This is a genomic window from Stutzerimonas stutzeri SDM-LAC, assembly GCF_000235745.1.
GTDB classification, from domain to species: Bacteria; Pseudomonadota; Gammaproteobacteria; order Pseudomonadales; family Pseudomonadaceae; genus Stutzerimonas; species Stutzerimonas stutzeri_H.
In genome coordinates this window covers 1-46,783 of the sequence record NZ_AGSX01000192.1, presented here as the reverse complement: position 1 = coordinate 46,783, position 46,783 = coordinate 1, and the positions used below count along the sequence as shown (strand labels likewise).

Here is a 46,783-nt window from a genome sequence, read left to right as displayed (position 1 = left end):
CCGCGGGGTACAACAAACAAGCGAGAAATCAGTGGACGTCTTTCCAATATTCCCGCTTGAGCAGATAGGCAAATACGAAGAAGAACGCCAGGAACAGCAGTACATAAGTACCAATGCGCTGGCTCTCCAGCTTGACCGGATTCGCCGAGTACGCGAGGAAGGTCACCAGGTTTTTGATCTTCTCGTCGTATTCAGCCTCGCTAAGCTCACCGGTACCCGGAACAACCGTCATGGCATGGCAGTCTTCGTGCGTGATCGGTGTGCCAGTCAGCGGGTCGAACTGCTTGCGACCGTCTTCGACAACCTGAACCTGCTTGCACGCCACCGACTCGCCCTCGGGAAGCGTACCGGGCAACACCTGGCGCCCCTGCAGCGGTGCCAGCACGTGCGGCATGCCGACGTTCGGGAATACCGTGTTGTTGACTCCATATGGACGAGCAGGATCTTCGTAGAAACTGCGCAGGTAGGTGTACAACCAATCGTTTCCACGCACTCGCGCGACCAGCGTCAGGTCCGGCGGAGCTGCACCAAACCAGGTCTTGGCATCATCCGGAGTCATGCCGATCTTCATGTGATCGCCGATCTTGGCGCCAGTGAAGACGATATTGTCGAGCATGATCTCTGCGGGAATATCCAGATCCGTCGCAACCCGCTCGTACCGCTGGTACTGCGCGCTGTGGCAGCCCATGCAGTAGTTGGTAAAGGTCTGCAGACCATCCTGCAACGCGACCTTATCAGTCAGATCGACATCGACTTCATCCAGATGAACGCCACCACCAGCCGCGAAACCAAAGGCCGGCACCAGTGCGAGAATCAATGCAGCAAATTGCTTTTTCATCAGCCAGCCACCCTTTGCGGAACTACTTTGGTCTTCTCGAGCTTGGTATAGAACGGCATCAGGATGAAGTAGCCGAAGTAGATAGCAGTACAGATCCGCGCGAGAAGTGTGCGCTCGGGAGTCGGAGCCAATACGCCAAGCACACCGAGAATGATGAAGGAGATGCAGAACGCCAGCAGCGTGATCTTGCTCATCCAGCCCTTGTACTTCATTGATTTGACCGGACTGCGGTCAAGCCAGGGCAGTACGAACAGCACGGCGATCGCAGCGCCCATGGCAATGACGCCCAGGAGCTTGTCTGGAACCGCACGAAGGATCGCGTAGAACGGCGTGAAATACCAAACAGGCGCGATATGCTCTGGCGTCTTGAAGGCGTTCGCCACTTCGAAGTTAGGCTTCTCGAGGAAATAGCCACCCATTTCCGGGAAGAAGAACACGATGGCGCAGAACACGAACAAGAACACCACCACACCCACGATATCCTTCACCGTGTAGTACGGATGGAACGGAATGCCATCAAGCGGCACGCCTGCTTCGTTCTTGGTCTTCTTGATGTCGACGCCCATCGGGTTGTTCGAGCCCACCTCATGCAGCGCGAGGATGTGCAGCACGACTAGCCCGAGGATCACGATCGGCAGTGCGATGACGTGCAGTGCAAAGAAGCGGTTCAGGGTGATGCCGGAGATCAGGTAATCACCGCGAATCCACTGGGTCAGATCGTCGCCGATAACCGGGATGGCACCGAACAGCGAGATGATTACCTGGGCGCCCCAGTAGGACATCTGGCCCCACGGCAGCAGGTAGCCCATGAACGCCTCCGCCATCAACGCCAGGTAGATCATCATGCCGAAGATCCAGACCAGCTCGCGCGGCTTCTGATAGGAGCCATAAAGGATCCCGCGGAACATATGCAGGTAGACCACGACGAAGAACGCCGACGCACCGGTGGAGTGCAGGTAGCGAATGATCCAGCCATATTCGACGTCGCGCATGATGTATTCGACGGAGGCGAATGCACCTTCTGCAGACGGCTCGAAACTCATCGTCAACCAGACACCGGTAAGCAGTTGATTGACAAGAACCAACAAAGCGAGCGAACCGAAGAAATACAGGACGTTAAAGTTCTTCGGTGCGTAGTACTTGCTTAGATGGTCTTCCCACATTTTGGTCGCGGGGAAGCGCGCGTCGACCCATTCCATGAACTTGCTCATCATGCGCTCTCCTGATCCACGCCGATGACGACAATGGAGTCCGTCTCGTATGTGTGTGGGGGAACCGGCAGGTTCAAGGGCGCAGGCTGGCCCTTGTAGACGCGGCCAGCCAAGTCGTACTTCGATCCGTGGCACGGGCAGAAGTAGCCGCCGAGCCAATCGGCACCCAGATCAGGCGCTGCCACTTCCGGGCGGAAGGATGGGGAACAACCGAGATGCGTGCAGAGTCCGACGACAATAAGCACTTCCGGTTTGATCGAGCGAACCGCCGGATCGACATAGGTTGGCTGTACCGAAGCCTCGGAATTGGGATCCGCTACCGTGTCAGTCAGCTTCGCCAGGTTCGCCATGGCCTCGTCGGTCCGACGGAGGATAAATACCGGCTGACCGCGCCATTCGGCAACCATCTGCTGGCCTGGCTCGATCTTGCTGATATTTACCTTAACCGGTGCACCGGCAGCCTTGGCCTTGGCACTTGGGAACCACGATCCCACGAACGGGACCGCGGCACCCACCGCTCCTGCAGCACCTACTACCGAAGTAGCGGCTACGAGGAAGCGACGCCGGCCAGCATTCACGCCGTCATTGCTCATTCAGTCGTCTCCCATCAGTTTTCTTATGGCCTACCGAAAGCAGGCGTCTACTACGTGCGTCTACTGTAAAACGAGGCCGCGAAAAAATTCGCCAAATGGTAAAGAAAACCCCCTCTCATGACAAGGTAATAACCGGATACATCCTTGCGTCAGGCCCCGAAAGCCGGGGCTTGCCGCGCGACATGCTGTCGCAGGAAAGAAAACGACGCGCATAAAAAAACGCCCAGCTCCGTGAGAAGCTGGGCGTTCTTTTTGAGAAGCCTGAATTAGCGCTTCGAGTACTGCGGACGCTTACGCGCCTTACGCAGACCGACTTTCTTACGTTCAACTTCGCGAGCATCGCGAGTAACGAAGCCAGCTTTACGCAGAGCAGGACGCAGGGTCTCGTCATATTCCATCAGGGCACGAGTGATGCCGTGGCGGATCGCACCGGCCTGACCACTCACACCACCACCGAGAACAGTTACGTAAATGTCGAACTTTTCGACAGTCGCAGTCAGTTCCAGAGGCTGGCGAACGACCATGCGAGCGGTTTCACGCCCGAAGAAGTTGTCCAGCTCGCGGTTGTTGATGGAGATTTTGCCAGTACCCGGACGCAGGAATACGCGTGCGGTTGCAGTCTTACGACGGCCAGTGCCGTAGTTTTGAGTCGCCGACATAATGAACTATTCCGTTAAATCTTCAGTTCTTGGGGCTGCTGAGCGGTATGCGGATGATTGGCACCCTTATACACCTTCAGCTTACGGTACATGTCGCGACCCAGCGGGTTCTTAGGCAACATGCCCTTGACCGCGGTCTCGATCACACGCTCTGGCGCCTTGGCGATCAGCTTCTCGAAGTTGATCGACTTGATGCCACCCGGGAAACCGGAGTGGGAGTAGTACATCTTGTCGGTGGTTTTCGCACCGGTAACACGCACTTGCTCGGCATTGATAACGACGATGTAATCACCGGTATCGACGTGAGGGGTATATTCCGCCTTGTGCTTGCCACGCAGGCGGCTAGCGATTTCGGTTGCCAGACGACCCAGGGTCTGGCCGGCAGCGTCGACGACGAACCAGTCGCGCTTGACGGTTTCCGGTTTAGCAGTAAAAGTCTTCATTCGTTATAGCCTCAGGGGCCGCCCTGAAAATAAGACGGCGAATCTTACTGAATGGTGCTCGCCCTGGCAAGGCCAGGACAGCCGGAAACAGACGCTATCGGGGGCTCGGGTCAGCGCGTCCGCTACGGCAGTGTTCGGTAGGCTAGGCATCCCCTACCTTGTTTGTGCGTCAACGGGCTAGGCATCCCCGGCGACAGGCTGCGGAATTATCCGGATTACCAGCCAAATAGCAAGCAGCTTCTTACCTTTCCCTCCGCCGACACCTCGAGGCGCAATCAGATCGGTGCCGCTGACCAGCCGCCCACGACGGATGCATCTCAAGCCAGCAGGGGAAGACAAGAAACTTATCGCCTGCGCTACCATCCCAATCCGAGAACCCTCCAAACGCAAGGACACCGCATGGAACAGCGCCGACTAGGCCGTACCGAACTCAATGTCACTGCGCTCTGCCTGGGCACCATGACCTGGGGCGAGCAGAACAGCGAGCGCGAGGCCTTCGCCCAACTTGACTGCGCTAAAGCCGCAGGCATCAACTTCGTCGACACAGCCGAAATGTACCCGGTACCGCCCAAGCCGGACACCTATGCCTCCACCGAGCGCTACCTAGGTAACTACTTCAAGGCACGCGGCAACCGCGCCGACTGGGTTCTGACCAGTAAAATCGCCGGCCCAGGCAATGGCATCAACCACATCCGCGACGGCCAGTTGAAAATGAATCGCCAGCACATCGTCGCGGCACTGGACGCCAGCCTGCAGCGCCTGCAAACGGACTGGATCGATCTCTATCAGCTGCATTGGCCTGAGCGCAGCACAAATTTCTTCGGCCAGCTTGGCTACCGCCATCAGGATCAGGACTTCACGCCGATCGAGGAAACCCTCGAGGTGCTCGACGAGCAAGTAAAAGCCGGCAAGATCCGCCATATCGGCCTGTCGAACGAAACGCCATGGGGCACCATGAAGTTCCTGCAGCTTGCCGAAGCCCGAGGCTGGCCGCGCGTCGTGTCCATTCAGAACCCCTACAACCTGCTCAACCGAACCTTTGAAGTCGGGCTCGCCGAAATCGCAATGCGCGAGCAGTGCGGACTCCTTGCCTACTCTCCGCTCGCCTTCGGCATGCTCAGTGGTAAATACGAGCAAGGCGCGCGACCAGCCGGAGCACGCCTGACACTGTTCAGCCGCTTCGCTCGTTACGCCAACTCGCAATCGCAAGCGGCATGCTCCCGATATGTGACGCTCGCCAGGGAGCATGGCCTGGACCCTGCGCAAATGGCCCTTGCCTATGTGACCCGACGGCCTTTCGTCACCAGCAACATCATCGGTGCCACTTCAATCGAACAACTGGAAAGCAATTTGGCCAGCACCGAACTGCACTTATCAGCAGAGGTACTCGAAGCCATCGAAGCCATTCACACCGAACAACCAAACCCTGCCCCTTGAGGAAACCTTGAGTCAGATATTCCTGACCGCGAAAAGGCGAGCCTTGTTGGCGCCACCGACAACCCAGCCTCTGGCGCTAGGAGCCCGTAGATGATCGCTGCCGAACTGCTCGCGCCGACCAGCCTTTTGCTGGGCTGGCTACTGTATGTCGCCGGGTTGATTTGGGCGTGCATGCGGGCGCCCTGGGTCGAGCTGTTTAGCGACACCCGCCGTCAGCACCTGCTGTTTGGTGCGGTTCTGGCAATCTTTCTGCTTTGGCTGGTTCGCCGGGACTTCGATTCAGGCCTGTCTTTCCATTTCATCGGCCTGACTGCCGTCACGCTACTGCTCGACTGGCCCCTGGCGATTCTTGCCGCATTTGTCGCCCAGCTTGGCTTGACGATCACAGGCCACCAGCAATTGGTGGCCCTCGGCCTGAATGGCGTCTTGCTGGTGCTGATCCCTGTTACGGTAACCGAGCTCTGCGCGATGGCGGTCGAACGCACCCAGCCACGCAACCTCTTCGTGTATATCTTCTTCTCAGGCTTCTTTGCCGCGGGTCTCGCGGCACTGTTCTGCATCCTTGCAGGGCTTGGGGTCTTGCTGATTGATGGCCGCTACCCGATGCCGCCCTGGCTCGAGGACTTTGCGGGCTACATCTGGCTGGTAATGTTTCCCGAGGCGTTCATCAACGGTACGGTCGTGAGCGCCCTGGTGGTTTTCTATCCGGACTGGATGGAGACCTTCAACCGCAGCCGTTATCTGCAAGCCCCATGGAAAGATGACGGCAGCGACGAGGCGTAAGCAAGCACCCTCGCGCACACCGATCCCCACACCAATGCGCCACCCCAACCGCCAGTTCAGTGCTGGCGCGGCGGTACGTCATCCGAGAACAGATCATCCTCAAGCTCGTTGCCAGGGATCGCATGCTCTTCCGAGGCCCAGGCGCCCAAATCGATCAACTTGCACCGCTCCGAGCAGAACGGTCGGCTCACACTCTTCACGCTCCACTCGACTGGCGCCCCGCATGTGGGACATTCAACAACCGCAGTACTCATTCCTGACCTCCTCGCAGCGTCAGATAAAACTCGTGTAAACGTTTGACCTCGCTTTCCAGCCAGGCCCGATCTCGATCATTGACCAGCACATCATCGGCATGACGTAAGCGTTCTTCGCGACTGGTCTGTGCGTTGAGAATGGCGCGGATCTGCGCTTCGCTGGATTGATCGCGCCGAACGGCGCGCTCCAACTGCAACGCCTCTGGCACATCGACCACCAACACGCGCGCAACCTGATGGTGCTGACCGGACTCCACCAATAAAGGCGAAACCATGATCGCGTACGGCGAGGTTGCCCGAGCGAGGTGCTCAGCGGTCTCCTGGCGTATCAGCGGATGCAATAGCTGCTCAAGCCATTTGCGCTGCTCCGGTTCCCGGAATACCAGTTCGCGCAGCGCGGCTCTATCCAGACTGCCATCGGTCGCGAGAACAGCCTCACCGAACCGATCAACAATCAACCCCAGCGCCGGTCGACCTGGCTCTACAACCCAGCGGGCGGCATGGTCAGAATCGACCCACTGCACTCCGAGGCGACCGAAAGCGTCCACCACGGCGCTCTTGCCGCTACCGATACCGCCCGTCAAACCCAGCACCCAAGGCTTCATCACGTCCCGTCCAGACGATAAAACGACGCGCAGTAGTAACGTTTGAAATGAAAGGATGCAAGCGCAAGGTCGATTCTCAGGAGAATCGCCCGACCTTTTTTGAGCTGAGAAAGCCAGCTTTTACAACTAACGGAACGGAAAAATCGCTAATGCCGATCAGACCCGAATGCCCAGACCGTTAGAACCTGGCAAATTGAAGATAGGCTGCAGTGATCTGATCGCCCCAGAGCAGCGCGACCCAACCGGCAATCGCCAGGTACGGGCCGAAGGGAATGGTTGTGCCGCTGTCCGCCTTTTGCAGGCGCAGCATGATGGTACCCAGCACTGCGCCGACGACTGACGAAAGAAGAATGGTCAGCGGCAAGACTTGCCATCCGCCCCAAGCGCCCAGCATCGCCAACAGCTTGAAATCGCCATAGCCCATGCCTTCCTTGCCAGTCACCAGTTTGAATAGCCAGTAAACCGACCATAGGCTGAGATATCCAGCGACCGCCCCCCACACCGCATCCGGCAATGAGGCGAACAATCCATAGTAGTTAACAATCAAGCCCAGCCACAGCAACGGCAGCACGAGGGAGTCAGGCAAAAGCTGGTGATCGACATCGATCATGCTCATAGCCAGCAAACCCCAGGTCAGCAACAGCATCGCCCCGGTCTGCCAGGTGAAGCCAAAGTGCCAGGCCACATAGGCGGACAACACTCCACAGAGCAGCTCGATCAACGGATAGCGCCTGCTGATCGGCGCCCGGCACGACGAGCACTTGCCGCGCAGCGCTAGCCAACTGACCAAGGGAATATTTTCCCAAGGCCGTATCTCATGATCGCAATGCGGGCAGTGAGAGTTGGGAAGCACAAGATTGAAGGTTGGCGCAGGCTCGGCCGGCAGCTCCAGAAACTCACGCGCCTGAGCGCGCCAGTCACGCTGCATCATGATCGGCAGGCGATGGATGACCACATTAAGAAAACTGCCCACCAGCAAGCCCAGCACCAGCACACACAAAACAAAGGCCAGCGTGTTGCTGGCCAGAAAAGTAGCCACATTCATTTTCTAGACCACGGCCCCAAGCTGGAAGATCGGCAGGTACATGGCGATGATCAAGCCGCCCACCAGCACACCCAGAACCGCCATGATCATCGGCTCCATGAGCGCAGTAAGGCCGTCAACCATGTTGTCCACTTCGTCTTCGTAGAAGGTGGCGACCTTCGCCAGCATCTCATCCAGAGAGCCAGACTCTTCGCCAATGGCGGTCATCTGAATCGCCATGCTCGGGAAGGTCCCAGTTGTTCGCATGGAGAAGTTCAGCTGCATACCGCTGGATACATCACTCTTGACCTTCATCGTCGCGTTGCGGAACACCACGTTACCAGTGGCACCGGCAACCGAGTCCAGCGCATCCACCAGCGGCACACCCGCCGCGAACGTAGTCGCCAAGGTCCGCGCAAAACGCGCCACCGCAGACTTGTAGAGAATGTCACCCACGATCGGCACCTTGAGCAGGAACCGGTCAAACCAGTTACGAAAGCCCTCGGACTTGCCGTGAGCCGTCTTAAAGGCATAAGCAGCGCCGAACAGACCAAGCAGTACCAGATGCCACCAGGCTTGCAAGGCCTCTGACAGGCCAATGACCATCAGGGTAAACGCGGGCAACTCGGCGCCGAAGTTGGCGAATACCTCCTGGAACTGCGGAACCACCTTGATCAACAGAATCGCCGACACGATGATCGCAACCAGCACCACCGCGATCGGGTAGTTCATCGCTTTCTTGATCTTGGCCTTCAGCGCCTCGGTCTTTTCCTTGTAGGTCGCGACGCGATCCAGCAGGGTTTCCAGGGAGCCGGACTGCTCGCCCGAATCGACCAGGTTGCAATACAGGTCATCGAAATACTGCGGCTTCTTGCGCAGAGCGGTAGCGAAGCTGTTACCCGCTGCAACCTCCTGCTTGAGGTCGTCCACCAGCTTGCGCATGTTCGGGTTATCGAAACCCTCGCCGATAATGTCGAAGGACTGCAACAACGGCACGCCCGCTTTCATCATCGTCGCCATCTGACGTGTGAAGAGGGCGATATCCATCGGCTTGATCTTCTTGCCGGCGCTGAACAGCGACACCGACTTCTTGCGAACCTTCTGCGGGTTGACGCCCTGCTTGCGTAGCTGCGCTTTGACCAGTGCTGGGCTTACGCCGCTTAGCTCGCCCTTGATCTTCGCGCCTTGCCTGTTTGTTCCTTCCCAGGTGAAGACACTGGTTTTTACCGCTTTCTGCGCCATGTTAGTCCTTGGTCACCCGGTTGACTTCTTCCAGGCTGGTCACGCCCTGCATGGCTTTTACAAGAGCCGAAGTGCGCAGGTCATTGAAGCCGTCTTTACGCATCTGGGTGGAAATGTCGATGGAGTTGCCGTCCTCCATGATAATCCTGGCCAATGCTGGCGTGTTTTTAACCACTTCATAAATACCGACACGGCCTTTGTAACCGCCTTTGCAATTTTCACAACCCACCGGGCCGTAAACCTTGAAGGTGCCGATCTTATCGGCAGGGAAACCCTCTTCCAGCAGGGCATCACGTGGCATTTCCACTTCTTTTTTGCAGGCGTTGCAGAGCTTGCGCGCCAGGCGCTGGGCAATGATCAGGTTCACAGAGGTGGCAATATTGAAGGCCGCAACGCCCATGTTGCGCAGACGCGTAAGGGTTTCCGCCGCGCTGTTAGTGTGCAGCGTCGACATCACCATATGGCCCGTCTGAGCCGCCTTGATGGCAATCTCGGCGGTCTCCAGATCGCGGATCTCGCCCACCATGATGATGTCCGGGTCCTGACGCAGAAACGCCCGCAGCGCCTGAGAGAAGTCCATGCCCTGGCGAGGATTAACGTTTACTTGATTGATACCCTCAAGGTTGATCTCCACCGGGTCTTCCGCCGTAGAGATATTCACATCGACTGTATTCAGAATATTCAGACCGGTATACAGGGATACCGTCTTGCCCGACCCCGTTGGGCCGGTGACCAGAATCATGCCCTGCGGCTGCTTGAGGGCACTCATATACAGCTCTTTCTGATCCTCCTCATAGCCCAGCGCATCGATGCCCATCTGTGCGCTGGACGGATCGAGAATCCGCATCACGATCTTCTCGCCCCACAAGGTCGGCAGGGTGTTCACGCGGAAGTCGATGGCCTTGGTCTTGGACAGCTTCATCTTGATCCGGCCGTCCTGCGGCTTGCGGCGCTCGGAGATATCCAGCCCGGCCATGACCTTCAAGCGTGCGGAGATGCGCGGAGCCAACTGGATCGGCGGGCGCGCCACTTCATGGAGAATGCCATCGGTGCGTAGCCGTACGCGGAACGCTTTCTCGTACGGCTCGAAATGCAGGTCGGAAGAGCCGCCGCGAATCGCGTCGAGCAGCATCTTGTTGACGAAGCGCACGACCGGGGCGTCGTCGGCGGCCTCCCCGCCGTCATCATTCGCTGAATCATCCGATACGGTTTGAACGTCAATCCCGTCCAAATCCACGTCACCGAGATCCTCCAGGCCGGAGGTCGCGCTTTCGAAAAACTTGTCGAGGGCCAAACCGAGCTTGTCGTCCTCGACCAGAATCGCCTCGGTCGTCAGCCCGGTACTGAACTGGATATCCGAAACAGCCTGCTGGTTGGTCGGGTCCGACACCGCCACGTACAGCTTGTGGCCACGTTTTATCAGCGGCAGTACGCGATGCTGGCGCGCCAACTTTTCAGACACAACGTCTTTTAGCTGGCTTTCCTTATCCAGCGCGTTGAGGTCCATGTACGCGACACCGAACTGTTCTGCTGCCAGTTCGGCGACCGCCCGGCCACTGGCGAGCTTGTTCTCTACCACATAGGTCACCAGCGACAGCTTGTTGCGTTGCGCCTGCTGTTGCGCTTGCTGCGCCGTCCGGTCGTCGAGCAGGCCGGCCAGCACCATCTGCTTGGCCAACCCGGAAAGGGCAACGTTGTCGATCATGGGCTCGGTTCTTCTGGATTAATGCTCGCCTTATAGCGTAGATAGCCAGGCGTGCCAAACGGCGTCATCGCAGGTGACGAAATTTGTCAGAAGCGTGCGAATCCAGACAGCGTGCATGGTTCACATTGCCCCTCAGACCCGCGGAATCTCTGGGCTGGAAAGTTGGCACGGCGCCTGCAATTGGGAGAACAGGCTCAACTGCCTGAACCTTCAAGGAGAAACACATGAAAGCTCAGATGCAAAAAGGTTTTACCCTGATTGAATTGATGATCGTTGTAGCGATTATCGGTATATTGGCTGCAATCGCGATACCGCAATATCAAAACTATATTGCGCGCTCGCAATTTTCCGAATCACATACGCTTCTTGGCGGGGCTCGCACTGCGGTGCAAGAGAAGATTGACCAAGGTCAAGCATTTACCGCATCGACCGGTGCGCCCAACGCCACAACCAATGCGCTGGGGATTCAGCTTACTGGTGAATACGGCACAATCACGGCACCAGCAGCGGCCGCTAACGCAACGACCTATGAACTCACCTATACATTCGGTGGTGCCAACACAAATCTGAACACTAAGACCGTAAAATATACCTACACCCCTGCCACAGGTGTTTGGGGCTGTGTTACTACCGTTAGCCAGCAATACGCAACTAACTGCACTAGCTCGTAAGTTAACTCCTAATGACGCCAGCGAATACCCAGCGGTTTAACACGCAGTAATATTCAGTCGAGATGGCAAAACCTCGCCCCTTGCAGGCGGGGTTTTGCGTCGACTACATAACATCAATCATCTTAAAGCTATACACACCTTAGTGCTATCGACTAATGATAAGGCACAAGCAAAAAATTAATTTTTCTATAACCACTACAGCGGCTTATATGTTGCTAGCTTTATCGGTTATATTATTCTGCTTTTCAGCCTTACATCTATGGCTCGCCGAGTACACCTGGCATGACCAACAGCGTATCTTTCAATTAGTCCTGCTTTGCATAACCGCACCTCTTGCGATTTTTTCGTCGAAAACGGCATTACCAAAGCAGGCATCCGCTGCAGTTTTTCTCTTGTTATTTATTGGCATACTTTCAACCCATGCTTCCATGTGGCCCGAATGGGCACTCAAAGAGTGGAGCAGATTTGCTGGTTTATCCCTACTTGTCATAGCTATTGGCGGGATGCAATTAAACGCTATCCACCTGCGCTCACTGCTAGGAATTATGGCTTTCATTGGGCTTATCCAAGCATTTCAATTTTTGAATTATTACTTACTAGCATTCATCACGGGTGTATATAAGCTAGACACTGACATTCTCGTAACTGGCTTCTCAAATCCGCGCTCTTTCGGTCAATTCCAAGTCCTACTTATGCCGGTAATGGCAGTTTTGATTGCGCACAGCCTCCACCATCGTAAGAAATCGCTCGTTAGTTTATTAGCGCTCGGACTTTCCTTCCATTGGTGTATCGCTTTTACTCTAGGGGGGCGAGGTCTGTGGCTAGGATTACTTGCCAGCCATCTCGCCCTGCTTGTGATAAACCGCAAGCTCTGGCACATCGTAGCCTTGCAGGCAGCTGCAGCTTTACTGGGCTTTGTGCTGTTCTTGCTGCTGTTCAAACTGGTCCCACTTTGGCTGGGGCTCGATCCAGTCCTTCGCGATGGCGTACGCACCAGCCTGTCGGGTCGCGAGCTTATATGGCAATGGGCGTGGGAGATGGCGCTGGCTAATCCCTGGCTGGGTGTTGGCCCCATGCACTACTCGGCAACTTATAACCCCATCGCGGCCCATCCACATCAAGTTTTCCTTCAGTGGCTGGCCGAATGGGGCGTCGTCGCTACCGTTATTGCTCTTGCCCTTTGCATATGGGGATTGCTAAACGGCGCCCGCTATTTACGAAGCACGTCTGGCAACGAAATGGATGCCGCGCTTTGGGTTTCAATCGTCGGTGCACTAGTATTGGCTCAGGTCGATGGTGTATTCGTCATGCCCTACACAGAGACTTGGCTCGCATTACTGATTGGGTTGGCCTTGGGTCGCCAGTCCACCACACTTACGGCCCCCTCCCTTATTCAGCGCTTCGGCTGCGCCGTTACCGCAATCCCGGTGCTGCTGGTTCTAGGCAAAGCTCTGATAAGCGAAGCACCCACATTGCCCCAAATTATCGATACCTACACGACGCAATATCACACCGGCTTGACTCCTCGCTTTTGGTCGCAAGGTTGGATACCGATGTAGTCGCATCGCTGTAGAGCGAGGGAACCTGCGCGGTTCCGGCAAGCGCCCTGCAAGATCGAATCATTACACCTGCTCCGTAGTTCACTGAGACCTTGTTCATCAACCACGGCGAATTGCTTTCGGGCTGTCCGACGTTGATTCCACGTTGCACCGACCGCTCTCGGCGGGTTGCACCCGCCTACAGTTAGTGGGGGAGGACTTCGTCCAAACAAAAACGCCCTGCATGGGCAGGGCGTTTTATTTCAACAGACGGTGCGCTAGATAACGCCGCGTTTACGCAGCAAGTCAGTGACCTGCTTGGCACTCTCCTCGACCGTCAGCGATTCCGTGTCGATCACCAGATCAGCATTCACAGGCACATCGTAGGGGAAGGACTCGCCCGGGATGTTGTCGCTGCCTGCCGCATATAGCCCCTGCGGATCACGCTGTTGGCAGGCCTGCGGAGAAGCTTGCACATAGACGGTGATGGCTCGATCTGCACCGATCAGCGCCTTGGCCTGCTCGCGCCCTTCTGCGTCCGGTGCGACGAAGGCTGCGAGGGTCAGCAGACCGGCCTCATTGAACTGACGCGCCACTTGAGCGGCACGGCGCCAGTTTTCGGTACGACCTGCACGATCCTGTGGAAGGCCCTTGTTAACGTCGTGGCGCAGGTTCTGGCCGTCCAGCACATAGACGGCGCGACCCATGTCGAACAGCTTGCGCTCGACCGCATAAGCCAGGGTGCTCTTGCCGGCACCGGACAAGCCGGTGAACAGCACGGTTGCCGGCTGCTGACCGAAACGGCTTGCCCGCTCTTCGGTGGATACATGCGCCAGCGCGCCGTGATGTCCGAACGCGCCGTGGGCGACCGGGTCGGCAATGATCATGCCGGCGCCCACGGTGCCGTTGGTGAGGCGGTCAATGATGATGAAGGCGCCGGTCGTACGATTTTGCGCGTAGCCATCCAGCGCAATGGGGGCGTCCAGCGCGATCTTCACCCGGCCGATCTCGTTGAGCGCCAGGCTGCTCGCCGAACCATGCTCCAGCGTGTTCACATCCACTCGATGAGTGATGCTGGCAATCGAACCCGGCACGTAGCTGGTAGCACGCTTGATGTCGTATTTCTTGCCCGGCAGCATCGGCTCTTCGGCCATCCACACCAGCATGGCGTCGAAGCTGTCAGCGATGCGAGGCTGATTGTCGGCGTGTACCAGCATGTCGCCGCGCGACACGTCGATCTCATCTTCCAGGGTCAGGGTGATCGCCTCGCCCGGAGTTGCCTGCTCCAGCTCGCCGTCAAAGGTGACGATGGATTTGACGGTGCTGCGCTTGCCGGACGGCAGCACAACGACCTCGTCGCCCTTGCGCACGATGCCGCTGGCCAGCGTACCGGCAAAGCCGCGGAAGTTGAGGTTGGGACGGTTGACGTACTGCACCGGGAAGCGCAGGTCGTCAAAATTGCGGTCGCCAGCGATCTCGACGCTTTCGAGAATCTCCATCAGCGACTGACCTTCGTACCAAGGCGCACGCTCGGAACGGTTGACCACGTTGTCGCCCTTGAGCGCCGACATGGGTACGAAGTGCAGCGAAGTCGGCTGGAGCTCGATGCGCTCGGCGAACGCCAGGTAGTCGGCCTTGATGCGCTCGAAAACGGACTGGTCGAAGTCCATCAGGTCCATCTTGTTGATGGCCACGACGATGTGTTTGATGCCGAGTAGCGAGGTGATGAAGCTGTGACGCTTGGTCTGGGTCTGCACACCGTAGCGGGCATCGACCAGGATGATCGCCAGGTCGCAGGTCGACGCGCCGGTGGCCATGTTGCGCGTGTACTGCTCATGGCCGGGGGTGTCGGCAATGATGAACTTGCGCTTGGCGGTGGAGAAATAACGGTAGGCGACATCGATGGTGATGCCCTGCTCACGCTCGGCCTGTAGGCCGTCGACCAGCAACGCCAGGTCGACGTCATCGCCCGTGGTGCCGGATTTCTTCGAATCGCGGGTGATGGCTTCGAGATGATCTTCATAGATCATCTTCGAGTCATGCAGTAAGCGCCCGATCAGAGTGCTCTTGCCGTCGTCGACGTTACCGCAGGTCAGGAAGCGCAGAAGCTCTTTGCGCTCGTGCTGGGCCAGGTAGGCGAGGATGTCCTCGCTGATCAAATCAGACTGATGAGACATGGTGCGGAATCCTTAGAAGTAGCCCTGACGTTTCTTTTCTTCCATCGAACCGGCGCCATCGTGGTCGATGACACGGCCCTGACGTTCGGAAGTACGCGTCAAGAGCATTTCCTGGATGATCTCGGGAAGGCTTGACGCCGTGGACTCCACCGCACCGGTCAGCGGGTAGCAGCCGAGCGTGCGGAAACGAACCATGCGCTTTTCGATGCGGCCCTTTTCCTCGTCGGTGAGGTGCTCGAGGATGCGCTCGTCGTCGATCATGATCAGGGTGCCGTTCTTCTCGATGACTTCGCGCTCGGCGGCGAAGTACAGCGGCACGATCGGGATTTGTTCCAGATAGATGTATTGCCAGATGTCCAGCTCGGTCCAGTTCGACAGTGGGAAAACGCGGATGGATTCGCCCTTCTTCACCTTGCCGTTGTAGACGTTCCAGAGCTCAGGACGCTGATTCTTCGGATCCCAGCGGTGCTTGCTGTCGCGGAAGGAGTACACGCGCTCTTTCGCCCGAGACTTCTCTTCATCGCGCCGTGCGCCACCGAACGCCGCATCGAAGCCGTGCTTGTCGAGCGCCTGCTTCAAGCCCTCGGTCTTCATGATATCGGTGTGTTTGGCGCTGCCATGGGTGAACGGATTGATGTTCTGCGCCACGCCATCCGGGTTGATGTGCGTGATCAGGTCCAGATCCATTTCGGTGACCATCTTCTCGCGGAAGCGGTACATCTCCTGGAATTTCCAGCGAGTGTCGACGTGCATCACCGGGAATGGCAACCGGCCTGGGAAAAACGCCTTACGTGCCAGATGCAGCATTACGGCCGAATCCTTACCGATGGAATAAAGCATCACCGGGTTGTCGAACTCGGCGGCCACCTCACGGATGATGTGGATGCTTTCCGCCTCCAGCTGTTTCAGATGCGTCAGTTTGTCGACCATGGCTACTCACGAATTTTTGCAGGTGGGACGGCCGGCACGGCCGGAACGAGGGCGCAACTCTAACACGACGTTAGATTCTAATCAGGACGCCGCTTAGATCTAAATGCTCTAGCTTTATACCGGGCAAAACCTCTTCTCGGTTTCGCTTCACCCAGAGCCGGACTATGCCTAAGCACCTCGTCACGCGGGGTTCGGGCAATCGATGAACAGATGTTCAATGGCAAACCGTTTCGCCAGATATTCACCCAGCGCCTGCACGCCGTACCGCTCGGTGGCGTGATGGCCGGCAGCAAAAAAGCTCAGCCCGTTTTCGCGTGCGATATGCACCGTGGGCTCCGAAATCTCTCCCGTCAGATAGGCATCGACGCCTGCGGTTACCGCTTGATCGATATAGCCCTGTGCGCCACCGGTGCACCAGGCGACCCTTCTGATCAGGCCAAGCCCTTCGACCATCAGTGGCTCACGCCCGAGCGCGTTTTGAACCCGCTGCATGAAGTCGGCCGGTGCGAGCGGCGTATCGAGGGAGCCGACAAGCCCCACTGATCGAGGATTATTCGGCTCCAAAGCGCCCTCGACCGTTAACCCGAGCAGACGAGCCAGTTGCACGTTGTTGCCCACCTCTGGATGGACGTCGAGCGGCAAATGGTAGGCGAGCAGGCTGATGTCATTGCATAGCAGCGTTTTCAGCCGGCGTTGCTTGATGCCGACCACGCGTGGGTCTTCGTTCTTCCAGAAATAGCCATGGTGCGCCAGCACGACATCGGCTTGCGCCTCGACCGCGGCATCGAGCAGCGCTTGGCTCGCCGTCACCCCACTGACGATGCGCCGCACCTGGGGACGCCCTTCGACTTGCAAGCCGTTAGGGCAATAGTCGGGCATCTTCGCGGCATTCAGGAAGCGGTCGGCTTCATCGACCAGGGTAGTCAGCGCAACGGCCATGCAAGCATCCTTCTGTGAATCAGTTGGTCGAAAGTGGTGTCGTTGACGAAAACAGGCCGGACAGCCAATCAGGAACGATACGGGTTAAGCATTCCGGGCGTTGCGATGCAGTTTTGCCACCAGCAAGGCTGCATTTCGCGGCAAGCTTCGTATAATGCGGCCACCTTAAGAGGCGCTCTCGCCTTCCGCAACCTGTCCGGACTTTCCATCGCGATGATCAATGCCCTGCGTTTTTTTGGCTGGCCGTTGCTGGTAGGCCTGCTGGTGGCCCTGCTGATCATTCAGCGCTACCCGCATCTGGTAGGGCTCGGCGCCGAACCGGAATACAGCCTGCAGCAAGCGCCGCTGATCGGCATACCCCAGCAAGGTCCCTACTCCTATGCCAATGCGGTCAGCAGCGCTGCGCCCGCGGTGGCCAATCTCTACACCACCAAGGTGATCGACAGCGCCAGCCAGCCGCCAATGCTCAAGGACGACCCACTGTTCCGGCGCTTCTACGGGGACAACCTGCCGCGCCAACGTCGCATGGAGTCGAGCCTCGGTTCGGCCGTGATCATGAGTCCGGAAGGCTACCTGCTCACCAATAACCACGTCACGGCGAATGCAGAACAGATCGTCGTGGCGCTACGCGATGGACGAGAAACCCTTGCACGGGTAATCGGCAGCGATCCGGAAACCGATCTAGCAGTGCTCAAGATCGACCTGGCAGAGCTTCCGGCAATCACCATCGGCCGCTCGGATGGCATCCGCATCGGCGACGTGACACTGGCGATCGGCAATCCGTTCGGTGTGGGACAAACCGTGACGATGGGGATCATCAGCGCGACCGGCCGCAACCAGCTCGGTCTTAATACCTACGAAGACTTTATCCAGACCGACGCAGCGATCAACCGCGGCAATTCGGGTGGTGCACTGGTGGACACCGCCGGCCATCTGATTGGTATCAACACGGCGATCATTTCCGAATCCGGCGGCTCGCAAGGTATCGGCTTCGCCATCCCGGTGAAACTCGCCATGGACGTGATGAAGTCCATCATCGAGCACGGTCAAGTCATTCGCGGCTGGCTCGGCGTGGAGGTGCAATCGCTCACACCGGAGCTGGCTGAATCCTTCGGTCAGGCCGGTCGGCCCGGAATCGTGGTGGCCGGCGTCTATCGGGATGGGCCGGCTGAACGCGCCGGCCTGCTACCGGGCGACCTGATCCTCAGCATCGATGGGCAGCAAGCAAGCGATGGTCGCAGCTCAATGAACCAGGTTGCCCGCGTGAGGCCTGGGGACAAGATTGATATCGACATTCTGCGTAATGGCAAACCGCTGACGCTTACGGCCGAAGTGGGCATGCGGCCACTGGTGGAGAAAACGCCCCAATAGCCGGGTCGTTCGCCCAATCAAGTGTTATCGAGATGCTGTCGGAGCGAGAGCAGGTTACTGCTCCGCGCGCGGCGTGAGGCACAAACCGGGCGGAGACTCAGCCAAGCGGAGCGACCACCCAAAAGGTGCGAAACACGCTGCCCGGCCTATGCCAAGCGGGGTGCTCGGGTAACAGCGAATACGATCAGACTGCGCTGCTATTACCAGCGACCGGAGACAGCCGCTGGCTCGTGGCGAACCCAATCAAACAATACGTTTCAGCGCATCGAGCAATGCCTGATTTTGCTCCGGTGCGCCGATACTGATCCGCAGAAACTGCTCGATTCGCCCCAGCTTGAAGTGCCGCACGATAACACCGTGCTCACGCAGCCCCGCCGCCAGCGCAGCAGCGTCGCGCTGCAAATGCCGCGCGAAGATGAAGTTCGCCGCCGAGGGCAGCACCTCAAAGCCCAACGCCTGCATCGACGCCGTGACGGCCTCGCGACTGGCGATCACCTGCTGGCAGGTGTGCTCGAAATAGGCGCGGTCCTCAAATGCTGCCGCAGCGCCGGCAATGGCGATGCGGTCCAACGGATAAGAGTTGAAACTGTTCTTGATGCGTTCCAGCGCCTCGATCAGGTCCGGATGCCCTACTGCCAGACCAACGCGCAGACCTGCCAGGGAGCGTGATTTGGAGAGGGTCTGGGTGACCAGCAGGTTCGGGTAGCGGTCCACTAACGCGATTGCTGACTCGCCACCAAAATCGATGTAGGCCTCATCGACCACGACCACCGAATCGGGGCTTGCCTGCAGCAGCCGCTCGATCACTTCGAGCGCCAGCAGGCAACCCGTCGGCGCGTTGGGATTGGGGAAAATGATGCCCCCGTTGGGCCGGGCGTAATCGGCTACCTCGATCTGGAAACGGTCGTCCAGCGCGATGGTTTCGTAGTCGATGCCATACAGGCCGCAATAGACCGGGTAGAAACTGTAGGTCACGTCGGGAAACAGCAGCGGCTTGTCATGCTGGAAAAGCCCATGGAAAACGTGAGCAAGCACCTCGTCCGAACCATTGCCGACGAAAACCTGCTCAGGCCGGACGTGGTAGTAATCAGCGACAGCGCGCTTGAGGCGCTCGCCGTTCGGATCGGGGTACAGCCGCAGGTTGTCGTTCAGCTCCGCCTGCATCGCTGCAAGCGCCTTGGGCGAAGGGCCGTAGGGGTTCTCATTGGTGTTGAGCTTGACCAGATTGGTAAGCTTTGGCTGCTCACCCGGCACATAGGGAACCAGCGCTTTGACGAAGGGGCTCCAGAATTTGCTCATCGGCCTTATTCCTTGATTCAAATGGTTTGATCGCTAGAGGCTGGAGGCTAAACGAAAGCGCACGCGGGCAAGACCCAGCCTTGGCTGCCCCCCCAACCGTAGGAGCTAGCTTGCTGGCGAAGCTTTTGAAGGCGGTCGCGAGCAAGCTCGCGCCTACACGTCCAGCCCTCAAGCCCGCAGCGCTTTGTTCAGCTTTACCGTTTTATCCGATATTCGGCGCTGCGGGCGTGAGCGGTCAGCGACTCGCCGCGCGCCAGCACCGAGGCCACCTTGCCCAATTCGGACGCGCCTTCTGCCGAACAGTTGATGATCGACGAGCGCTTCTGGAAATCGTAAACGCCCAAGGGTGACGAGAACCGCGCTGTGCCCGAGGTGGGCAGGACGTGATTCGGGCCGGCGCAATAGTCGCCCAGCGCCTCGGCCGTATAACGCCCCATGAAGATCGCCCCGGCGTGTCGAATTTGCGGCAGCCACGCATCGGGATCAGCCACCGACAGCTCAAGGTGCTCGGGCGCAATGCGATTAGCGACATCGATCGCCTGCTGCATGTCGGCAACCTGAATCAGCGCCCCACGCCCCTGCAGCGAGGCGCGGGCGATCTCGCCACGTTCAAGGCTTGGCAGCAAACGGGAAATGCTTTCAGCGACCCGGTCGAGGAAGTCCGCATCCGGGCTGACCAGGATCGACTGCGCATCCTCGTCGTGCTCGGCCTGGGAAAACAGGTCCATGGCGATCCAGTCGGGATCGGTCTGGCCGTCGCACACCACCAGGATTTCGGAGGGACCAGCGATCATATCGATGCCGACCTTGCCGAACACGTGACGCTTGGCCGTCGCGACATAGATGTTGCCAGGCCCGACGATCTTGTCGACTGGCGGAACGCTTTCAGTCCCGTAGGCCAGCGCCGCGACGGCCTGAGCGCCACCGATGGTGAACACCCGATCGACACCAGAGATGCACGCCGCCGCCAACACCAGTTCATTGATCTCACCGCGCGGAGTGGGCACCACCATCACGACTTCCGGCACCCCGGCAACCTTTGCCGGGATAGCGTTCATCAATACAGAAGACGGATACGATGCCTTGCCACCCGGCACATAGAGGCCGGCGCGATCAAGCGGGGTGACTTTCTGCCCAAGCACGGTGCCATCCGCTTCGGTGTAGGTCCAGGAGTCCTGCTTTTGCCGTTCGTGGTAGATACGGACACGTTCCGCCGCCGCTTCCAACGCCTGACGCTGAGCCGGGCTGATTCGCGTCAGCGCCAGTTCAAGCCGCTCGCGCGGCAGGATCAAGTCAGCCATGGACGCGACTTCAAGGCCGTCGAAGCGCTGGGTCAACTCCACTAATGCGGCATCGCCACGCTCGCGGACGGTTCGGATAATCTCCAGCACCCGCTGATTGACGCCATCATCAGACACGCTTTCCCAGCTCAGCAGATGATCCAGATGTCGCGCGAAATCGGGATCAGCAGCATTGAGTCGGCGGATGTCGATGGGAGCGGTCATAACGGGCCTCATGAAGGAATGAGTACAGCGATGGTCAGGCGCCCTAGACTAACAAGCCGACCGCGCGGGCACCTGAAAATTTAGGCTATGACGCGGATCGGCTGGCGGTTAATCAATCGTGGTGTGCAATGGCGCTCTGCAGCGCATCGATCAGGGCCTGGATGCGCGCATGCTGCATCTTCATAGAGGCCTTGTTGACCACCAGGCGCGAGCTGATCATGGCGATCAGGTCCTGGGGCTCCAAACCATTGGCACGCAACGTATTGCCGGTGTCGACCACGTCGATGATCTTGTCCGCCAACCCCACCAGCGGTGCGAGCTCCATCGAGCCGTACAGCTTGATGATGTCGACCTGTCGGCCTTGCTCGGCGTAGTAACGCTTGGCGACGTTGACGAACTTGGTCGCGACCCGCAGACGCCCCTTGGGCTCTGCCGCACCGACCTTTCCGGCTGTCATCAGCTTGCAGTTGGCGATTCGCAGGTCCAGCGGCTCATACAGCCCCTGGCCACCGTATTCCATCAGCACATCCTTGCCCGCGACGCCGAGATCCGCTGCGCCGTGCTCGACGTAAGTCGGCACGTCCGTGGCCCGCACGATCAGCAGACGCACATCGTCCTGCGTAGTCGGAATGATCAGCTTGCGGCTTTTTTCCGGGTTCTCGGTAGGGACGATACCGGCGGACGCCAGCAGCGGCAGGGTATCGTCGAGGATGCGACCTTTGGACAGGGCGATGGTGAGCATGCGTTAATCCTTGTGTTCCGCTCGTTCGACCGTCACAGGCTGGTGCCAGCGGGCTGGCGCCCGATAACGGCTCGGACTGCTTTGATCGCCAGCAAGCTGGCTCCTACAAAAAGGCGATGCCGCCTCAGCCCGGTACGCGGCGAATCTTGGCGCCCAGCAATTGCAGCTTTTCCTCGATGCACTCGTAACCACGGTCGATGTGGTAGATGCGGTCGATCAAGGTATCGCCCTCTGCCACCAGGCCGGCGATGACCAAGCTCGCTGATGCACGCAGATCGGTCGCCATGACCGGCGCACCTTTGAGCTTGGGCACGCCGGTCACGATAGCGGTGTTGCCTTCGACAAGAATCTGCGAACCCATGCGATTCATTTCGTAAACGTGCATGAAGCGGTTCTCGAACACCGTCTCGATCACTGTTCCAGTGCCTTCAGCGACCGCATTCATGGCAATGAACTGCGCCTGCATGTCGGTCGGAAACGCTGGGTAAGGCGCTGTGCGGATATTCACCGCTTTTGGCCGATTGCCCTTCATGTCCAGCTCGATCCAGTTGCTCCCGATGTCGATGTGGGCGCCAGCCTCTTCGAGCTTGTGCAACACCGCTTCGAGCAAGGTCGCATCGGTGTCCTTGAGCTTTACCCGTCCACCGGTGGCGGCTGCGGCCACCAGATAGGTGCCCGTCTCGATGCGGTCGGGCATCACGCTGTAACGGCCGCCACCCAGACGCTTCACGCCGTCGATGGTGATGGTGTCGGTGCCGGCACCGGAGATCTGCGCACCCATGGCGTTGAGGAAGTTGGCCAAGTCGACCACTTCCGGCTCACGCGCGGCGTTCTCCAGCACGGAACGACCATTGGCCAGTGCCGCGGCCATCATGATGTTCTCGGTACCGGTCACGCTGACGATGTCGAAGAAGAAGTGCGCACCACGCAGGCCACCGGCTGGCGCCTTGGCCTTGATATAGCCGCCCTCGACATCGATCTGTGCGCCCATCGCCTCCAGACCGCGGATGTGCAGATCCACAGGACGCGAGCCGATGGCACAACCGCCGGGCAGAGCCACCTCGGCTTCGCCGAACCGAGCCACCATTGGCCCCAGCACGAGGATCGAAGCACGCATGGTCTTGACCAGTTCGTACGGCGCGACCAGTGTCTGGATGCTGCTGGCGTCGACTTCAACGCTGAGTTTTTCGTCGATAACCGGTTGCACGCCCATGCGACCGAACAGCTCGATCATGGTGGTGATGTCGTGCAGGTGCGGCAGATTGCAGACAGTCACTGGCGTATCCGCCAGCAAAGTCGCGGCCAGAATCGGAAGAGCCGAGTTCTTCGCGCCGGAGATGCGAATCTCGCCGTTGAGGCGGGCACCGCCGGTAATGATCAATTTATCCATGAATGTTCCCGTAACCCGCAGGTTCGAAGCACTGGCGAAGAAGAGCCGTGCGCGGCATCAGGCTGCGCACACGGACTGGGAGATGCCTGACGTGACTGGCGATCAGTTGAGCGCAAGCCAGTCGGCACGACTGAAGAACTTCATCGTTACGGCGTGGATGCTGCCGTCAGCGATCCACGGATTCAGATGAGCATAAATCTGCTGCTGACGCTTGACCGGGCTCATGCCTGCCAACTCGTCGCTGACCACATTCAGCTGGAAGTTGCAGCCCTCGCCTTCGACTTCCACCTGAGCGCCTGAAAGTTTCTCTTCCAGAAAATTCTTAACTTCTACGGCCTGCATGTTCAACCTCGATCGGCGCCGGACGCGCACGGCCGGCCATCATACAAAAAAGCCCGGGGACTGCGAACCCCGAAGCCACGCGGGCTGACGAAGCCGCATTCAGTCGAGCGCCTCGGCATCGGTGTCGCGCCGCTGCGGATGTCGACTGGTTGGCGCCACCGCCGGGAAACGGGATGACGCGAAGCGCACCACCAGAATAGCCACCGCCAGCAGCAGGATCGCACCGGAAATATAGACGACGCCCATATCCGGACGGTGATGGTGCGAGACGTCGGAAATCAGCAGCCGGGTCAATGCGGTGATGGCCACATAGATCAAGAAGCGCACCGGCATGTGGTTGGTCTTGAAATAGATACCGACCATCGCACCGAGTTCTAGATAGATAAACAGCAGCAAGATGTCATCAACGCTGATGCTGCCCTTTTCCACCATGCCCAGAAATGCAACCAGCCCGGCCCAGGCGGTAACCGCGCCGATCGCGAACAGCGACAGGTAGTGAAAGGTCTCGACCAGAAGATTACCCAACGACTCAGCCACCGAGTGCACCTTGGCTCGCGTCGATTCAGCCCAGCGCAGCAACATCAGACAGCTTCCTCTGTTTCGCTCGTCAGCGACAATACATCCAGCAAACCGGACACCCGCGCGAGCTCGCGCATATCCTCGGGCAGATTGGTGACGATGAGCTTATCGCCCTGTTTTTGCGCATCGCGTGTGAAGGCCAGCAGCAACGACAAGCCGACGCTGCTGGATCGCTCAACCGCGCTGCAATCAACTGACAGACGCGCGCCCTTGGCCTGACGAATCAGCGCCTGGCCTTGCTGCCGCAGGGCAGGGCCGGACTGGTAATCAAGCACGCCAGCCAGGCGAAGCTCACCGCCAGCGCCCTCGACCCGTCCGTCACTCATCGCCCGCCGCCTGCTGACCCGCCTCGGTGTCCTTGGCACGCGCCACCACTTCGGCCCATCCATCGATGGTCTTGTCCAGGTCGCCGTTGTTTTTCTGCATGGCGTCGGCAAACTGATCACGGAACAGCTTGCCGATGTTGATGCCGTTGATGATTACGTTGCGGACCATCCAATTTCCATCATGGTTGACCATGGTGTAGGAGACCGGATAGATCTCGCCCTGGCGCCCGGTCACTTCCATGCCGACACTGGTGCGCTTGGGGTCCTGCTTGCCGCTCGTAGGCAGCACTTTGATCTGCTGATTGTTGTATTCCAGCAGCGCATTGCCATAGAACTGCATCAGACTGCGCTTGAAGTTTTCCTGGAAGCGCGTCATCTGCGCTGGCGTAGCACTGCGCGAGTACTTCACGGTCATGATGCTCCGCGAAATGCCTTCGGCATCCACCACCGGCCCTAGAATGCGATTGAGCGATTCGTAGAAGGCGCTCGGATCCTGGCGGTACTGTTCCTTGTTCGTCTTGAGATCGGTAAGTAGTTCGTCGGTGGTCCGCTGAATCACCTCATGGGCGCTAGGCGCTGCCTGAACCAGCAAGGGAAAGGACGCCAGCAAAACCAGCAAGCCGCGACGCAGGGCAGTCATCATGGGGTTGCACCTCACTCTTTGTTGACCGAATTGAGTAGAAACTTGCCGATCAGCTCTTCCAGTACCAAAGACGACTGGGTGTCGCGGATCGTGTCGCCATCGCCAAGCGTTTCCTCTTCACCTCCGACGCTGATGCCGACGTATTTCTCGCCGAGCAATCCAGCCGTCAAGATCGAGGCCGTGGAGTCGGTCGGCAGGATATCGACGTCTTTCTGGACTTCCAGCGTGACACGTCCCGTATAGCTTTCGCGATCCAGATCGATGGCGGTCACCTTGCCGATGGTCACGCCTGCCATGGTGACCTTGGATCGGACACTCAGACCGGCAATATTGTCGAAATACGCATAAAGCTTGTAGGTGTCGGTACTGTCGACATTCAGGCCACTGACCCTCAGCGACAGCAACAGCAAGGCCAGAACGCCCGCCAGCAGGAACAGACCAACACCTATTTCCAGGGTGCGGATACGCATCAAAAATCTCCAAACATCAAGGCGGTCAGAATAAAGTCGAGGCCGAGCACAGCCAGCGAGGCATAGACGACGGTTCGGGTGGTGGCGCGACTGATACCTTCGGACGTCGGCTCGCAGTCATAGCCTTGAAATACCGCGATCCAGGTCACCACAACGGCGAATACCAGGCTCTTGACGACGCCGTTGAGCACGTCAGTGGCAAAGACAACACTGTTCTGCATATTGGCCCAGAACGAGCCGTCGTAAACTCCGAGCCAGTCCACCGCAACCATTGCCCCGCCCCAGATGCCGACGACGTTGAATATCAGGGTGAGCAATGGCAGGGATATGAAGCCGGCCCATAGCCGCGGCGCGACGATGTATTTCAACGGATCGACACCGATCATCTCCAGGCTGGACAACTGCTCGGTGGACTTCATGTTGCCGATTTCGGCTGCCAACGCAGATCCCGCGCGGCCGGCAAACAACAGTGCCGTGACCACCGGCCCCAGTTCGCGCAACAGCGTAAGCGCCACCATCTGCCCAACGGCCTGCTCAGAGCCATAGCTGCTGAGAATGCTATAGCCCTGAAGGGCCAGCACCATGCCGATGAACACTCCAGAGACCACAACAATCGCAAGCGAGAGCACACCAACGGAATAGAGCTGCCGCACCAACAGCGAAAATCGATTATCCAGACCACTGGGACCGAACAAGGCGTGAAAAAGAAACAGCGTCGCGCGCCCCAGCGCTGCGACCACATTCATTCCAGCCTCGCCGATCAGACGGATCCGTTCGATCAAGGAACGCTTACGCATCGGAGCCTCGCAACAGATCATCGGCGTATGCCGGCGCAGGAAAGTGGAAAGGCACCGGGCCATCTGCAGCGCCTTTCATGAACTGCTGGATCCTCGGATTGGTCGACTCGCGAAGCTCTGCTGGTGTCCCCTGCCCCAGTACCTGGGCGTCTCCCACCACATAGATGTAGTCAGCGATGCTCGCCGTTTCGGCCAGGTCGTGGGACACGACGATGCTGGTGATCCCCAGCGCATCGGTGAGCAATCGAATCAGCTGCACCAGAACGCCCATGGCAATCGGGTCCTGCCCAGCGAAAGGTTCGTCGTACATAAGGATCTGCGGATCCAGCGCAATCGCACGCGCCAACGCCACCCGCCGCTTCATCCCTCCCGACAGTTCTTCTGGCATCAGTTCGACAGCGCCGCGCAGGCCAACCGCCTGAAGCTTCATCAGAACGATGTCGCGGATCATCTCTTCGGGCAGCTTGGTGTGGACTCGCAGCGGGAAGGCGACGTTCTCGAACACATCCAGGTCCGTAAACAAGGCGCCGCTCTGGAACAGCACCCCCATCTGCTTGCGCATATCGAACAGCTCGCGACGCGACAGCGTCGGCAAGTTGGTTCCAGCCACCCAGACTTCACCTTGGGTCGGCTTGAGCTGGGCGGCGATCAGGCGCAGCAACGTAGTCTTGCCGCAGCCGGAAGGGCCCATGATGGCCGTTACCTTGCCGCGGGGAATGACAATGTCGACGTTATTGAAAATGCTCCGCTCACCGCGCTTGAAGGTGACACCCTTCAGCTCGACGGCGTTAGCGTTGGCGGCGCTCATTGGCTCTCCTCGGATACAGCTTGCGAATCAGACGCCCTCCGTTCTTTCGGAGATACTTCGCACAGCCGTTTTTGGCGGCGCGAACTATAGCACTACGCCATGGCCGTCCCAAGCCGGCCTCTGTATCGATGCATGAACGAGCGCACGTTTGTCTGGCTTGGGTTCGGCTTCAGGCGCAGCGATCAGCGCGACGCTTTTCAGTGGGCAGCGCCCGGTTTACCGCTATAATCGCGCGTTTTCATTCAGGCAATCACACAGACATGAGCCAGAGCAGCCAGCTGATCGAGACTGCCCAGCGCACCATCCGCATGGAAATCGAGGCGGTGGAACAGCTCAGCACACGCATTGATGAACATTTTGTAAAGGCCTGCGAGCTCATCCTTCAATGCAAGGGTCGAGTCGTCGTCGTAGGCATGGGCAAGTCCGGCCACATCGGCAACAAGATCGCCGCCACACTCGCCAGCACCGGCACCACGGCATTTTTCGTCCATCCGGCCGAAGCCAGCCATGGCGACATGGGCATGATTACGCGTGATGACGTGGTGCTGGCCCTGTCTAACTCGGGCACGACTAACGAGATCGTGACCCTGCTGCCACTGATCAAGCGCCTTGGCATCACGCTGATCAGCATGACGGGCAATCCGGAGTCGGTACTCGCCAAGGCAGCAGCGGTCAATATCGATGCGAGCGTCGCCATTGAAGCCTGCCCGCTGAACCTGGCACCGACTTCATCGACCACGGTCAGCCTGGTCCTGGGTGACGCGCTGGCAATTGCCCTGCTGGAAGCGCGCGGTTTCACCGCCGAAGACTTCGCTTTCTCGCATCCGGGCGGCGCATTGGGCCGACGTTTGCTGCTCAAGGTCGAACACGTGATGCACGCAGGCGATCGCCTGCCTCAGGTTAGCCGCGGCACTCCGCTACGCGAAGCACTGCTGGAAATGACCCAAAAAGGGCTCGGCATGACGGCGGTAATCGAGGCCGACGGCAGCCTCGCCGGTATATTTACCGATGGCGATCTACGCCGCACGCTGGACAAGGGAATCGACGTGCGTCAGGCCAGCATCGACCAGGTGATGACCCTTCATGGCAAGACCGCCATAGCTGACATGCTCGCCGCAGAAGCACTGAAAATCATGGAAGACAACAAGATCAACGCCCTGGTGGTGGTTGACGAAAACGATCGACCAGTCGGCGCGCTGAACATGCACGATCTGTTGCGTGCAGGAGTGATGTAAATGAACGACCTGTTAAGGCGTGCCCGCGACATTCGCCTGGCCATATTCGATGTCGACGGCGTGCTCACGGATGGCAAGCTGTACTTCCTCGTCGACGGCAGCGAATTCAAGACTTTCAATACGCTGGATGGCCACGGCATCAAGATGCTGATCAACTCCGGCGTACGCACCGCGATCATCAGCGGCCGCAAGACGCCGGTCGTCGAACGCCGGGCGCAAAACCTGGGTATTCAACATCTCTATCAGGGACGTGAGGACAAGCTTGTGGTGCTCGACGAGCTGCTCGGCGAACTCGGTCTCGACTACGCTGAGGTCGCCTACCTGGGCGATGACCTGCCGGATCTGCCGGTGATTCGTCGGGTAGGCCTGGGCATGGCGGTCGCCAGTGCTGACGCGTTCGTCCGTCAGCATGCTCACGGCGTTACCAGCGCCCGAGGAGGCGACGGCGCGGCGAGAGAGTTCTGCGAACTGATCATGCGCGCCCAAGGCAGTCTCGATGCCGCTCAGGCCGCTTACCTCTAGAGGCACCCCATGCTAAGCAGACTCCGTTTCCCCGCCATTCTGCTGCTGATCGCTCTGCTTCTTGTCGCGATCGGCTACTGGAACATTCGCCCCGAGAGCTTCATGCAACAGGCGCCGGTAACCCAGGGCCAGGAGTCGCCTGTTGACTTCTACGTGACCAACTCCCGCACCGTGCAGTACCAGCCCGACGGCAAGCGTAACTATGAGCTGACGGCCGACAAGGTGGAGCACATCAAGGCCAGCGATGTCAGCTTGATGACCCGCCCGGATCTGCGTTCCTTTCGAGGCTCAGAGCTGCCGTGGCATGTCACCAGCGAGCGCGGTGAGGTCGGGCCGCAAGGCAAGGAGGTCGAGCTGATCGACAACGTCAGGATCGAACGCAACGACGCCAAGGGGCGTCCGACCATCATCACGACCAGCCGGATGACCGTCCTTCCCGAGAAGGATTATGCCGAGACCCGCCAACCCGTTAGAATCGTCGCCGCAAACGGTGTAACGACCGCTACGGGCATGAAAGCGTATCTAGACGAAGGCAGGATGCTCCTGCTATCCAACGTAAGAGGCCAGCATGAGCTGCGTTAAGACCCTCCCCCTTCTGATCGGTTTAAGCATATTTCTACTTGGCGCGAATGCCCACGCACTTCCTGAGGATCGCAACCAGCCTATCCGGGTCCAGGCCGACACCGCCGAACTGGACGACCGGCAGGGCGTAGCCGTGTATCGCGGCGACGTGGTCATCACTCAGGGCACGATGAAGATTACTGGCGACACCGTGACCATCACCCAGAACGAGAACGGTGATGTCGAGGTGTTCACCTCCATCGGCAAGCCTGCGTACTACGAACAGAAACCTGCCGCCGACAAGGAGATCGTTAAGGCCTATGGTTTGACGATTCAGTACTTCGCCGCGAACGAACGCATCGTACTGATCGACCAGGCCAAGGTCGTCCAGGAAGGTAATACCTTCGAAGGCGAGAAGATCGTCTATGACACCCAGCGGCAGATCGTCAACGCCGGGCGCGCCACCAATACCGATGTCACCACCCCACGCCCGCGCGTGGACATGGTCATCCAGCCTCGCAAGAAAGAGCCGGCAACGGAGCAGCCCGAGTAATGGCGATTCTTAAGGCGCAACACTTAGCGAAAAGCTACAAGAGCCGCCAGGTCGTGCGTGATGTCAGCCTGTCCATCGAAAGCGGGCAGATCGTCGGGTTGCTGGGGCCTAATGGCGCCGGCAAAACCACGTGCTTCTACATGATTGTTGGATTGGTAAAAGCCGATCAGGGCCGGGTGCTGATCGACGATCAGGATGTGACACACCTACCCATGCACGGCCGCGCCCGTGCTGGCATCGGCTACCTGCCGCAGGAGGCTTCGATCTTCCGCAAACTTTCGGTCGCCGACAACATCATGGCCATCCTGGAGACGCGCAAGGACCTTGATCGCAACGGTCGCCAACAGGCTCTGGAAAGCCTGCTGCAGGAATTCCACATCCACCACATCCGCGACAGCCTGGGCATGAGTCTTTCAGGTGGTGAGCGGCGCCGCGTTGAAATCGCTCGCGCCCTGGCGACCGCGCCCAAATTCATCCTTCTCGATGAACCCTTTGCCGGCGTCGATCCGATCTCGGTCGGCGACATCAAGCAGATCATTCATCACCTCAAGGCCAAGGGCATCGGCGTCCTCATAACCGATCACAACGTCCGCGAAACCCTGGATATCTGCGAGACCGCCTATATCGTAAATGACGGCCAATTGATCGCCGAAGGCGATGCAGAGACCATCCTGGCCAACCAACTGGTCAAGGAAGTCTACCTGGGACACGAATTCCGGCTTTGATAGCGGTTATTCTGCGCCGACGGCCCGACAGGGCTAGGCAAAGGCTTCGTTGGCAGGCATATAATTTGCTTACATCGGCGCGCGGCGCCAGCGAAATCGGAACAGGCGCGGTTGCGCCGGCAAACAAGGTTCGAAGTCCTCTGCCATGAAACCATCGCTAGTCCTGAAGATGGGCCAGCAGCTGACGATGACACCGCAGCTGCAACAAGCCATACGATTGCTCCAGCTATCCACGCTGGATCTCCAGCAGGAGATTCAGGAAGCGCTGGACTCCAACCCCATGCTCGAGCGCGAAGAAGACGGAGACGATTTCGATAACTCCGACCCGATGGCCGAGTCGATCGAAAAGAAAAGCGAAAGCCCGACAACCGACTCGCCCGAGCACAACGAACCGGACAATCATTACGAGGAGCCCATCAACACGGTGGAGAACCTCGAGGAAGGTGATTGGGGCGACCGCATCCCCAATGAGCTTCCAGTGGACACCGCCTGGGAGGACATCTACCAGACCAGCGCCAGCAGTTTGCCCAGCAGCGACGATGATGACTGGGATTTCACTACCCGCACCTCATCCGGAGAAAGCCTGCAAAGCCACTTGCTCTGGCAGCTCAATCTCGCACCGATGAGTGACACCGACCGCCTCATCGCAACCACCCTGATCGACTGCATCAACCCTCAAGGTTATCTCGACGAAACACTCGAGGAAGTCCTCGAGTCCTTCGACCCGGAACTTGAAATCGAGCTCGACGAGATCGAGGTGGTGCTACGCCGAATCCAACAATTCGAGCCTGCGGGCATCGGTGCCCGCGACCTTCGCGAATGCCTGCTGCTGCAGCTTCGCCAACTGCCCGAGCGCACCGAGTGGTTGAGCGAAGCGATACGACTGGTCAGCGATCACCTGGATATTCTCGGCGGGCGTGACTACAGCCTGCTGATGCGCCGCATGAAGCTCAAAGAAGAGGAGCTGCGCCAGGTCATCGATCTGATCCAGACACTCAACCCGCGCCCGGGCTCGCAGATCGAAGCGGGCGAGCCGGAATACGTCGTACCTGACGTGATCGTACGCAAGCACAATGGCCGCTGGCTGGTCGAACTGAATCAGGAAGCGATGCCGCGCCTGCGGGTGAACGCTCAGTACGCCGGATTCGTCAAACGTGCCGACTCCAGTGCTGACAACACCTTCATGCGCAACCAGCTTCAAGAAGCCCGCTGGTTCATCAAAAGTCTGCTCAGCCGCAACGAAACGCTGATGAAAGTGGCTACCCAGATCGTCGAACACCAACGCGGTTTCTTCGAGCATGGTGACGAAGCCATGAAACCGCTGGTATTGCACGATATCGCCGAAGCCGTGGGGATGCACGAGTCGACCATTTCACGGGTCACCACGCAAAAGTTCATGCACACGCCTCGGGGCATTTACGAACTCAAATACTTCTTCTCGAGCCATGTGAGCACCGCTGAGGGCGGCGAGTGCTCCTCCACCGCCATTCGCGCAATCATCAAGAAACTGGTGGCTGCGGAAAACCAGAAAAAGCCGTTGAGCGACAGCAAGATCGCTGGTTTACTGGAGGCACAAGGGATTCAAGTCGCGCGCCGCACCGTAGCCAAGTACCGCGAGTCACTCGGAATCGCACCATCGAGCGAGCGTAAGCGGTTGATGTAACGCCAGACGACCTGGCGGATTTGTTCCGGCGACGGGTGTCAGCCCGTCAATTCGCACGTGGCAATAGGAGATGCAGTATGCAAGTCAACATCACTGGCCTTCACCTGGAAATCACTGAAGCCCTGCGTGACTATGTCGAGGAGAAATTCGAGCGGTTAGAGCGCCACTTCGACCGCATCATTGCCGTACAAGTCATCCTTCAAGTCGAGAAGCTCAGACAAAAAGCTGAAGCCACGCTGCATGTAGCGGGGCGCGAAGTGGTCGCCAACGCCGAGCACGAGGATATGTACGCTGCCATCGACTTGCTTGCCGACAAACTCGACCGGCAATTGATCAAACATAAAGAAAAGCAGCTCGACCACCATCAAGGCGTCCTGGCTCGCTGACCCATCATGATCCGAATTGAAAATATCCTGACCCCCGGACGCGCCCTGGTCGGCGTGCCGGGCGGCAGCAAGAAGCGCGTTCTGGAACAAATTGCCAAGGTATTGGGCGGCGACCTGCCTGACATCGACAGCCAAGCAATCTTTGAAAGCTTTATCGCCCGTGAAAAATTAGGTTCCACTGGCTTCGGCAACGGCATTGCAATCCCACATTGCCGAATGCCGGGCTGCACATCACCGCTCAGCGCAGTGCTGAGACTCGATACGCCGGTGGATTTCGACGCAATCGACGGCGCCCCCGTCGACCTCTTGTTCGTATTGCTGGTGCCAGAGGCCGCCACTGATGAACATCTGGAGCTGCTTCGTCAGATTGCCAGCATGCTGGATCGTGAGGAAGTCCGTGAACGGCTGCGCCGAACCACGTCAGGTCAGGGGCTGTACCAGGCCGTGGTGGATATCCAGAACGGTCAATAGGGCGGAACAACCTTCCATCGCCCAACACTGAGTGAGGAAAGAGACGTGCCCCCTATCTGCCTGCATACGCTTCACTGCGCCCACGAGCAGCAAACTTTTCGTGGCCGACCTCGGCCCTACGGCGCTGCCCGATGCGCCTGATCATCGTCAGCGGACGCTCTGGATCAGGCAAGAGCACTGCGCTGGACGTCCTTGAGGACAATGGCTTCTACTGCATCGACAACCTTCCCGCCGGGCTTCTACCCGAACTGGCGGAAAGGGCCCTGTTGCACACAGAGCTGCTGCAGCCTCAAGTCGCGGTATCCATCGACGCGCGCAACCTGCCCAGTCAGCTGAAGCGCTTCCCCGAGCTGCTTGAAGATGTGCGCGCACGCTATATCCAATGCGATGTGCTTTACCTCGATGCCGCCGACGAGACACTGCTGAAACGCTTTTCCGAGACCCGCCGGCGGCATCCGCTGACAAACCAGAACCGTTCCCTGGCCGAAGCTATCCGTGACGAAGAACTGCTGCTCGCGCCTATCATCGATCATGCCGACCTGAAGATCGACACCACGCACCTGAACCTCTACCAGCTGCGAGACACGCTGAAGCTGCGCCTGTTGAACAAGCCTGAACCGGGTACGGCTTTTCTCTTCGAGTCCTTCGGCTTCAAGCGCGGCATGCCGGTAGATGCCGACCTGGTATTCGATGTGCGTTGCCTCCCCAACCCCTACTGGAAGGCAGATCTGCGCGATTTTTCCGGGCTGGACCAGCCCGTGATCGACTATCTCGCCGGGCAAGCAGACGTCGAGGAAATGTTCCAGGACATCCTGGGTTACCTGAGCAAATGGCTGCCGCGCTTCGCTGCCAGCAACCGGGCCTATGTCACGGTGGCCATTGGCTGCACCGGTGGGCATCACCGTTCGGTGTATCTGGCCGAGCGGCTGGGCCAAGCGCTGCGCGAACCCCTGAAGAACGTCCAGGTCCGCCATCGCGACCTGGCTTAGGAATACAGATGCCTTCGTGTGAAATCACCATCATCAACAAACTCGGCCTGCATGCCCGCGCAGCCGCCAAGTTTGTCGGCGTTGCCAACCGGTTCCCCTGCGACGTCCGGTTGGGGCGCAGCCCCTCCAGCGCCATAGACGGTAAAAGCATCATGGCAGTGATGATGCTCGCCGCCAGCAAAGGCACCTGCTTGCACCTGCAGACCGAAGGCGAGCAGGAACATGAAGCGCTCCAAGCGCTGATCGCCCTGATTGAAGACTATTTTGAAGAGGGGGAGTGAAGTTTAGGACTAGAAGCCGGGGCTTTACGAAACCGACACCTGTAGAGCGAGCCATTCCCCCGGGCCCACCGCGAATACCGCGGCGAACCTCATTCGTGGCAATGGGCCGCTCCCACGGAAACCTCGTCGCAACGTATCAAGTGCCCTTCTTCAGCAGCAACCCCACTTAACTCCCCGCCACCTTCATCCGTTCGATCAGCACCGAGCCGGTGTGGATGCTGCTGCGCCGCTCGACGTCGTTACCCACCGCGACGATCTGACGGAACATGTCTCGCAGGTTGCCGGCAATGGTGACTTCCTGAACCGGAAACTGTATTTCGCCGTTCTCGACCCAGAAGCCACCCGCACCGCGTGAATAGTCCCCGGTGACCAGATTCAAGCCCTGCCCCATCAATTCGGTCACCAGCAAACCGCGGCCCATGCGGCGGATCAGGGCGGCCTGATCCTCACCACTCTGAGTGACAAAGAGGTTGTGCACCCCACCCGCGTTGGCTGTACTGGGCATGCCCAGCTTGCGGCCCGAATAGGTGCCCAACACATAGGAGACCAGCTTGCCATTCTCGACGAACGGCTTGGCATAAGTGGCCAAACCATCGCTGTCATACGCCGAACTGGCAAGTCCGCGAGGCAGATGTGGTCTCTCGTCGAGATTGAGCCATTCAGGAAACAGCATCTCGCCCAGCGCGCCTTCGAGGTAGGAAGACTGGCGGTAGAGATTGCCGCCGGAAATCGCTGCGAGAAAGTGCCCGAACAGCCCCGTGGCGAGTTCCGCAGAGAACAGCACTGGTACATCGCAGGTTGGTACCGGACGCGCGCCCAAGCGGCGAACGGCGCGTTCAGCGGCACGTCGGCCAATCGACTCGGAGGAAGCCAGGTCGCCCGCGACACGGGAGACGTCATAGTGATAATCGCGCTGCATCTGCCCATCGGACTCGGCGATCATCACGCAGCTGAGGCTGTGGCGGGAGCTGCAGTAAGCCCCGATGAAACCATTGCTGTTGCCGTAACCACGGCAACCCTGGTGCGTGCTCAGGCTGGTGCCGTCAGCGTTGAGAATGCGTTCGTCCGTAGCGAAGGCCGACGCCTCGCAACTGAGCGCCAGCTCGATGGCTTCGTCAGGGGAGATGCCCCAGGGATGATAGAGGTCCAGGTCCGGCACATCCTTAGCCATCAGTGCCGGATCGGCGAGCCCGGCAAACTCGTCGGCAGATGCATGCTTGGCGATGGCAAGGGCGGCCGCTACGGTTTCACGAACCGCTTCGTCGCCGCTGCCGGTGGTGCTCGCCGAACCTTTGCGCTGGCCGACATAAAGCGTGATTCCGAAGCCCTGATCGCGATTGAATTCCACCGTTTCGACTTCCCGCTGACGGACCGTAGTCGACAGGCCCTGCTCCATCGAGACGGAGACTTCACAGGCAGTGGCCCCTTGTCGGCTGGCCTCATCCAAGATCTTTGCGATCTGTTCACGCAAGCCTGGCAACGCGTGCGGACCGATCCCCTCGACTTCACTCATACGTACTCCAACAACTGATTCGATCAAGATGCAGCCCGCGGTGCTCGGCTGAGCTCCGTCGTCAGGCTGCTGTTATCATGGCGGCATTACCTACTGGACCAGCCCCATGTCTGATATTTCCGATCTCGACGGTTTCGAGGAAAAAAGCAAAACCCAGGTGAAGCGCGAACTGCATGCTCTGCAGGATCTGGGTGAACGCCTCTCTACCCTCAAACCTGATGTGCTAGACCGCCTGCCGCTTACCGATGCACTGCGCAAGGCGCTCGCCGACGCGCCGAAACACACCGCGCATATCGCCCGCAAACGCCACCTGCAATACATCGGCAAGCTGATGCGTGATCAGGATGTCGACGCCATTCTCGCCCTGGTCGACCAGCTCGACGCCTCAACCCGCCAGTACAACGAACGCTTCCACGCCCTCGAACGCTGGCGTGACCGCTTGATTGCTGGCAATGACGAGACCCTCGAAGCCTTCGTCATCGAATATCCCGAGACCGACCGTCAGCACCTGCGCAGCCTGATTCGTCATGCCCAGCACGAAGCGGCGCGAAACAAACCACCGGCGGCCAGCCGCAAGATTTTCAAGTACATCCGCGAACTGGACGAAACCCAACGAGGCTTGCGCTAGCCGATAGCCGCAAGCCTCACGAGGTCCAGCAAGCATCGTTAGCTCCCGGTTCCTCCAACTGTGATTCCATCGATCTTGACGGTCGGCTGGCCCACGCCGACCGGTACCGACTGGCCGTCTTTGCCGCAGGTACCGACACCGCTGTCCAGCGCCAGATCGGTACCCACCATCGAGACCCTGTTCATTACTTCCGGCCCGTTGCCGATCAGGGTTGCGCCCTTGACCGGCGCGGTAATTTTCCCGTCCTCGATCAGATACGCCTCGCTGGTCGAGAACACGAACTTGCCGCTGGTGATGTCCACCTGTCCGCCACCAAGACTCGCGCAGTAAATACCCTTCTTAACCGAGCGGATGATTTCTTCCGGGTCACTTTCGCCTGCCAGCATGTAGGTATTGGTCATCCGCGGCATGGGCAAATGCGCATAGGATTCGCGCCGCCCGTTTCCGGTCGGGGCAACACCCATCAAGCGCGCGTTGAGCTTGTCCTGAATATAGCCCTTGAGTATGCCGTTCTCGATCAGCGTGGTGCACTGGGTCGGCGTGCCCTCGTCATCGACGCTCAGCGAGCCGCGACGATTGGCCAGCGTACCGTCATCGACGATGGTGCACAGCTTGGACGCGACCTGCTGGCCCATCCGGCCGCTGTAGGCCGAACTGCCCTTGCGATTGAAGTCGCCTTCCAGCCCATGCCCGACTGCCTCGTGCAGCAACACACCGGACCAGCCCGGCGCCAATACCACCGGCAAGGTACCGGCGGGCGCGGCGACGGCGTCCAGATTCACCAGCGCCTGACGCAAGGCTTCGCGGGCATAGCCCATCGCCCGATCCTCGCTGAGGAAATACTCATAGCCAGTACGCCCGCCGCCACCCTGACCGCCGCGCTCGCGTCGTCCGTTCTGTTCGACGATGACGCTGACATTGAAACGCACCAGGGGCCGTATGTCGGCTGCCATACCACCGTCCAGGCCGGCTACCAGGATGTGCTCCCAGACCCCCGCCAGACTTACGGTGACTTGCTTGATACGCGGGTCCAGCGCCCGTGTGGCGACATCGATACGCTTGAGCAGCTCGACTTTTTCTGCCCGGCCAAGCCCATCCAGTGGATTTTCTTGCCCGTACAGTGGCGAAAAAGCGGCTTTTGACAGCACCTGGACGCGTCCCTGCTGGCCGCTTCTGGCGATTGAACGCGCCGCCTCAGCGGCTTGCCGTAGCGCCTCGGTAGTGATCGCATTGCTGTAGGCAAAACCGGTCTTCTCACCGGAGAGTGCGCGAACACCCACGCCCTGCTCGAGATGGAAACCGCCCTCTTTGACGATTCCGTCTTCCAGCACCCAGGACTCGGTCACCTGATCCTGGAAATATAGATCGGCAGCGTCGATTCCGGGGCCAGCCAACTCGCCAAGCAACGCAGGCAGATCATCGAGACCCAGCCCGCCCGGCGTCAGCAAACGCTCTGTGACAGGTAACAACAGTTCACTCATATCGACTCCAAAGTCCCCGAAACAATACGGGGCGCGGTAAAACGACGATGATCCAGCACCGGCATACGTTGGCGCGTCGCTGCCTGGTCGGCCGTGTCCCGCCCGATAACCAACGCCGCATCGCCGGTTGCTTGCTCACGCATCACGCGCCCCCAGTAATCCACGATAGATGAATGGCCGTGGGTCAACCGCCCGCCTGGGTGCTCACCACCCTGCGCTGCCGTCAGCATATAGCATTGAGTCTCGATGGCCCGCGCGCGCAATAACATCTCCCAATGCGCCTGACCGGTCACGGCAGTAAACGCCGAGGGAACGCTGATGAGTTCGGCTCCAGCCAGACGCAGGGCCGTATACAACTCAGCAAAGCGCAGGTCGTAACAGACGCTCATGCCCAGCCGACCGACCGGTGTATCGACCACCACCAGGCGATCGCCCGCTGCATAGTCATCCGACTCCCGATAGCGACCGCGTGCATCGCTGACGTGCGCATCGAACAGATGCAGCTTGTCGTAGCGCGCCACCCGCTGCCCTTGATCATCGAAAAGCAAAGAACACGCCCTGGCCTTTGAATCGGGCTGGCCATCCGCCGGCAGCGGTAAAGTGCCGGCAACTATCCATAACCTGAGGTCGGTCGCCGCCTGTTTCAACCAAGGGAGTATCGGCCCAACGCCTTCAGCTTCGGCACGCCCGACCGCCGGCAGATCGCTGCGCCCCATAGCCGCAAAGTTTTCCGGCAGCACCGCAAGCTGCGCTCCCGCCTCAGCGGCCCTTTCCAGAAGCCTTCTGGCGTTGGCGAGATTCGCCGGGATGTCGGCCTGGCTGGCCATCTGGATAACCGCTAAGGTCATTTTCGATTCTCACTGCAGCCTGTACCATCTGTCAGAACGTGGATCAGTTAGGCTTTTCGAAGGGCTTGTCGAAGGTGATTTTGGGCGCCTGCCAAGGCCCCTCGACGTTGTATTGGACAGTCGCAAAACGTGCGACCTTGTCGCCGAGCAATTTATCGACCACGAACAGCGCTCCGCCGACAGCCGGCGCACCGACAATCAGCGCAGCCAGCGGCAGGTTGTTGCTGACCGGTAGCGTCACCAGCAGCTTGGCGTCGATGCGGTCCTCGACCAGATCCAGTCGACCATCTAGCTCGAGGTTGCTGGATGGCCCAGCAACCGTCAGTGGCTCAGTCGTTACGTAAACGCCCTCTGTCGCACGCAACTCAGCCTTGATCCGGTCGTAGCTCAGACCTTTGCTGAACAGGTCGGAAAAATCCAGCCGTAGCCGCCGACCAATCGAATCGAAATTAAGCAGACCGAAGACCCGCAGCGCCTGCGCCCCACCGTCCACCTCTCTGAGCTGGCCCTTGCGCAACCTTGCATCGAGCCGACCGGAGAACCGATTCAAGGCGAAGAATGCCGGTGAGCCGGACCAACCGCCATCCACATTCAGCCTGAAATCCTCGCTGGTGGTCGAAGGGGCGAAGCCCCATGCCAGCAACACATCAGCAAGATCGCCACCCTCCAGGCGCCCCTTGTACCAGGTGCGCGTGCCATCCCAGCCGCCGCCACCCATGAGATTGAGCCCCTTGAGATTCAGATCGAGGTCCTGAAACGCAACCCCGTCGGCGCCGGGCCGCATCTTCAATGCGCCCGAGCCCAGCAATTCGTCGCCTCGAAACAATTCGTCTACCGAGATATCCACCGCGGGCAGGCTCTTCGGATCGACGCCAGCCAGGCGATCCTGCGGCGGCGCGCTCGGGTCTGTTGGTTCGCCTGCAGGAAAGCGCAGGCGCGACAGGTTCAGCACGATCGGCTCGCCCCCGGCGTCTGGCAGACGAACAGTCCCGACCACCGTGTCGCTCTGCAGACCAACCAACCAGTCTGTCGGGCGACGTTGCAAATCGACGTGGAGGTTGTCGATCTGCATGCCAAAACCGGAAAAGGTATCCATCTCAAGCTGAGCGCGCCGCAACATTGATCCGCCCGGCGCCGTTGTCGCCCCGCCGTACTGATTCAGCAAGCTTTGCCACTCGCCCAGATCGAAGCGTGGCACGCTGCCACGGACATAAAACCCCTTGTCGGTTCGCAGGTTCGCCGCCGCGCCACCGAGCACCAGCTCTCCGCCGCCCTCTCGCCAGTCGTCTCCCGGCGCAACAAAGCTCAGTGCTGCCAAGGCGTCATATCGGAGCGTGTAGCGCTGTCCCTCACCGCCCAGGGTCATTCGCAACGTGGTGTCGCGCCGCTCCCCGGCCGGCTTGCCGAAAGGTGCAGGCAGCGCCAATGCGGTTCCCAACAGCGAAGAATCGATCTGCAGATGGTTGTCAGTGCTGCTCAGAACAAGACTCAAACGCACGGGCAGCTTCCCTGACACAGGCACCGGCTGTTCGATCTTTCGCCATGCCAACAGCGCTGATACACCTACGGTGCCGGTCGCCTCGATTCGTGTGGATGGCATACCCGGCGCGCCGGTCGCCGTCGCCCGGCCCTTGATTGCACTGCTCAAAGTACGACCGCTGAACGCCTTTGCGCAGAATCCACGCTCGCTTTCATAGCGGAAGTCGCCCGCCAGCGCGTCAATTTGCAAATCCGCCTGTGCAATAAATAGAGAAGCAGCGGTGGTGGAAAACTCGGCATCAACCTGAGGCCGTTCGCCTTTGGCCAGCGGAATACCCAGCCTGAGCGTGCCGGTCAGTGGTCCATCGCCGTGCCAGCCAGCGAACACCCTACTCGTACCGATTGGCGCCACCTGCATCAACGTCAATGCATCCCGAACGTGGCCGTCCACCTGACCGTCGATATCCAGCTTTAGCGGCTGACCGTCGTGGCTGTGCAGGACTTCCGCCGTGGCGTCGTGGACACGACTGTCGAGCATGCGCGCCTCAGCAAGACGTACCCGCACGCCGCTGTTCTCGATGAGCACTTCTCCGCGGCCTTCGCGCAACACCGGCCAACCGGGCTGGAAAGCCAGCTCGGCGTCTTTCACCTTGAAATACAGGCTCAGGCTGCGCGCGGTGGCGGCCGCTCCACCGGCCAGCGCGCCCTGATACTGGAAATAACCCTGCTCGACGGTGCCGCTTCGAATCGCCGTATTGAGCCACTCGGTCAACGCCGGGCTGAGCGCTGGGGAACGTGTCGGCAGGTATTTCTCGGTGTAGCGCGCGTCTGCGTCCGTGATACCGACACGCAGATCCATGTAGTCCTCGGCCGAGGGGTCGCGCATCAGACGGATCAGGAAGTCGCCGGCGATATGCCCTTCGTCCCCCTCGACCTGCAAATAGGGGGCGGCAAGGGTGAACGCCTGATCATCGAGCGTCCAGCGGAGGCTTCCGCGGGCACGCCGGTAGTCCCAAGGGCGCGGAAACAACTTGGCCAGGTGCAGCGCGAAATCATGGTTGTCGAAACGCAGCTCTCCACCACCAAGATTGCCCTGTATCGCACCGCTCACATTGCGTACGGCCGGGATCCATTCGTACGCAGCGACGCTGATCGCATCGAGATTGGCAGTAAATGCCAGGCGCTCGGCGCCGACCACCGCTGGCCGGTAGTCGACCTGGAGATTGCGCAACGTTCCACTGGGCGCAAGGCCCCGCAGATATTCGCGGGCTCGCTCGGGCAGCGGCATCATTGCCTGGACCAGCTCAGCCACCGGGGCGACAGCGATACGGTCTGCCAGCAGATGCCAGCTGCCTTCCGTCATACCTTGCTTGGCGACCAGCGTCGTATCCAACCAACGTTTTTCTTCGAAGGTGAAGGCCAACCCGTCAAGCTGGAGCCGATAGCCATCGTTCGCCCGATCAAGGTAGGTGTTCACCACCAGATCCTCTATCTGCACCGGATCATGTGACAGCCGAGCCAGCCGCAACGCGGGCGCATTCAACCGTGCCACCGCCCGGGACAGGCCGTGATCGCGCCAGTCGAGCCACACCTCCCCACCCGCCTGGAGTTGTTCGAGGTTCCAGCTGCCGGTCAGACTCGCCGGCAACCAGCCAGCCCAATCACTTTGCGGCAGGCTGAGGTACAGCTCAGCCTCACTGGCCGCCCAGTCGGTCGGCTGCACGCGCGCCTCGCCATGCAAGCTCAGAGGCTGGCCGTCGGGCAGCAGCAGGCGACCGTCCAGCGTCACACGCTGCCCCAGGGTTCGCAATTCGAAGCTGGCATAGGTCAAGGTCAGCGGCGGTTCGTTGCGCGCCTCGAGGGTAATCTGGCTGTCCAGCAGCCGAAGACGTCCGATGCTTTGCAACTGACTCACCAGCTTCTGCAGATCCGGCGGCGGCTGATCGCCATGCTCGGGCAGCCCATCGACTCGCCATTTGCCTTCAGCGGTCTGCACCAACCCGAGGTGAAGGCCGGCAAACTCCAGGCTATCCAGTTTCAGCTGGCGCGCCAGAAGGCTGCCGAAAACGTCAGGGACCAGCACCAGACGATTCAGACGAACCGCCCCGTCGCCTTCACCGAGCATCACGTTGTGGGCCACCAGCTGCGGAGAGAAGCCCTGCCAGCGGCCCTCCAGCTGGCCGAGCGTAACCGGCATATTAAGCCGGTCATGAGCGGCGCCCTGTACTTCGAGGCGATACTCGGCCACCAACGGCACCAGCTGCCGGCCCAGGCTCACATAAAGCGCAAGCAATATCAGACCCATGGCACCCAGCCAGAGACTGCGGCGCAACGCGGCGAGTACGAAAACCAGGAGCCGACTCATACGGAAAAGCCCCGCAGACTCACGCCCGAACGGCCAGGCTTGTATCTAGTCAGAGCAGCACCACGTCGTACTGTTCCTGGGAGTACATCGTCTCCACCTGAAACTTGATCGAGCGCCCGATAAAGCTTTCGAGGTCAGCAACGTTGCCCGACTCCTCGTCGAGCAGCCTGTCGATAACCTTCTGATTCGCCAGCACCCGATAACCCTCCGGCTGGTAAGCCCGCGCCTCGCGAAGAATCTCGCGGAAGATCTCGTAGCAAACGGTTTCCGGGGTCTTTAACTTGCCACGCCCCTGGCAACACATGCACGGCTCGCACAGCACCTGTTCAAGGCTCTCACGGGTGCGTTTGCGGGTCATCTGCACCAGACCAAGCTCGGTGATGCCGATGATGTTGGTCTTGGCGTGATCGCGCTCCAGCTGCTTTTCCAGCGTACGCAGTACCTGGCGCCGGTGTTCCTCGTCTTCCATATCGATGAAATCAATGATGATGATGCCGCCGATATTGCGCAGCCGCAGCTGGCGTGCAATCGCCGTAGCGGATTCGAGGTTGGTCTTGAAGATTGTTTCTTCGAGGGTGCGATGCCCGACGAAGGCGCCGGTGTTGACGTCGATGGTGGTCATCGCTTCGGCCGGATCGATGATCAGATAGCCACCGGACTTGAGCATGACCTTGCGCTCAAGCGCCTTCTGGATCTCGTCCTCGACGCTATACAGATCGAAGATCGGTCGCTCACCCGGGTAGTGCTCCAGGTGCTCGCTCAGCTCCGGCATCAGTTCACCGACGAACTGGCTGACCTTCTGATAATTCTCCCGCGAGTCGATGCGGATCTTTTCGATACGTGGATTGACCAGGTCGCGCAGGGTGCGCATGGCCAGCGACAGGTCTTCATAGATGATCGAGGGCGCACCTGCGGTCTTCATCTGCCCATCGATCTGCTCCCACAGGCGGCGCAGGTAGCGGATGTCCATGAGAATCTCGTCGCTACCAGCCCCCTCGGCCGCGGTGCGCAGAATGAAGCCGCCGGCCTCCTTGATGCCTTCTGCGGCAATGCACTCGGCCACCACCTGCTTGAGCCTGTCGCGCTCGGCTTCGTCCTCGATCCGCAGCGAAATGCCGACGTGGCTGGTCTTGGGCATGTACACCAGATAGCGCGACGGTATCGATAGCTGCGTGGTCAGCCGGGCGCCCTTGGTACCGATCGGGTCCTTGGTGACCTGTACCACCAGCGCTTGCCCCTCATGGACCAGCGCACTGATGGGTTCGACGGCGTTGCCTTCACGACTGGATATTTCTGAAGCGTGGATGAAGGCCGCACGTTCCAGGCCGATGTCGACGAAGGCCGCCTGCATGCCCGGCAGCACCCGCACCACCTTGCCCTTGTAGATATTGCCAACGATGCCGCGGCGCTGGGTGCGCTCGACATGCACCTCCTGCAGGACACCGTTCTCCACCACCGCCACCCGGGATTCCATTGGGGTGATGTTCATCAGGATTTCTTCGCTCATTATTGTTCTCGGCCGATGGCGGTGGGTATAGCAGCCGAAGCTGACGAGTTGGCTCGATTCTAACGGCATAAGCCACCAAGCCCCAGGCTCTATACCGAGCTTTTACACCAGTACCGGAGCCCGTATGCGTCAAGCAGTTGGGCTGTTTCACACAACGGCAGCCCGACCACGGCCGAATAGCTGCCCTCCAGTGCGCTGACAAACACCGCGCCCCAGCCTTGAATTGCGTAACTGCCGGCCTTGTCCTGCGGTTCGCCGCTTGCCCAATAGGCCTCAGCTTCGTCGAGACTGATCGGACGGAACCGCACCCGGCTGGTAACCAGACGCACCTCGCAGCCCGACCGACTGGCCAATGCAACGGCCGTCAGCACCTGATGCTCACGGCCCGATAACGCTTGCAGGGTTGCCAGCGCATCCGCCTTGTCGACTGGCTTGCCCAGGATGCGTTGGTCCAGCACCACCGTGGTGTCTGCGCCCAGCACGCAGGCTGAGCCATCGCTCAGGAGCGACAGACCCGCCAAGGCTTTTTCCTGCGCCAAGCGCTGGACATAGGCATCAGGCGATTCCGTCGCGTCGGGCGTTTCGTCGATGGAAACGGAAAGAAGAGAGAATGGAACACCGATCTGGGTCAGTAATTCACGGCGTCGTGGCGACGCGGAGGCGAGAAACAATGCAGGCATGCCGGCTCCTTGGTGGACAAGCGCAGCAGATTCGCACATCCAGACCATGCCCGGAAGCAGCCCAGCGTGGCACGTTGGATATCAGTAAACGTTGAACCGCCGCCGCGCCCATTGCAGCCCGACGAATACCCAGGGCCAGAACAGCGCACTGACCGGCACAGGCACCAGAAACAGCAGCGTCGGTGGACGGTTGCCGGTCAGGGTGTTGAGCCACAGCTGCACCAATTGGCCGATACCCAGAATCACAAGCAGCACCAAACTTTGCTGCAGCAGGGGAAACATGCGCAGGCGCTGCTGCAGACTCAGCACCAGAAACGTGATCAGCAGCAACGGCAGGCCGTTCTGCCCAAGCAAAGTCCCAGACAGCACGTCCAGCATCAGCCCAAAGAAAAACGCCGCGGCCAACCCGCCGCGATGCGGCAGGGCAATTGCCCAGTAGGCGATGAACATGCCGAGCCAGAGCGGACGTGCCAGACCGAAACTCTGAGGCATGGGGGCTACGCTGAGCAGCAGTGCCAGCAACAGCGACAGCCAAATAACCCAGCCGTTATTTGCACGACCGTGGATCATGGTCGCTCCTCGGATTGCGACACTGGCGCTGGAGCCGGCGTCGACGCATCGGTCGCTGGTGACGCGGCGGGCTCGACGGCAGCCGGCGACTCCGATGCGGGGCTTTCGGCAGCCGCTCCCTCTTCTGCCTTGCGGTCGGCGGATTCCTGGGCTTGCGCGGCGGCAGTGGCCCGCTCTTCAGGCGTTCTCGAGTCACTGAACACCAGCAACAGGTAGCGGCTGCGATTGAGCATGGCGGTGGGAATGGCGCGAACGATCAGGAAGGGTTGACCGGAGCCGCGCACCACCTCAGTGACCTGGGCGACCGGATAGCCACTGGGAAACCGCTGACCCAAACCGGAACTGACCAGCAGATCGCCTTCCTTGATGTCCGCCGTCTCAGCGACGTGACGCAACTCCAGATAGTCCGGGCTGCCCGTACCGACCGCGATGGCACGCAATCCGTTGCGATTGACCTGCACCGGGATGCTGTGGGTCACATCAGTCAACAACAGCACCCGTGCGGCGTAGGGCATGACCTCGACGACCTGCCCCATCAGGCCGCTGGCATCGAGCACCGGCTGGCCAAGAAACACGCCGTCGCGCTCGCCCTTGTCGATCAGGATGCGATGTGTGAAAGGATTTGGGTCCAGGCCGATCAGCTCGCTGACGATCACCTTGTCATCGACCAGTGCGGCAGAGTTGAGCAGCTCGCGCAGACGCACGTTCTGCTCCGTCAGCATCGCCAGCTTTTGCAGCCGTCGCTGCATGAGCAGCGCTTCGGCCTTCAGCTTCTCGTTTTCGGCCACCAGGCTGGTGCTGCTGCTGATCTGCTCGGTCGCCCGCTGCCAGGTACGCACCGGCAAATCGGCTAGCCAATAGAAAGGCGTGAGAACCAGCCCCATCTGACTGCGCAGAGGCTTCAACGTATCGAAGCGCGCATCCACCACCATCAGCACAACACAAAGCACAGCGAGCACCAGCAGGCGCACACCGAGCAAGGGTCCTTTGGCAAATAATGGTTTG

48 protein-coding genes are annotated in these 46,783 nt (G+C 59.5%); 16 read left to right on the top strand and 32 right to left on the bottom strand.

Annotation, left to right across the window (positions count from 1 at the left end; genetic code table 11):
- Window positions 1-28: 28 nt before the first annotated feature.
- The 5 genes from PSTU_RS0119210 to rplM all read right to left on the bottom strand — a co-directional run bounded on the left by PSTU_RS0119210 (window position 29) and on the right by rplM (window position 3,744).
- Entirely contained in the window at window positions 29-838 is an 810-nt protein-coding gene (locus PSTU_RS0119210; RefSeq protein WP_019342648.1) for a cytochrome c1, read from the bottom strand.
- Window positions 838-2,049 carry a cytochrome b gene (locus PSTU_RS0119205; RefSeq protein ID WP_019342647.1) on the bottom strand — a complete coding sequence of 404 codons (1,212 nt, stop codon included), beginning with the start codon at window positions 2,047-2,049 and terminating at the stop codon, window positions 838-840. Before PSTU_RS0119205 ends, PSTU_RS0119210 begins: the two co-directional genes overlap by 1 nt.
- Window positions 2,049-2,642 (bottom strand): ubiquinol-cytochrome c reductase iron-sulfur subunit, encoded by a 594-nt coding sequence (gene petA, locus PSTU_RS0119200; protein ID WP_019342646.1) that lies wholly within the window; start codon window positions 2,640-2,642, stop codon window positions 2,049-2,051. Before petA ends, PSTU_RS0119205 begins: the two co-directional genes overlap by 1 nt.
- Window positions 2,643-2,908: 266 nt before the next feature.
- Complete coding sequence (rpsI, locus tag PSTU_RS0119195) at window positions 2,909-3,301, bottom strand: 30S ribosomal protein S9 (RefSeq protein WP_019342645.1); 393 nt, start codon at window positions 3,299-3,301, stop codon at window positions 2,909-2,911.
- A 14-nt stretch (window positions 3,302-3,315) separates the two neighbouring features.
- Window positions 3,316-3,744 (bottom strand): 50S ribosomal protein L13, encoded by a 429-nt coding sequence (gene rplM, locus PSTU_RS0119190; RefSeq protein ID WP_019342644.1) that lies wholly within the window; start codon window positions 3,742-3,744, stop codon window positions 3,316-3,318.
- A 399-nt stretch (window positions 3,745-4,143) separates the two neighbouring features.
- On the opposite strand from rplM, the gene PSTU_RS0119185 reads away from it, so the two are divergent.
- Both PSTU_RS0119185 and PSTU_RS0119180 read left to right on the top strand, forming a co-directional pair.
- Entirely contained in the window at window positions 4,144-5,181 is a 1,038-nt protein-coding gene (locus tag PSTU_RS0119185; protein WP_019342643.1) for an NADP(H)-dependent aldo-keto reductase, read from the top strand.
- A gap of 90 nt (window positions 5,182-5,271) precedes the next feature.
- Window positions 5,272-5,964, top strand: a complete 693-nt coding sequence (locus PSTU_RS0119180) for an energy-coupling factor ABC transporter permease (protein ID WP_019342642.1) — start codon at window positions 5,272-5,274, stop codon at window positions 5,962-5,964.
- Window positions 5,965-6,020: 56 nt separating this feature from the next.
- Here PSTU_RS0119180 and yacG read toward each other — a convergent pair whose 3' ends face one another.
- From yacG to pilB, 5 genes are all read right to left on the bottom strand, one after another.
- Entirely contained in the window at window positions 6,021-6,218 is a 198-nt protein-coding gene (yacG, locus tag PSTU_RS0119175; protein ID WP_029404881.1) for a DNA gyrase inhibitor YacG, read from the bottom strand.
- Complete coding sequence (gene coaE / locus PSTU_RS0119170) at window positions 6,215-6,823, bottom strand: dephospho-CoA kinase (protein WP_019342640.1); 609 nt, start codon at window positions 6,821-6,823, stop codon at window positions 6,215-6,217. Before coaE ends, yacG begins: the two co-directional genes overlap by 4 nt.
- A gap of 178 nt (window positions 6,824-7,001) precedes the next feature.
- Window positions 7,002-7,868, bottom strand: coding sequence for a prepilin peptidase (locus PSTU_RS0119165; RefSeq protein WP_019342639.1), 867 nt, complete (start codon window positions 7,866-7,868; stop codon window positions 7,002-7,004).
- Window positions 7,869-7,871: 3 nt separating this feature from the next.
- The gene (locus tag PSTU_RS0119160; RefSeq protein WP_019342638.1) at window positions 7,872-9,089 is read right to left on the bottom strand and encodes a type II secretion system F family protein; all 1,218 of its coding nucleotides are present in this window, start codon (window positions 9,087-9,089) and stop codon (window positions 7,872-7,874) included.
- Between the two features lies 1 nt (window position 9,090).
- Window positions 9,091-10,794, bottom strand: coding sequence for a type IV-A pilus assembly ATPase PilB (pilB, locus tag PSTU_RS0119155; protein ID WP_019342637.1), 1,704 nt, complete (start codon window positions 10,792-10,794; stop codon window positions 9,091-9,093).
- 224 nt (window positions 10,795-11,018) lie between these two features.
- Here pilB and PSTU_RS22205 point away from each other — a divergent pair, with 224 nt between their 5' ends.
- Together PSTU_RS22205 and PSTU_RS0119145 are read left to right on the top strand one after the other, a co-directional pair.
- Complete coding sequence (locus PSTU_RS22205) at window positions 11,019-11,465, top strand: pilin (protein WP_019342636.1); 447 nt, start codon at window positions 11,019-11,021, stop codon at window positions 11,463-11,465.
- Window positions 11,466-11,620: 155 nt separating this feature from the next.
- Complete coding sequence (locus tag PSTU_RS0119145) at window positions 11,621-13,024, top strand: O-antigen ligase family protein (protein ID WP_100206799.1); 1,404 nt, start codon at window positions 11,621-11,623, stop codon at window positions 13,022-13,024.
- A 257-nt stretch (window positions 13,025-13,281) separates the two neighbouring features.
- Here the strand turns inward: PSTU_RS0119145 and cysN are convergent, their stop codons facing one another.
- The 3 genes from cysN to PSTU_RS0119130 all read right to left on the bottom strand — a co-directional run bounded on the left by cysN (window position 13,282) and on the right by PSTU_RS0119130 (window position 17,049).
- Complete coding sequence (gene cysN / locus PSTU_RS0119140; RefSeq protein ID WP_019342634.1) at window positions 13,282-15,180, bottom strand: sulfate adenylyltransferase subunit CysN; 1,899 nt, start codon at window positions 15,178-15,180, stop codon at window positions 13,282-13,284.
- Between the two features lie 12 nt (window positions 15,181-15,192).
- Window positions 15,193-16,110 (bottom strand): sulfate adenylyltransferase subunit CysD, encoded by a 918-nt coding sequence (gene cysD / locus PSTU_RS0119135; RefSeq protein ID WP_019342633.1) that lies wholly within the window; start codon window positions 16,108-16,110, stop codon window positions 15,193-15,195.
- A gap of 180 nt (window positions 16,111-16,290) precedes the next feature.
- A complete protein-coding gene (locus PSTU_RS0119130) occupies window positions 16,291-17,049 on the bottom strand; it encodes a Nif3-like dinuclear metal center hexameric protein (protein ID WP_019342632.1) in 759 nt (252 codons plus the stop codon).
- Window positions 17,050-17,262: 213 nt separating this feature from the next.
- Here PSTU_RS0119130 and algW point away from each other — a divergent pair, with 213 nt between their 5' ends.
- The gene (gene algW / locus PSTU_RS0119125) at window positions 17,263-18,420 is read left to right on the top strand and encodes a Do family serine endopeptidase AlgW (RefSeq protein WP_029404879.1); all 1,158 of its coding nucleotides are present in this window, start codon (window positions 17,263-17,265) and stop codon (window positions 18,418-18,420) included.
- Between the two features lie 243 nt (window positions 18,421-18,663).
- On the opposite strand, the gene hisC is transcribed toward algW, so the two are convergent.
- The 11 genes from hisC to PSTU_RS0119070 form a co-directional block, all read right to left on the bottom strand.
- Window positions 18,664-19,719, bottom strand: a complete 1,056-nt coding sequence (gene hisC, locus PSTU_RS0119120) for a histidinol-phosphate transaminase (RefSeq protein WP_019342630.1) — start codon at window positions 19,717-19,719, stop codon at window positions 18,664-18,666.
- Window positions 19,720-19,913: 194 nt separating this feature from the next.
- Complete coding sequence (hisD, locus tag PSTU_RS0119115; protein WP_019342629.1) at window positions 19,914-21,224, bottom strand: histidinol dehydrogenase; 1,311 nt, start codon at window positions 21,222-21,224, stop codon at window positions 19,914-19,916.
- Window positions 21,225-21,336: 112 nt separating this feature from the next.
- A complete protein-coding gene (hisG, locus tag PSTU_RS0119110) occupies window positions 21,337-21,966 on the bottom strand; it encodes an ATP phosphoribosyltransferase (RefSeq protein WP_019342628.1) in 630 nt (209 codons plus the stop codon).
- Between the two features lie 124 nt (window positions 21,967-22,090).
- Window positions 22,091-23,356: a UDP-N-acetylglucosamine 1-carboxyvinyltransferase gene (gene murA, locus PSTU_RS0119105; RefSeq protein WP_019342627.1), complete on the bottom strand. Its 1,266-nt coding sequence runs from the start codon at window positions 23,354-23,356 to the stop codon at window positions 22,091-22,093.
- Between the two features lie 102 nt (window positions 23,357-23,458).
- Window positions 23,459-23,698, bottom strand: a complete 240-nt coding sequence (locus PSTU_RS0119100) for a BolA family protein (protein WP_019342626.1) — start codon at window positions 23,696-23,698, stop codon at window positions 23,459-23,461.
- 99 nt (window positions 23,699-23,797) lie between these two features.
- Window positions 23,798-24,280: a phosphate-starvation-inducible protein PsiE gene (locus PSTU_RS0119095; protein WP_019342625.1), complete on the bottom strand. Its 483-nt coding sequence runs from the start codon at window positions 24,278-24,280 to the stop codon at window positions 23,798-23,800.
- On the bottom strand, window positions 24,280-24,603 hold the full coding sequence (locus tag PSTU_RS0119090) for a lipid asymmetry maintenance protein MlaB (protein ID WP_019342624.1): 324 nt from the start codon (window positions 24,601-24,603) through the stop codon (window positions 24,280-24,282). The genes PSTU_RS0119095 and PSTU_RS0119090 overlap by 1 nt, the downstream gene beginning before the upstream one ends.
- The gene (locus tag PSTU_RS0119085; protein ID WP_019342623.1) at window positions 24,596-25,246 is read right to left on the bottom strand and encodes a phospholipid-binding protein MlaC; all 651 of its coding nucleotides are present in this window, start codon (window positions 25,244-25,246) and stop codon (window positions 24,596-24,598) included. The genes PSTU_RS0119090 and PSTU_RS0119085 overlap by 8 nt, the downstream gene beginning before the upstream one ends.
- A gap of 11 nt (window positions 25,247-25,257) precedes the next feature.
- On the bottom strand, window positions 25,258-25,716 hold the full coding sequence (gene mlaD, locus PSTU_RS0119080; RefSeq protein ID WP_019342622.1) for an outer membrane lipid asymmetry maintenance protein MlaD: 459 nt from the start codon (window positions 25,714-25,716) through the stop codon (window positions 25,258-25,260).
- Window positions 25,716-26,513, bottom strand: a complete 798-nt coding sequence (gene mlaE, locus PSTU_RS0119075; protein WP_019342621.1) for a lipid asymmetry maintenance ABC transporter permease subunit MlaE — start codon at window positions 26,511-26,513, stop codon at window positions 25,716-25,718. Before mlaE ends, mlaD begins: the two co-directional genes overlap by 1 nt.
- On the bottom strand, window positions 26,506-27,321 hold the full coding sequence (locus tag PSTU_RS0119070; protein WP_019342620.1) for an ABC transporter ATP-binding protein: 816 nt from the start codon (window positions 27,319-27,321) through the stop codon (window positions 26,506-26,508). The genes mlaE and PSTU_RS0119070 overlap by 8 nt, the downstream gene beginning before the upstream one ends.
- Before the next feature lie 260 nt (window positions 27,322-27,581).
- On the opposite strand from PSTU_RS0119070, the gene PSTU_RS0119065 reads away from it, so the two are divergent.
- The 10 genes from PSTU_RS0119065 (at window position 27,582) to PSTU_RS0119020 (ending at window position 34,707) form a co-directional block, all read left to right on the top strand.
- Complete coding sequence (locus PSTU_RS0119065) at window positions 27,582-28,556, top strand: KpsF/GutQ family sugar-phosphate isomerase (protein WP_019342619.1); 975 nt, start codon at window positions 27,582-27,584, stop codon at window positions 28,554-28,556.
- The gene (locus tag PSTU_RS0119060; protein ID WP_019342618.1) at window positions 28,557-29,078 is read left to right on the top strand and encodes a KdsC family phosphatase; all 522 of its coding nucleotides are present in this window, start codon (window positions 28,557-28,559) and stop codon (window positions 29,076-29,078) included. It begins immediately after the preceding gene.
- A gap of 9 nt (window positions 29,079-29,087) precedes the next feature.
- Window positions 29,088-29,660, top strand: a complete 573-nt coding sequence (gene lptC, locus PSTU_RS0119055) for an LPS export ABC transporter periplasmic protein LptC (RefSeq protein WP_019342617.1) — start codon at window positions 29,088-29,090, stop codon at window positions 29,658-29,660.
- The gene (lptA, locus tag PSTU_RS0119050) at window positions 29,647-30,192 is read left to right on the top strand and encodes a lipopolysaccharide transport periplasmic protein LptA (protein ID WP_019342616.1); all 546 of its coding nucleotides are present in this window, start codon (window positions 29,647-29,649) and stop codon (window positions 30,190-30,192) included. Before lptC ends, lptA begins: the two co-directional genes overlap by 14 nt.
- Window positions 30,192-30,917, top strand: coding sequence for an LPS export ABC transporter ATP-binding protein (lptB, locus tag PSTU_RS0119045; protein WP_019342615.1), 726 nt, complete (start codon window positions 30,192-30,194; stop codon window positions 30,915-30,917). The genes lptA and lptB overlap by 1 nt, the downstream gene beginning before the upstream one ends.
- A gap of 145 nt (window positions 30,918-31,062) precedes the next feature.
- Window positions 31,063-32,580 carry an RNA polymerase factor sigma-54 gene (locus tag PSTU_RS0119040; RefSeq protein ID WP_019342614.1) on the top strand — a complete coding sequence of 506 codons (1,518 nt, stop codon included), beginning with the start codon at window positions 31,063-31,065 and terminating at the stop codon, window positions 32,578-32,580.
- A 77-nt stretch (window positions 32,581-32,657) separates the two neighbouring features.
- Window positions 32,658-32,966: a ribosome hibernation-promoting factor, HPF/YfiA family gene (gene hpf, locus PSTU_RS0119035; protein ID WP_019342613.1), complete on the top strand. Its 309-nt coding sequence runs from the start codon at window positions 32,658-32,660 to the stop codon at window positions 32,964-32,966.
- A 6-nt stretch (window positions 32,967-32,972) separates the two neighbouring features.
- Window positions 32,973-33,437, top strand: coding sequence for a PTS IIA-like nitrogen regulatory protein PtsN (ptsN, locus tag PSTU_RS0119030; RefSeq protein ID WP_019342612.1), 465 nt, complete (start codon window positions 32,973-32,975; stop codon window positions 33,435-33,437).
- A gap of 131 nt (window positions 33,438-33,568) precedes the next feature.
- Entirely contained in the window at window positions 33,569-34,426 is an 858-nt protein-coding gene (rapZ, locus tag PSTU_RS0119025) for an RNase adapter RapZ (RefSeq protein WP_019342611.1), read from the top strand.
- An 8-nt stretch (window positions 34,427-34,434) separates the two neighbouring features.
- Window positions 34,435-34,707 carry an HPr family phosphocarrier protein gene (locus PSTU_RS0119020; protein ID WP_019342610.1) on the top strand — a complete coding sequence of 91 codons (273 nt, stop codon included), beginning with the start codon at window positions 34,435-34,437 and terminating at the stop codon, window positions 34,705-34,707.
- Between the two features lie 166 nt (window positions 34,708-34,873).
- On the opposite strand, the gene pmbA is transcribed toward PSTU_RS0119020, so the two are convergent.
- A complete protein-coding gene (pmbA, locus tag PSTU_RS0119015; RefSeq protein WP_019342609.1) occupies window positions 34,874-36,220 on the bottom strand; it encodes a metalloprotease PmbA in 1,347 nt (448 codons plus the stop codon).
- A 106-nt stretch (window positions 36,221-36,326) separates the two neighbouring features.
- Between pmbA and yjgA the strand changes: the two genes are divergently transcribed.
- Window positions 36,327-36,848, top strand: coding sequence for a ribosome biogenesis factor YjgA (gene yjgA / locus PSTU_RS0119010; protein WP_019342608.1), 522 nt, complete (start codon window positions 36,327-36,329; stop codon window positions 36,846-36,848).
- A 38-nt stretch (window positions 36,849-36,886) separates the two neighbouring features.
- Here yjgA and tldD read toward each other — a convergent pair whose 3' ends face one another.
- The 7 genes from tldD to mreC form a co-directional block, all read right to left on the bottom strand.
- Window positions 36,887-38,329 carry a metalloprotease TldD gene (gene tldD, locus PSTU_RS0119005; protein WP_019342607.1) on the bottom strand — a complete coding sequence of 481 codons (1,443 nt, stop codon included), beginning with the start codon at window positions 38,327-38,329 and terminating at the stop codon, window positions 36,887-36,889.
- Window positions 38,326-39,177: a carbon-nitrogen hydrolase family protein gene (locus PSTU_RS0119000; RefSeq protein ID WP_019342606.1), complete on the bottom strand. Its 852-nt coding sequence runs from the start codon at window positions 39,175-39,177 to the stop codon at window positions 38,326-38,328. Before PSTU_RS0119000 ends, tldD begins: the two co-directional genes overlap by 4 nt.
- 43 nt (window positions 39,178-39,220) lie before the next feature.
- The gene (locus PSTU_RS0118995; RefSeq protein WP_019342605.1) at window positions 39,221-43,021 is read right to left on the bottom strand and encodes a YhdP family protein; all 3,801 of its coding nucleotides are present in this window, start codon (window positions 43,019-43,021) and stop codon (window positions 39,221-39,223) included.
- A gap of 49 nt (window positions 43,022-43,070) precedes the next feature.
- Complete coding sequence (rng, locus tag PSTU_RS0118990) at window positions 43,071-44,528, bottom strand: ribonuclease G (protein WP_019342604.1); 1,458 nt, start codon at window positions 44,526-44,528, stop codon at window positions 43,071-43,073.
- 89 nt (window positions 44,529-44,617) lie between these two features.
- Window positions 44,618-45,208 (bottom strand): Maf family protein, encoded by a 591-nt coding sequence (locus PSTU_RS0118985; RefSeq protein ID WP_019342603.1) that lies wholly within the window; start codon window positions 45,206-45,208, stop codon window positions 44,618-44,620.
- A gap of 81 nt (window positions 45,209-45,289) precedes the next feature.
- Window positions 45,290-45,778, bottom strand: coding sequence for a rod shape-determining protein MreD (gene mreD, locus PSTU_RS0118980; RefSeq protein ID WP_019342602.1), 489 nt, complete (start codon window positions 45,776-45,778; stop codon window positions 45,290-45,292).
- Window positions 45,775-46,758 carry a rod shape-determining protein MreC gene (gene mreC / locus PSTU_RS0118975; RefSeq protein ID WP_029404878.1) on the bottom strand — a complete coding sequence of 328 codons (984 nt, stop codon included), beginning with the start codon at window positions 46,756-46,758 and terminating at the stop codon, window positions 45,775-45,777. Before mreC ends, mreD begins: the two co-directional genes overlap by 4 nt.
- Between the last annotated feature and the right edge of the window lie 25 nt (window positions 46,759-46,783).

Bases quoted from the DNA above. Each gene is read 5' to 3' on its own strand.
- PSTU_RS0119145 (WP_100206799.1), top strand. From the start codon at position 11,621: ATGATAAGGCACAAGCAAAAAATTAATTTTTCTATAACCACTACAGCG.
- PSTU_RS0119060 (WP_019342618.1), top strand. From the start codon at position 28,557: ATGAACGACCTGTTAAGGCGTGCCCGCGACATTCGCCTGGCCATATTC.
- hisG (WP_019342628.1), bottom strand. From the start codon at position 21,966: ATGCTCACCATCGCCCTGTCCAAAGGTCGCATCCTCGACGATACCCTG.
- PSTU_RS0119000 (WP_019342606.1), bottom strand. From the start codon at position 39,177: ATGACCTTAGCGGTTATCCAGATGGCCAGCCAGGCCGACATCCCGGCG.
- PSTU_RS0119070 (WP_019342620.1), bottom strand. From the start codon at position 27,321: ATGAGCGCCGCCAACGCTAACGCCGTCGAGCTGAAGGGTGTCACCTTC.
- coaE (WP_019342640.1), bottom strand. From the start codon at position 6,823: ATGAAGCCTTGGGTGCTGGGTTTGACGGGCGGTATCGGTAGCGGCAAG.
- PSTU_RS0119040 (WP_019342614.1), top strand. From the start codon at position 31,063: ATGAAACCATCGCTAGTCCTGAAGATGGGCCAGCAGCTGACGATGACA.
- hpf (WP_019342613.1), top strand. From the start codon at position 32,658: ATGCAAGTCAACATCACTGGCCTTCACCTGGAAATCACTGAAGCCCTG.
- PSTU_RS0118995 (WP_019342605.1), bottom strand. From the start codon at position 43,021: ATGAGTCGGCTCCTGGTTTTCGTACTCGCCGCGTTGCGCCGCAGTCTC.
- PSTU_RS0119185 (WP_019342643.1), top strand. From the start codon at position 4,144: ATGGAACAGCGCCGACTAGGCCGTACCGAACTCAATGTCACTGCGCTC.
- PSTU_RS0119160 (WP_019342638.1), bottom strand. From the start codon at position 9,089: ATGGCGCAGAAAGCGGTAAAAACCAGTGTCTTCACCTGGGAAGGAACA.
- PSTU_RS0119165 (WP_019342639.1), bottom strand. From the start codon at position 7,868: ATGAATGTGGCTACTTTTCTGGCCAGCAACACGCTGGCCTTTGTTTTG.
- rng (WP_019342604.1), bottom strand. From the start codon at position 44,528: ATGAGCGAAGAAATCCTGATGAACATCACCCCAATGGAATCCCGGGTG.
- lptB (WP_019342615.1), top strand. From the start codon at position 30,192: ATGGCGATTCTTAAGGCGCAACACTTAGCGAAAAGCTACAAGAGCCGC.
- cysN (WP_019342634.1), bottom strand. From the start codon at position 15,180: ATGTCTCATCAGTCTGATTTGATCAGCGAGGACATCCTCGCCTACCTG.
- rpsI (WP_019342645.1), bottom strand. From the start codon at position 3,301: ATGTCGGCGACTCAAAACTACGGCACTGGCCGTCGTAAGACTGCAACC.
- hisD (WP_019342629.1), bottom strand. From the start codon at position 21,224: ATGACCGCTCCCATCGACATCCGCCGACTCAATGCTGCTGATCCCGAT.
- PSTU_RS0118985 (WP_019342603.1), bottom strand. From the start codon at position 45,208: ATGCCTGCATTGTTTCTCGCCTCCGCGTCGCCACGACGCCGTGAATTA.
- lptC (WP_019342617.1), top strand. From the start codon at position 29,088: ATGCTAAGCAGACTCCGTTTCCCCGCCATTCTGCTGCTGATCGCTCTG.
- mlaD (WP_019342622.1), bottom strand. From the start codon at position 25,716: ATGCGTATCCGCACCCTGGAAATAGGTGTTGGTCTGTTCCTGCTGGCG.
- pmbA (WP_019342609.1), bottom strand. From the start codon at position 36,220: ATGAGTGAAGTCGAGGGGATCGGTCCGCACGCGTTGCCAGGCTTGCGT.
- lptA (WP_019342616.1), top strand. From the start codon at position 29,647: ATGAGCTGCGTTAAGACCCTCCCCCTTCTGATCGGTTTAAGCATATTT.
- mreD (WP_019342602.1), bottom strand. From the start codon at position 45,778: ATGATCCACGGTCGTGCAAATAACGGCTGGGTTATTTGGCTGTCGCTG.
- yacG (WP_029404881.1), bottom strand. From the start codon at position 6,218: ATGAGTACTGCGGTTGTTGAATGTCCCACATGCGGGGCGCCAGTCGAG.
- PSTU_RS22205 (WP_019342636.1), top strand. From the start codon at position 11,019: ATGAAAGCTCAGATGCAAAAAGGTTTTACCCTGATTGAATTGATGATC.
- PSTU_RS0119090 (WP_019342624.1), bottom strand. From the start codon at position 24,603: ATGAGTGACGGACGGGTCGAGGGCGCTGGCGGTGAGCTTCGCCTGGCT.
- tldD (WP_019342607.1), bottom strand. From the start codon at position 38,329: ATGAGTGAACTGTTGTTACCTGTCACAGAGCGTTTGCTGACGCCGGGC.
- mlaE (WP_019342621.1), bottom strand. From the start codon at position 26,513: ATGCGTAAGCGTTCCTTGATCGAACGGATCCGTCTGATCGGCGAGGCT.
- PSTU_RS0119205 (WP_019342647.1), bottom strand. From the start codon at position 2,049: ATGAGCAAGTTCATGGAATGGGTCGACGCGCGCTTCCCCGCGACCAAA.
- rplM (WP_019342644.1), bottom strand. From the start codon at position 3,744: ATGAAGACTTTTACTGCTAAACCGGAAACCGTCAAGCGCGACTGGTTC.
- PSTU_RS0119130 (WP_019342632.1), bottom strand. From the start codon at position 17,049: ATGGCCGTTGCGCTGACTACCCTGGTCGATGAAGCCGACCGCTTCCTG.
- rapZ (WP_019342611.1), top strand. From the start codon at position 33,569: ATGCGCCTGATCATCGTCAGCGGACGCTCTGGATCAGGCAAGAGCACT.
- yjgA (WP_019342608.1), top strand. From the start codon at position 36,327: ATGTCTGATATTTCCGATCTCGACGGTTTCGAGGAAAAAAGCAAAACC.
- PSTU_RS0119100 (WP_019342626.1), bottom strand. From the start codon at position 23,698: ATGCAGGCCGTAGAAGTTAAGAATTTTCTGGAAGAGAAACTTTCAGGC.
- cysD (WP_019342633.1), bottom strand. From the start codon at position 16,110: ATGGTCGACAAACTGACGCATCTGAAACAGCTGGAGGCGGAAAGCATC.
- algW (WP_029404879.1), top strand. From the start codon at position 17,263: ATGATCAATGCCCTGCGTTTTTTTGGCTGGCCGTTGCTGGTAGGCCTG.
- pilB (WP_019342637.1), bottom strand. From the start codon at position 10,794: ATGATCGACAACGTTGCCCTTTCCGGGTTGGCCAAGCAGATGGTGCTG.
- PSTU_RS0119180 (WP_019342642.1), top strand. From the start codon at position 5,272: ATGATCGCTGCCGAACTGCTCGCGCCGACCAGCCTTTTGCTGGGCTGG.
- PSTU_RS0119020 (WP_019342610.1), top strand. From the start codon at position 34,435: ATGCCTTCGTGTGAAATCACCATCATCAACAAACTCGGCCTGCATGCC.
- PSTU_RS0119095 (WP_019342625.1), bottom strand. From the start codon at position 24,280: ATGTTGCTGCGCTGGGCTGAATCGACGCGAGCCAAGGTGCACTCGGTG.
- PSTU_RS0119210 (WP_019342648.1), bottom strand. From the start codon at position 838: ATGAAAAAGCAATTTGCTGCATTGATTCTCGCACTGGTGCCGGCCTTT.
- PSTU_RS0119085 (WP_019342623.1), bottom strand. From the start codon at position 25,246: ATGATGACTGCCCTGCGTCGCGGCTTGCTGGTTTTGCTGGCGTCCTTT.
- petA (WP_019342646.1), bottom strand. From the start codon at position 2,642: ATGAGCAATGACGGCGTGAATGCTGGCCGGCGTCGCTTCCTCGTAGCC.
- PSTU_RS0119065 (WP_019342619.1), top strand. From the start codon at position 27,582: ATGAGCCAGAGCAGCCAGCTGATCGAGACTGCCCAGCGCACCATCCGC.
- hisC (WP_019342630.1), bottom strand. From the start codon at position 19,719: ATGAGCAAATTCTGGAGCCCCTTCGTCAAAGCGCTGGTTCCCTATGTG.
- murA (WP_019342627.1), bottom strand. From the start codon at position 23,356: ATGGATAAATTGATCATTACCGGCGGTGCCCGCCTCAACGGCGAGATT.
- ptsN (WP_019342612.1), top strand. From the start codon at position 32,973: ATGATCCGAATTGAAAATATCCTGACCCCCGGACGCGCCCTGGTCGGC.